Origin of the sequence: Bacteroides sp. LFL-34 (assembly GCF_027257075.1) — a bacterium.
GTDB lineage: Bacteria > Bacteroidota > Bacteroidia > Bacteroidales > Bacteroidaceae > Bacteroides > Bacteroides ovatus.
This window is the reverse complement of record NZ_JAPQKZ010000020.1, coordinates 57,672-112,451: the sequence shown is the minus strand read 5'-3', so window position 1 is coordinate 112,451 and position 54,780 is coordinate 57,672. Positions and strand designations below refer to the sequence as shown.

Sequence of the window (54,780 nt, the reverse complement as noted above, 5' to 3'; positions counted from 1 at the left end):
CACGTGTGCAATTCTTTAGATTGCTTGGTGTTGCGGTGGTTGTTTGAGTTGGTGCAAAAATAGTAAAATAGTTCATTTGGAACATTATCTAAAGATTTATTAACAGAGTATCATGCTTCTAACTTCTCTACTGTGTTTTTTTGCATTTTTGTTAGAATGTCCCTTTTTTACACCTATTATCAATCTAAGAAATCTTACTTTTGCCTGATAGTTAAGGCAAAATGGAGAAAATTCAAGTAATACAACCTACCAAATTGCTCGCTCCTTATATAAAGCAATATTGGTTTTTAAGGATAGATGATGTAAAGCAAGGCTTTCAGCGTTCTATCCCGGCGGGTTGTGTAGCACTTGTTTTTCATAAAGGAAATAAAATTATTTCTTCTTTTCATAAGGGAACGCAACCACAATCCTATATAAGCGGGCAAATCAGTACTTATTCAGACATAGAATTTTCTTTCTTGGATATGGTCATTATTTTATTCCAGCCTATCGGATGCAGGATGTTTTTTCCATATCCTATGGAAGAGTTTACTAATCAGAATATAGGTATTGATTTGTTAGATAACACCTGTTTAGTAGAATTGGAAGAGAAAATAAATGAAGCATCAGATAATTATCAAATAGTCAGATTGATAGAAGAATATTTATTAAATAGACTATGCGAAAATATATCATGCAACGCTAATAGGATGATGGCTACTATACACAATATCAATGAAGGTGAAGGAAATATATCCGTTTTATCTCAAACGGCTTGTTTAGGATATAAGCAATTCAAACGGATATTCGCTGAATATGTAGGACTAAATCCAAAAGATTTTATCCAAATCACACGATTTAGAAAGACATTCCATATTTTGCAATCAACTCCACAAATCAGTATAAGTAAAGTTGCCTATGATTGTGGATATTATGATAAATCACATTTAATAAAAGAGTTTAAAATGTTCACGGGTTATACCCCTACACAACTACTTGATATTTGTGATACTTATACCGAAAATCTATCGGTATTCAACTCTGTATTTATCAACGACAATAAAAAACTTAATAACATCGCTTTATGAAAATATTGATATACGGTGCTGGCGTAGTGGGTTGTACTTATGGCTGGCAATTATCCAAAGCAGGATGTGACGTTGCTGTATTGGTGCGTAAGGAGCAAAAAGAACTTGTACAAAAAGATGGTATTCGCATTATCTGTTCTGACTTTAGAGAGAAAGCAAGAAAAGATACAGATATAATCTTTAAGCCTACAGTAATAGACGAACTTTCGTCAAACAATGATTTTGAATACATTATTGTCTCCACCAATAAATTGCAATTATCAACTATATTGCCAAGTCTTTCAAAGTCAGCAGGAAAAGCAAATGTTGTATTTTTCCAAAATAACTGGGATGTTTTTACTGAAATAGATAAATATCTAAAACCTGAACAATACTTTTTTGCCTTTCCCTTTATGGTCGGGGGCGGAAAAGAAGATAAAAGCATACATTGTGCCATTTCAGGTCTAAAATATTCCAATACTCCGTTAGGTGAAAAAGACGGGCGGACAACTCCACGAGTAGAAAAACTTTCCATAATACTGGATAAAGCAAACTTAAAGCCTGTCATTTCTAATCAAATATTAGTATGGCTAATCACACATTATGCTGTCGCTGCCGGTCTTTCAGCGGGAATAATGAGTGCCGGAAGTGCCTCTAAATTTATAGAGAATACAGCTATTATCAAAACTACAATGAAAGCTATTCGGGAAGGCTTAGCTATTTGTGAAAGAATGGGCATCAATCCTAAAACAGAAAAAGCAAACAGATTATATCTTTTACCTCTATTTATCAGTGTGCCAATAGCTAAGAAAATTTATAGTAATGATGCTCTGCAACTTATGTTTGATGGACATATAAATCATTCTCCTGCTGAAATAAGGCAAATGATAGATGATATAATAGATAGTGGTGTAAAATATGCTGTTATAACTTCTAATCTGGCACAATTAAAAAGTTATATATCTTCTAACCAAACTAATAAAAGTAAGTGAATAAAGCTATCAATTCGATAGCCATTAAATATAAGTATATGAAAGATATATTACAAGAGAGATTTTTCCAATTATTATTGGAATGCTCGCAGCGTAAAGTTTCTGTAACAGAATTTACAGAAGCTATTGAGGAATTGGCTACACATTTAGCTGATTTCAGTTGCAACGAACAGGATTATAGCGTTTTACTTCGTTATTTCTCCTTTGGTTTGCATCGACTTAAATCGTATCGTGTGCGGTTTGAGCAAGAAAAAAATGCCCTACTTGCATTTAATTGATGAAGCAATAGGATTACTAAATAATGAAATGCGTATTATCAAACTGCGCATAAAATATCCGGAACAGTTCCAGCAACATGCAAATAAGCTCTTTATTTCCCCTCTCCATTTAGCTGACAAAACAAGCCTTATCAATATCATGGAAATAGTCAGCGGCTTATTCCTTTCAAAACGTGTAATATATCAGAATGGAAAACCTATTCACTTGACGGACTTAGGCAAAACCTTTGAATGGCTTTTCAATATCAAGTTAGGTGATTATCACCAAAAGTACATGGATGTCATCAAGCGAAAGCCAGCCAAACTAACGGAGTTTCTTAATGAACTGGCAAACCATATTCACAAAGAACACGAAAATAAAGGGTATAGATAATCAAGCATTTAGCATCAATTTATACGGGGTAGCGTATGCTACCCTGTAATTTGTTTGCTTCCCTTTGCCGAACTTTGCTTCATCAATCGATTGGTAATCATATAAGTATAACCTGAAAAATGAAGCAAATATGTATGTAGATAATTATGAGTTTAAAGACTGGATGCAAAAACTACTTGATAAACTGGAAGAAGTAGGAAAAGATGTAAAGAGCTTGCAGACCAATCCCGAAGTAATGCCGGGTGACAAGCTATTGGATAATCAGGATTTATGCCTATTGTTCAAAGTGAGTACCCGAACATTACAGCGATTGCGAAGCAAGAAACTACTGCCCTTTATGATGATTAGCGGAAAAGCCTATTATCGGGCTTCCGATGTGCGTGAGTTCATAAAGGAAAGGTTTGATGTTGGTACGCTCCGCAAGTTTGAAAAACAACACGGAACGAACAACTAAGAAAGAAACTATCCCGAAGTTGTACACGTGGCAACTCCGGGATTTTTCTTTTTTGGCAAGTTACTTCTATTCATCTGCCGATATTATTCCCTCTCTTTGGTAGGACTGTTCAAACCGCCTGCTTAACATTACTATCATTTCATTGGTCTTTATCAGTTCCAACGTGCATTGTTCCAGTTTATAAAGTAAAGCAAGTGCTTTCTTTTCTGAAAAATTGGAATGAAGTTCTTTCACTACCTGATTATAATTTTGTCCTATACTCCTGAATTGTGAGTAGAACTTTGTTAGCTGAATGTAATAATCAACCTTACTTTTATCCCTGACTATTACTTTAAACGACTTACCGAAAATACAATTCTTAATGAAATGCGCTTTAACCGTATAACCTGACCTGTCAAAGAATGACAGGAATTTGGCGTTTTCCACATCGTCCAAATTGAACGAATAACGATGTGTTCGTGGGTCAAGTTTCGGCTTGCGCCCACCTTTGTTAAATGACTTCTTTTTCTGTTCCATAATTATAATTTTTCACAAGGTTTACGACTTCGGAGTAAACCTAACCACCCGATAAGGTGGCAAGGTTTTGAGGTGCAAAAAACGAAGTGCGGACCTCAAAACACAACTTGCTGTTATCATGTGATAACAAAAATCTTCCCTACGGTCAGATTGCCAAAGCAAGCGGTTCGGCTTCTTCCTATGTCTGTTTATCGGTTACAAAATTACAGACAGCCTTTTATCCCTGAAATATAGCATATAACGCCAAATTGCGATACAAATGGACAAAGCAGCCCCATTTTGAAAAGCGTCTGTTTTTACCCTTTTCTTTGCTGAAAATTGATTGAATGAAAGCAATACGTAAGACTGCCAAACAATATTTAGAAATGACTTTAAATCGTATTTGAAAGCTATTTAAAGATAAAGCAATGCAGCTATAAAACTGGTTAACTTTCTTTCAATCAGTATCATAAATCAGTCAACCTATTTATAAACCATTAAAAATTAAAAGTATGAAAGAAGTAAAGCAATCATTCCAACAGGAAAAGGAAAACTACAAAGCAGTATTTTTCCAAAAACGGACAGTCTGCAATCGTCAAAGCGTGTACATAAGTGGAGAGATACAGAAACGTATCATGCAGATTGTAGGCGTGATTACAGGCAAACAGATAAGTATCGGCAATTTTATTGATAATGTACTGGAACAGCATCTAAATACGCACAATGATGTTCTTTCGGTTCTCTATCGGGAAGAAATGCAAAAAGGGATATTAAACCAGTCAAAAGAGAAAGACGTATGAATATCGTAACTATTGAGGAACAGACCTTTAAACAGGTGTGTGGGCGGTTCTCCGGCTTTGTCAGTCAGGTGGAACGGATTTGTAAAGAGAATACCCACCAGCCAGATAAATGGTTGTCAGGTCGTGAAGTGTGTGCCCTGCTCGGTATCAGCATCCGAAGTTTACAGAACTATCGGGATAGTGGCAAACTAGACTACTCTCAAATCGGTAATAAACTGTACTATAAATCTGCCGATATTGAAAGACTGATTGCAGAATGTACGGAAAACAAGAAAGCGAATTATAAATCAAACAATAAATAACTATTGCCCTATGGAAAAGAAAGAAGAAAATAATATGGGAGTAAACCAGTCATTCAAATTGTCTGCTATTGTCGGAATATGGGAAAGTTTAAATCTTCATCCTACGGTAATGATATACCAAAGCAAGAAAATACATTTCCTTTCGATGCTCCATGTATCAGATAACGGACAGGCAAAACCAGCCATTTACGAGATACAGAAAGAAGATAACCGTTACTTTGTCGTTGAAGCCTTTAAACGGCTTTATATAAGTTATGATGCGGTAAAAGATAGTATTTCCATATCCTATTATGGCGAGTATCTGCGTAACTGACAGGTGTATGTATGTCAATCATTCAAACTAATTATAAATCAATTGAACGGTATAACAATATGGAACTTATAAACGGCAATAGTGAGATAATTAAGGATTTCTTTCAGTCTATGGAAAGAATGTTAGACGGTATCAGCCGACTGGCAAAGGGAAATAAACCTACTTTAAACGGTGAACGGTTCTTAGGTAATAACGAAGTAGCCAAGTTATTAAATGTAAGCATCCGCACGTTACAAGACTGGCGGGATAATAGCATTATTCCTTATATTCAGATAAAAGGAAAAATCATCTATCGCCAAAGTGATATTGACAGGCTCTTGCAGTCCTCTTACAATGAGAAACGGCAGGAATAACCTGCCGTTAAAATTCAGAATTTCTTTCGATCTGTAATAACTCCCGTCGCTCCACAGCTAACAGCAATAGGTCTCCCTAATCTGATAGCATTCCTATTGATCATTTCTATTTTTTTGTCTCTCTTTTTTAAAACAGTTTTCGTTCCAATAACTTCCCCATTGTCGGTTAACAAATAATTAAATTTCCATTTTCCTTTATTTGATAAGACAAATTGTACTTTTGCAATATTTATGTGTTTACTCAAGTCTGTTATCTTTTTTCCCACTTTTGATAATTGGTGAGAACTTAGAGCATTTAGCACAAGATCTTTATCTCTGGTTCTAGCTATTAACTCAATATGAGGCGTGCCTGGATAATCAAATATAATATTAGCAGGTCTTGTTGAAGGAATACATCTAAATAAAAACTCTCTCAATGCACTATTTATCATATTCATAACACGTTTGCTTTCTTTGAGTGCATAATCAGCAGTACTATCAGCTAATTTTTCTCCTAATTTGCGAGCAACGGGTTTTAGGAAATGACATAATAAATATGATTGAGCCAACTGAAATACTATTTCAGGATCAGGCAAAAGAGCTTTTCTTACATGTTCTTCAAATCTTATATTTTCATTGTTTTCAATGCTATTAATACAATTATTATAATCATCTATGGATTTGAAATTATGTACATCGATTGAAATTGAAATTCCATCACAAGATTCTTTTTCAACTTCTACAAATTGAAAACTATCTAAAAATGATTCTTTTAATAAAGTTTTATCCCAATCAACTGGTTCTATATTCTCAAATTCGCAAAGATCCGCTTCAACCAAGTAATCATCCCCATCTTTTCTTAAAACAGCGTTCTCTAACCTACCTTTAGGTGGTAAGTCTCTTCTATGATCAGTCCCTAATCTAATTCTTTGCTGAGAATCATTTATTAGATGAACCATTTGCTCTAAAACTTCAATTGATATTTGATCACCATGATTATCAATATGATTTGTCGAAACTATTGCTCTATTTTTTCTAATATTATCCATTTTTGCCTTTTTATCTAATATGATACACAAAGATAGATAAATTTGATTTCTTGGATTATAAATTCATTTCTATATTGACCATATCACACACCCTGATTAACTTTTGAAAACACACTTTTTTCGAAACTGACTAAGAACATTAACTTTATTAGTGTAGTAGTCCGTCTGTTCAAGCCTTTGGAAGAAAATACAACCCGGAGCGCAGCGCAGGTGTGGAGATTTTCTTTCAAACCCGTAGGGCTTGGGCTTGAACGGACGGAATACGGAGCTTACCTTTGTTAATGTTTTATTCAGCTTTGGAAAATTACATTCTCACCCTTTTAGGAAATTTCTTTCTACATTCACCATATCACGCATAATGGAGCTATCCAAAACCTTTGCATAGTGCTGTGTCATTCTTATATTGGAATGTCCCAAAATCTTAGACACATTTTCCATTGACACATCATTAGCGAGAAAAACAACTGTAGCCGCAGTATGTCTTGCAACATGAGTAGTTAGGCGTTTGGTAATGCTGCACAAATCAGCGATTTCCTTTAGATAGGCATTCATGCGCTGATTACTAATTACAGGCAAAAGCACACCTTTCTTTATGCACTCTACATTATCTTCATATTTCCTTAATATCCTTTGAGGAATAGATAAAACAGGAATATTGCACATTTGATTAGTTTTCTGTCTTGCCTTGCGTATCCATAAAGCACCGTTATTGTCTTTTATCAAGTGCTCACGGCTTAACTGCTGCACATCGACAAAAGCAAGTGCGGTAAAACAGCAAAAGACAAAAATATCCCTTACCTGCTCTAAACGTTTGATAGTAAATTCTTTGTTCATCAAAACATCCAATTCTTCACGTGAAAGGAACTCTACATTAACTTCTTCCTGCTTGAAGTGGATGCCGTAAAACGGGTTTTTCTTTATCCAGTCGTTAGCCAAAGCAATACGAACAACTTTTTTCAAGTTCTTCAAATGTTTCAATGCAGAGTTGTTTTGGCAATGCTTCTCTGTTTTCAACCAAAAATCAAAATCACGAATAAATTGCCCATCCAGTTCTGCCAGCATTATATCATCACGGTGGTAGCAACTACGGATATATTCTTTCAAGCGGTTTATTGAAGTATCAAACTTGGTAACGGTGCTTTCCGTATATTCTTTGCCAATCAGGGCACGACATTTTTCGTTATGCTCTGCATACACTTCCAGCAAGGTGCGCTGTACCTTGTCCCGTCCGTAGAAACAATCCTTTATAATATCGGCTGTTATCGGTTTGTTGTCTATCTCCAATTCACGGTGTATCTGCAATACTTTGGCACGAACCGTATTGATATAGTGGTTCAGTTCGATGGCTACCCGGTCTTTTCCTTTGGAACATTCCTTTTTCTGATTCCATAAATCTACGGGAATGCTCCGTTTAATCATAACTTCGGCTACTCGCTTGTTTACGGTGATGCGCATACAAATAGGAGCTTCACCGTTTTTCAGAAGTTTCGCTTTCTTGATGATGAACAATACGCTTAGTGTGTTTCTTTTCACTGCTCCCATAATTCTTTGATTTTTAAGTGGTACAAAATTAGTTTGCTACACTCAAAAACCAGCTACGCAAAAAGCTGACAATCAAAGACAAAAGCGTCAATTCGTGGGAGCAAAAACAGCTTTCAAAAAGTCCCACGAATAAGCCACGTGAGAACTGCCTGAAACTGCTATTTTTTGCCGAAGTAGAGAAAAAGAAAAAGCTCTGAAATCCTTGAATTTCAGAGCTTTGCTTTAATTCGCTATTTGCTTTCGCGGTGCGTACGGCTCTAAGCCCAAGATATTCAAATATAATCAACTGTTATCACATTTTCATAAATAGCCGAATATTCAGGATTTTACGCTATTGATTGAGTACGACCGTACCCAAATAGTAAAGCCATTTTCGGGTACTTTTTCGGGTTTTCTATTTTTTACTATTGCTTCTTCTTTCTTCGGAAAAGGTGTCAAATTTAGACATATTTTCCTCTTTAACCGCATCCACTATTTTTATATACGGCTTCATTGCCTTGTAATCACTATGCCCTGTCCATTCCATAATAACGTTAGTAGGAATGCCCAGCCTTATAGCGTTGCAGATAAACGTCTTTCTTCCGCTATGCGTGGTAAGAAGTTCGCACTTCGGCAAAACATTTTCATAACGTTTGTTTCCCTTGAAAAACACTATTCTAACGGGTTCTTTTATTCCAGCTATTTCGGCGGCTTCTTTAAGGTATTCGTTCATTTTCGCATTACTGATAACCGGAAGAGCTAACCCTTTGGGGAAATGAATGTTTTTGTATTTGTCAAGTATTTGAAGTGCGTATTTGTTAAGCTCTATATGCAAACGGTCTTCGGTTTTCATAGTAACGATAGATATAAAAGGCTTGTTTGTCGTCCGTTTGACATCGCAGGGACGTAACCGAGCTACATCGGAATATCGCAACCCGGTAAAGCAGCAGAAGCAAAATACATCACGTACGCATGACAAAGAACTGCGGTTTTCCGGAAATTGATAGTTTAGAAAGTGTTGCAGTTCTTCCCATGAAAGGAAAATAACTTCTTTGCAGTCTATCCCCTTAAAACGCGGTTTATATTGTTCATGCAAAAGCCCATTATAGTAACCGTTGTTACAAGCCCAACGGAGAAACCAACGTACATAACTCATATACTTGCTTACGGTCGTATTCATTTGTCCCGCGTCTTGCAGGTATTTAACAAAGCCTTGTAGCTTTTCCTTTGTCAGTTGGTTAAGTATTTGCTGGGGCATATAAGCGTACAGATGTTTACGCAAACTGCTAAATTTCGTATAGGTAGCCGGAACCCAGTTATTAGCCGTACCAGCTTCTACTACAAATTTGTCGAAAACAGTAAAGAAGTCCGGCGTTACTTCCTTCTTCTTCCTTCCGGCGGCTTCATCGAAAGCCGCCTTAAACTCTTTCGCCGTTGGCGTTCTGCGGTTGTCGAGTTCAAACCGGGTTAAGACTTCTTCAACAATAGATGAAAGGTTTGTAAGAGCGCGATTTATTTCGCCTGCCGTTTGGTTGAAACTATTCTTTGCGCCGACTTTCACGCAGGCGTTATTATTATCCCACTTTTCCGCGTCTATTACATAGCCGGAACGTAAATCTACACGAATACCAGCAAAAGACACCCGTAAGCGTATAGGCACGTTTTCCGTAAGCCTATCCCCTTCCGTTCGCGGCGATAATTGGTACTTAATAGAAAACTTCATTATTCGATAAGCATTTTACCGCGCCCGGTTATAAGCCAGCGTGAGGAAATAGGATAATTAACGACCAGCGAATAAATCGCTTCTACTTCTATATTCTTGTAGCGTGATTGGTAGCCGGGCTTCGGAGAAACGCCATAAGTAAGCCGCATTTCCCTATAACGTGGCGCACTCAAATCGTAAAGCGTGCAAAACGCCTCCAACGCGCTAACCTTACCCAAACTAACAATCGCTTCAATAGCTTCAAAGAAACGACGGTTTATCCCATCGCTTATAGGCGAAGGTTTAGCTATTGTACGGGGCATAAATTCGCACGTTTAAGGTCAGACATCATTTTATTATATTCCCCTTCCGGTATTCGGGTACATTCATTCCCGGACAAATAGGCAGCTTCCAACGCGTCAAACACGACTGCTGGAATAAACGGGTACAAAGCCCGGTTACTATAAAACTTATCTACATTTACTTCTACCATATAGCTAATAGTTATTTTTGTTGATTTTTCAATTTAAGCGCGTTTCGTTCCAAAATGGTATAGTTGTAAGGCGAAAATAAAATAACGCGAAAATGGGCTTAAAATAGCCTTATTTTCGTATCACTTTAATACGGCGATTATGTGATATTATTATCATATAAGTACGTGCGTGTGATACTATGTTATGGAAGCCTTTTTAGAATTTCGGAACTTTACGACCAAATACTAAACGGCATTTGCACATCCAGCACGTTCCACCGTCTGGGCATTGGCTTTTTTGTTTAATTCCGTAAGGCTTTCTATTGTACGCTGCTGGCTTTCTATAATTGAAAGCAAACGCGCCTTTTCGCTATTGGCTTCTTCCAGCAACTTAGCCAACAGTTCGGAAGAAGGCAACCCGCCCGTATTTTGCCGTTGTTCGCCTTCCTTCTTTCCGTCAGACAACAACATTTCCCCCTGACCCAGCAAAAGCCAAAGCGGATTAAGTTCCGGGAAGTGTATGCTAATAGCTTGCATTTTATCCGGTTGAATAGACTTTTTTATAGACATAACATAAGAGGAAGACACGCCAATGCGCCTGCAAAATTCCCTTTCGCTAATATTCAGCGTATCTATAAATTGTTTAAGTCGCTCTTTTACACTTGTTTCCATAAACATAACTGTTTCTAAAAGTTAAAAATCGGCTTTCAGCTAAAAATATGAACACTTTTAGTTTGCATATTGTATGCTTTTACTATACATTTGCATTGTGTTAGTTGTTCGGTTGCAAAGGTAAGCAAAAAGCGAACACTTAGCAATGACAAAAACACGCTAATTTACAGAAATTTATAAAAGCTATATGATACATACAAGCAAATTCATTAACAAGAACTTCCGCATTAAAGTAAGCGGAATAGACAACGAAGGCAACCGCATTAACAAGCTGGTAGGCGTTAGCGGACTTCTGAAATTGATTGGCGAAACTTTAGCCGATAAGTTTGTAACACGTGCTTTAAAAGCAGGATTAGATAAAGTTAAGTGCTGCCTGCGTAGAGGGCTTCGCGTCACTTTCTATGTAAAATAACATAACATTCAGCTATATGGAGAAAGATTTTGAAAGCATTAGAAGCAAGGTTCAGAAACTACAAGCCCTTGCGGAACGCGGCGAGAAAGGCGAAGCCCTGAACGCAAAGCGTTTGTTAGACCAACTATTAGCTAAATACGGCGTTTCGTTGGAAGAAATAGTAGAAGCACAGGAAGAAAAACAGCAGTACACCTTCAACGTAAAGGAAAACGGGTACGGATTTACTTTGTTTACCCAGTGCTATTTCAACGTTACAAACGAAAAACGGATGAGCTACCGCCAGCGCAGAAGATACGTTACCGTTGAATTAACCAAAATGCAGTACGTAGAATTGCAGGCTTTGTACGATTGGCACTACAAACAGCTTACAAAGGACATGAAGCGGATGCAAAAGGAGTTTACGGAAGCGTACATACAAAAGCATAGGCTATTTGGCAAGCATAGTGACGACAACAACGAAGAAGAACGGGAATTAAGCCCGGAAGACATGCAAAGACTTTTGCGTATGCTTAACTACATGGATAGCATGGAAGATACCAGCTATTACAAGCAGATAGGTAACGCTTCTTCTTCCGATTAACGTATTACCTTAATACAAATCAGAGGAACTATATATAAGCCAGCGGAAAAGGAATCCCCTTTGTAAAGGCTATAAACCGATGACTGCGGAAACAGACCGCGCGCGGGACGCTACGGGCGTACGAAGGGCGAACCTTCCCCCGCGCACTATGAATTTTAAATTTTACAATTATGGTAGTAACAACAGAAAATAAGAAAAAAAGCAGGGGCTTCCTTAGCGGGTTGAACCAATTACGAGTAGGCGATTACAAAATAGCGGTAACGGAAATAAAAGCTGCTTTGGGCATAAATAACCGGAATAGCTTCTACGCATACCGGGACGGAAAGATAGAGCCTAAAGTAACGCAGGCTAAAGCCGTAGAAGGCGTATTCAACAAATACGGTATAACAGCCAATATTTGGGACGTATGAGGTTAAAGGTAGAACTAAGCAGACGGGAAACCGAGGTAGCGCACTTGCTGGCGTGGGGAGCTTCCAAGAAAGAAGTAGCGGACATGCTGTTTATTTCGACCCGCACAGTAGAGAACACAGCCCGGAACATCTACGCGAAAGTAGGCATACAGAAGGCTACAGAACTTTGCGTTTGGTGGTTCTGCACAAAACATAATGTTCCGGTAAGCCTTGACCCGTTGAAACGTACATTCGTAGCGGTAGCCCTTCTTCTAATTATACTCCCGAAGGAACTTACCGGAAACGGCGATTTTTTCAGAGTAGGAAGACGTGCGCAGATAACACGGATTGCCAAAACGACGGGAAGACGCAAAGGCGAAAACGATTATAACCCTTTTGAAGTTTGCAGTTATGACTAAGATTTTTAAAGCCCTCGGCATAGAATTTACGAAGCCGCTAAAGTGGTATAACTGGCTTACCCTTGCTTGGGTCGCTGTTTCCTTTGTCCTTCTAAGCATTGACACCGAAACCGCGCCTATATGGGCGGTATTCCTTGTAGTAGCGAATTTCGCCCTTTCGATAAAGGTAGCGGCAAAGACAGTGCCGGACATTAAAGACGACGAAAACAGTTAGACTATGGATGCTAAGAAAAGAATTATAGACCTTACGCTCGGCGAATTTCTGGACGCGATAGGCGAACGTATGGAAGTTTCAGCACAGAAACCGGAAAAGCCCAAATCGGCAAAGCGTTACGTGTACGGCTTGAAAGGGCTTGCAATGCTGTTGGGTTGTTCCAAGACAACCGCAGCGCGGTTGAAGGCTTCCGGACGGATTGATGAAGCGATAACGCAAGTAGGCGCGCTACTGATTATTGACGCTGATTTAGCGTTAAAGCTGGCAGCGGACAACAAAAAGAAATAACTTTTTAAAACACAGCTATATGATTAATAATATTTGGATTAACATTCCCGGCTTTTCTAAATACGAAATAAATAGGGAAAGCAGGCAGATACGAAGCTACTGCCGGGGAGTAGAACCGCGTATATTGAAACCATGCAATAATGCATTGATATTAAAGGCGGATAACGGGGAAAAATACACCGGAAGCCTTAAACGTTTCCTCTATTCGGCGGAAAAGAACATAGACCCGCGCGAGATTAGCCGAAAATACTGTATAGTTGAAACAGCCAGCGGGCAGATAGAACTAATAGACCGTAATACATTCCAAGAACGGATTAGGGAACGTTTGAGAAAGAAAAAAAGCGTTTCCAACATACAAGAAGAATATTTGAATGCCATCCAATTTTGCGCGATTGTGTTACAGGCATACCGAACGGGTGATTTTTCAATGGTAATAACCGAGATTGAAAGCCGTAAAGCAAAAGTTACGGAATACATCATCCGGCACAGAATAGCGGTACAGCCGGAACGCGTACGGGAAGTTTGGGAAGCCGTCTTAGACGTAGCCCTAAACTGCATCATAGAGAAGCGCACCTACATAGTAAACCTTACGGGCTACCTGAACAGCATAGCGCGCTCCTATGCAGCCCAAAAGAAGAAATTAGAGAAAATAACCGTAAGTCTTGACGCGGGATTTTATTCACTTCAAAAATATCAGTAATATGAGCAAAAAAGCAATCATCAAACGTTTAAGCCTTGCTAATTTCAAAGGCTTGCGTAACGTCGTTATAGACTTTAACGACACAGTTACAACCATCAGCGGACGGAACGGTACGGGAAAAACTACCATTATGGACGCTTTTACATGGCTTCTTTGGGGCAAAGACAGCGAAGGGAATGTAGATAGCAAATTCGGAATTAAGACCAACGACGCGGAAGGCAATTTTATTCCCGACCTTGAACACGAAGTAGCCGGAACGTTAGAAATAATAGATACCGAAACGGGAAGCGTTGAAACCGTAGAACTTCGCCGCGTATTGGTTGAAGAATGGAAAACAGAGAAGGGAAAGACGGAAAGGAAGTTAAAGGGACACCATACCGACTACTTCTATAACGGAGTCCCATTAAAAACAAAAAGCGAATACGACGAACGTATAAACGCGATTATACCCGAAGCCGTTTTCAAGATGATTACCAACCCCTACTATTTTCTTTCCCTTCATTGGACGGCACAACGTGAAATGCTTTTGCAGATTGCCGGGGGAGTAAGCTACGAAGACATAGCAAAGGGCAATACAGCCTTTGCCACTTTGATAGAACAGCTTAGCGGGAAAACCGTAGAAGACTATAAACGCGAGATTTCAGCGCAAAAGGAGAAGATAACGAAGGAACTGGAAAAGATACCTACACGTATTGACGAAATAACGCGCGCTACCCCGCTGACACCGGATTATGCCGCCCTTAATACCGAGAAGGAACAGCTTACAAAAGAATTGAACGACATAGACGAAGCCGCCGCATCAGCAGCGGAAGCCAACCGTATCGCCTATGAAGCTGCCGCTAAGGTACAAACCGCCATAAATGACAAACGTAGCAGCCAGCACGCTTTAGTATTTAATGCAAAGGAAACGGCAAGGAACGAAGCGTTCAAAAAGAACGAAACCTACAATAATGCCAACCGCAAGTTACAGCAGGTTATAAACGACGAACGCAGCGAAGCCAGCCGTTACCGTAGCGAATACGACCGTTTGACGAACGAGAAGAAACGGACGCAAAGCACGATAGAAGGCTACAAGCAAATGCAGAACGAACTACGCAAAAGATGGTACAAAGTAAACGCCGAAGAATTTACCGCTACGGAAAGCCTTGTTTGCCCGTTGTTCAAGCACGCTTGTGCCGACCCGGTAGCATTAGCAAAATATAATACCGACCGGGAAGCCGCTCGCGAAAAATTCTATGCAGACCGGGAAGAACGCCTTAACAAGATTAATACGGACGGTCAGCGATTAAACGAAATGATAACATCGCAGGAAGAAGAAGCCAACCGGATAGACAAAGCGTTAGCTGAATTGGAAGCCAGCCACACTACCGCCGTAACAAAGGCGAAAGAAGACCGCGAAGCGTTGCAAAAGGTTTTGAATGATAATCCACGCGTAAATACCGAACCGGATATTAACGGAGAAGACCTCCCGGAATGGGTTGCACTTGAAAAAGAAATAAAGGAACTTTCCGAACAGCTTCCAGCCTTCAACGCAGAAGACGCGGCAAGCAGAACAGAGATACGCCAACGGAAAGCCAACCTTACCGCCCGGCTTGATGAAGTAAAGCGTAAGCTAAACCTTCGCACCATTATAGAAGCCAACGAAAAGCGCATAGCCGAACTAAACGGGGAAGCCGCAAAATTGGCGCAGGAACGCGCCGAAATACAAGGATGCGAAATAGTAATAGCCGATTTGATAAAAGCCCGTATGACGGAAGTGGAACGCCGCGTAAACGGATTGTTTAGCCGGGTTCAGTTCAAGATGTACAAAACGCTCGTAAACGGCGAAAAAGAACCGGATTGCATTTGCCTTATTGACGGGGTAAAATACGCGGATAAGAACCAAGCCGGGAAAGTTAATGCCGGGCTTGACATAATAAACACCCTTTGCACATTCCACAACGTTAGCGCGCCTATTTTCGTGGATAACGCAGAAAGTATTAACGAGTTTATCCCGGTTGTTAGCCAGCTTATAAAGTTGGTAGTAACTACCGAAGACTTCAAAGTAGAATAACAGAACATTATTAACCATTTTAATAAACAAATTTATGGATACATCAAAGAAAATCACGTCCTACGAAGACGCTTGTAAAGTTTTGAACATTCAACCGATTAACGAAGAAGTGTTTAACGCTTTCCCGAAGGAAGACCAAAGAAGTATGTTAGCCTACCACAAGCTGACTGTAATAACCCGCGCGCTTAATAACGGCTGGAAACCGAATTGGGACGACCAAAACGAATGGAAGTATTACCCGCTATTCCGCTATGTAAATGCCGGGCTTTCGTGCGCGAGTACGCATTACGCGGCTACGAATGCGAGTGCGTATATCGGCTCTCGGCTTTGCTTTCCCACGTCCGCGCTCGCGAAATACGCAGCCGAACACTTTGCGGACTTGTACCGTGACTATTATTGCTTTGCTTCGGAAAACGGAGAAACGCAACAAGCGGAAAGCAGCCAAGAAGAACCCCAAAGCGACTTTTTGAAGACCACCACAGAAGTAATGCAAAAGCATTTAGTACCATTCTGTAACGGAAGCAGTTCACGCGGTCTTATCGTAGTAGGTTGCGACACTGATACGAAGGATAAAAATGGCGAAGGAAGTACCGGAGTAATGGTAGGTTTTTGCGGAAATTATGGAGCCATAATAAAGGGATTGAAAGAACTTCTTACCGGAAAGCAGTCCGCGCCGATAGTAGAACGAGCAACCCGCGAAATAGCTTTTGAAAAGATGATTAAAGGTGGCGGAATAGACGACTTTTTAAAGGACATAATGAACAATAATTAACTAACGATAGTATGAATACCAACACTTTACCCGCTACCGTATTGGCAGCAAAAGAAAAGTTTGAATTAGCATGCAAAGACGCTTCGGCTTTGCAGATAGTAAGCAACTTCGGTGCGGCATTTACAGCCGTAAACGTAATAGCACTTCTTCGCGAAGCCATGACCGATGAAGTAATGGATAAGGTTTTCATGCCTTTGATGAACACGAAAATAGGATTTCTTACAGACCGAAACGGGCGTGCAAGAAGCGGCGGGCGCGCCCCGCTTCCTCTTTACACCCGTGACATAGTGCGCGATTGCATCATAGACGCGGTTACTATCGGCTTGCTTCCGACCGGAAACCAGTTCAATATAATAGCCGAAAGGATGTACCCCACTAAGGAAGGTTATACTTCGCTTCTTCGCAAGCTGGGCGTAAAATACTTCATTGATACCTCATACGACAAGGGGCAAACGCAGAACTTTGCCGAAATACCCTGCAAAATAAACTATGAGTATAACGGGGAGAAAAACGGCTTTAGCATTATTGCAACCGTAAAGAAGGATGATTACAGCAGCCACGACCAACTGCGCGGAAAAGCCGAAAGAAAGGCTAAGAAAGCCCTATACGAGTACATTACGGGGTGCGACTTCGGCGATGCAGACGAACAAAGCAGCGTACCGATAGTGGATGCGGTAGCCGAAGAAATAAAGGAAGAAGCGAATGCCGCGCCTACTATTGGGGTTATCGATGGGCAACCCATACAAGCCCAGCAGGGACAAACGGGCGGACAAACGGCGCAAAGCGAGCCAGCCAACCCGCCGCAAGCACGGGAAGGTCGCGGAAGTAATAACGCTAAACCATTGTTCTAAATATGGAATTAACCGTGCTTGGTTCGGGTTCAGAGGGTAACGCCTACGTTTTGCAAAATGCGGGCGAAGCCCTTCTGCTTGAAGCTGGAATACCATTCAAAAAGGTATTAGCAGCATTGGGCAACAACGTAAAGAAAGTAGTAGGCTGCCTCATTACTCACGAACACGGCGACCATGCCGGGCGTATTAATGAGGTTTTAAACTACGTTGTTCCGGTTTACGCTTCCAAAGGCACGATAGAAACCGCTAAGGTTAATTCTTGCTGGCGACCTACCCCCATAAGGATGGAAAACGGAAGTTACCAGCATTTACGGCTGGGCGGTTTTACTATCATTCCCTTTCCCACGAAGCATGACAGCCGCGAACCGTTGGGCTTCTACGTCTGGCATGAAGAAACGGGCGGCGTATTGTTTGCTACCGATACTTTCTATTTGCCTTGCACATTTGCCGGGTTGAACAACATATTAATTGAATGCAACTACGACCCGGATATATTGGAACGCAATGTAACAGAAGGTTATATACCGGAAGTATTGAAAGAACGAGTACGGAGAAGCCATTTAAGCTACTATACTTGTTTGGACGCGTTGAAGGCTAACGACCTAACACGGGTTAATAACATAGTATTGATACATATAAGCGAAGGGAACGGCGACGCGGTAGCCTTCCGGGACGGAATAGCAAAAGCCACCGGAAAAACGGTACACGTTGCAAAACCCGGATTACGGATTAGTTTCAACAAAACACCTTTTTAATTGCAAGCACTATGATTAAAGGGTTTTCAGAAGAAACGCAACCGCTGACAGAATACGAAAGGAAAGTAATCCTTCCGATTATTCTTGAAGGCTTGAAAACCAAGATAGGCAAAGCCAACGCGGTAACGAATAAGTATATTATTTCCCGGTTACGTGACGGCTACAAGATAGACGCGGCACGACTAAGGAAGATAATAAACCACATTCGTACAAATGACCTTCTACCGGGACTTATAGCGACTTCCGAAGGCTATTTCTTGGCTACGACCGAAAGCGAACTTTTGGAGTACGAAGAAAGCCTAAAAGGACGTGAGGAAGCTATAAAAGCGGTACGGTTGAGCATAGCAAGACAAAGGCGCATCCTTTATGAAGATGCGCACAAGCCCAAGCAGGGAACATTATTTTAACATTTATTTTTAACGACATGAAAAAGATTTGTTTATACAGAAAAGAAAACGAAAACGATAGTTTGCGTTTGCAAGGTAGATATGACGGTATAGAAGAAGCGCAGGACGCTGTAAAGGAACTTACCGAAAGCGAAGGAAACGGTACTATTTTCGATTACTTCTACAAGGAAGAAGATTACGAGGAAATAACCGACCGGGTAAAGACCTACGAGGACGCATGTAAAGTATTGGGAGTAGAGCCGATAAACGAACAAAACGCGAAGGCGCAAGGGTTCAGACCGGACGAAATAGCACGCCGCAAATTGGAAACTATTGCCGCAGCACTTAACGAAGGCTGGAAACCGGATTGGAACAATACCGACCAATACAAATACTACCCTTACTTCTATATACAAGAAAACGCGAAAGGCAAAGGTTCTGCCGGGCTTTCGTGCGCGTCTACGTCTAACGCGGCTACGTATACGTCTGCGGATCTCGGCTCTCGGCTTTGCTTTTACGCTTCACGTTTGGCACGGTACGCGGGCAACCAATTTACAGACTTATACGAACAAATTTTAATTGAGAAGCTATGACAAAGCAGGAATTAGTGAACTCGGTAGCGGAACAGACCGGATTAAACGGCTACCAAGTAAAGGAAGTATTAGAACGTACATTTGATGTTATTCGGGACGAAGTGACGGGCGGCGATGCGGTAACTATTCGCGGCTTCGGTACTTTTCAAACGAAGCAACGCAAGGCGAAACCAGCCCGGAACATAAATACGGGCGAAACCATATTAGTTCCAGCCCGCAAGGTTGTTGTTTTCAAACCGTCAAAGGACTTTAACGCGGATAAGCTATGAAGCAGAACGAAAAAATACAGACCCGGAAAGACGAAGTACGCTTCAAAACTTCGGACATACGCCGGATAATAGGGAAATACTTGGCAGCAAACGTTTTGCGTACATGGAACGAGGATTTTGTGGACGACGAAACGGGCGAAGTTGTAACCATTGAACGCAACGAAATTTTGTTTGAGCGCGGGAAGTATATAGATAACGATTTGGCGACCGAAATAAATTTCTACTTGCAAAGCAATGACGTAAAGGAAGTAGAAGTAAGTAACCAGCGAAGGCTCGCTTACGAAAACAAGCGAACCAGTCTTTACCCGTTCAAGATTTTCGCTACCATTGGCGGCAAGCGGCATAACTTTATATTGCAGGCGCAAAACATAGTCAAAGCCTATGAGGTTGCGACCGACTATATAGAGCTGAATTTTACCCAACCGTTCGACATCGTTGGCATAAAGTTGATGGATAGGGTTATAATCCTTAACGACCGACTGCGGAAGCACGTGGAAGCGCAGGAAGGAGCAAACGAGGAAGGCGAAGAAAGCAACGACGGGGAAGAACAGCGCAATGACACGAAGTATTATAAGGTTGAAGCCGACGTAGCAATACAATCGGAAGACGAAGAAGAACCGAATAAGCAGAACTACGATTTTGTTGTAAAGACGCGCGACGTAGATACGGCTAAGGTAGTCATTACCGCATGGATAAACAGCAGGATAAAAGAACGCATAGAGAAAGAAAACGACGAATGCAAAGTAGTGGATATTTCCATACTTGCGGCTTCGCCTTTCGCTTGCAATGCGATTGTAGAAAAAGCCTTCTGTTTGGCATATAAAGACCAAGAAGAAAGTTATTAACTAACCGGGGCGCGCCTTCGGGCGTGTCCCCTTAAATATATCTATCATGGGCGATAAAAATTCATTCGTATTATATATGGATTTGCTTTCAGTGCTTGATGAACTCGATGATGAAGAAACGGCTATGTTGTTCCGCGCGATTAGAGCCTACAACCAATTAGAAAGCGAAAACGAGGCTATACGGACGAAGGCGGTGGAAGATTTGGAAGCAATGACGGCAAACAAAACCGTTAGGATAGCATTTGCACCCATCCGAAAACGTCTTGAAGCTGATAACAAGCGTTACGCGGAAACAGTGCAGTTGAATAAAGCTAACGGCAAATTAGGGGGTGCACCTAAAGGTAATCAGAACGCACGAAAGAAGAAAAAGAATACGGAAACCGAGGAAACAAGCCAAAACAACCCAAACAACCGGGCGGTTGATTTTTCAACCGAAACAACCGAAGGGTTGAAAAAACAAGCGAAAACAACCGAAAACAACATTGATATGATATGTAATGATATTGATATGATTAATAAATATCCTTCTCCTGCTCTTCTTGATGGTGTGCGCGAGAGAGAAAGCACAAACGGCAAGGAAACCGAAAACCGTAAGTTCCTAACCGAATTTTTCAGCGAAAACAAAAGGGCGCAGATAGAAACCATTTGCATGCAACTTTATGTCACTCCCGAACGATTGCGCAAGGAAGCCGAAGAAGTTATAGATGAATGGGAACTAACCGGAGATACCCACATAAATTATACCGAATGGGCGCGGCATTTGATTAATCATCTAAGAATTAAAATAAGGAAAGACAATGGGAACAACAGAGAACAAAAAGCAGGAGCAACCGATACAACGAATAGATATAGCGGCATTTGCGAACCTACTACGCAAAAGAAGCCCCGCCGTAGCACGCTTTAGGATTGACCGTTATACGCAGGACGTACCCGCCATGCTACGCGAATGTTACCGTTTCCAAGTTGAAAACCGGGGTTATACCTACCAAGAAGACGAAGCGACAAGGCAACACCTTACAATGGCGGCGCGTTGGCTTGTTGGCGAAAGCATGAAACCGGGGTTATTCATGTACGGAACACCCGGATGCGGAAAGACAACATTAGCGCGTGCAATTTCCCAGCTAATAAACACGATTTACCACAGCGATATATCGTTTGAGCGTAAAGGTGTTTCCTTTATTCCAGCTTCCGCACTTACAGAAGCAGCAAAAGGCGAAAAGCAGGAACTTTTAGCGGATTTGAAGAATACCGAGCTTCTTTGCATTGATGACGTAGGGACAGAACCAGCAAGCCTAAAGGTTTGGGGAAACGAGGTTAGCCCGTTGGTAGATTTGCTATACCATCGTTACGACCGCCAGCTATTTACGATTATAACCTCAAACTTGGAAGGCGACGAAGATATAGCCAAGCGTTACGGGGTTCGCGTAGCCGACCGATTTATAGAGATGTTCGACCTTATAGGCTTCGATAATTCAAGTTACCGACCAAGACTAACAAGGCTAACATCGCGATAGGCGTACAAATGAACCACGATTTTCAACTATCGTATTTCAGACAGTAAGATGTAAGGGAAACAATATAATAACGCCTTAACGGGCAAAAAAACATAGAAGACATGAAGAAGCACAAAGTTTATATTTCGGGACAGATAACCGGACTTCCGGTAGCTGAATACGTGGAAAGGTTCAGCAAGGCGGAAGCGGAACTTATGGCAAAGGGTTACGAGGTTGTAAACCCATTGCGGTACGAATTAAAGCCGGGTTCGCGCTGGCACGAACAAATGAAGGTGGATATTCGCCTTTTGCTTGATTGCGACGCGATTTATATGCTTTCTAATTGGGAACGCAGCACGGGCGCAGGGCTGGAACTGTACATAGCCGAAGGTTTGGGACTGATTATAAACTATGAGAAACCACCCAAACACCGGGATATAAAGACGGCTATACTTACAGCTATGGGGGTTAGCTTCGCTTCCATTTCAGAAGACAGCCGTAACCGCTGGCACGTTTACGCCCGGATGATTTACGCGCATCATTGCAAAAAACGCGGCGAGAATACCCAACGTATAGCGGAAGAAACCTTACACGACCAAAGTACGATATGTTATTACCTTCGGCGGTACGATAGCGAATACAAGTATAACAAAGAGTTTCGCGCAGCAGCCGAAAAGGTTGCTACCCTATTGAGTAAAAAGTTAAGTGTTCCAAAAGACGTATTAAAATAAGACGGTTTTTCGCTATGAGATTTGCACTAAGAAATAAAAGCAAGCTAATAAAGGCTTTCGGGGAAGACTACTATAAGCTATTGATGAGTAGCTTAACAGCCTTCGCTAAAAGCAACCGGGAAATAGCCGCCTATACCGTTGAAGGGTACACTTACGAATTTATAAACATTCCCAACGTTCAACCGAACGCAGATAGTAATTTTCAATTTGCGATAGTAGGAAAGATGTACGACGTGATACACGTAGCCTATTATAGCGCAATAGGATAAGAAAGACGGCATGGAGCAACTGACATTTGATTTTATTGAGGAAATAGTACCTATACCGGATTGTAGCTTTTTGATGGACGTAACCGGGTTAAGAACCCCTACCGAGGTTGCAAACGAAATGGTAAGGGAAGCACAAGTTTGGCAAGAAAATAATCCGGGAAAAGACGTGATGGACGTTATAACCCCGGAATGGCAAGAATATATTAACCATAAAATTAAACATTTATGTTAGCAGTAACAGTAATAGGAAACATCGGCAACGATGCAGAAATTAAAGAGTTCAACGGGCAAAAGTTTATTGCTTTCAACGTTGCGAGTACAGAACGCTATAAAGACGGACAGGGCAACCAGCACAGCCGGACAACGTGGGTTAGCTGCCTAAAGCCCGGCGAAAGTTCCGTAGTAAGTTATTTGAAGAAGGGAACGCAGGTATATGTACGCGGTAGCCTTTCCGTTAAAACATTCAATTCCGGGAACGGAGTACAAGCGGGGGTTAATTGCCTTGTGCGTGAACTTCAACTATTAGGCAGTAAGCAGGAAACACAAAACGAGCAGCAACAGCCAGCTACTACCAGCACGCCGCCAACCTATACCCCGGCGGGAAGTGCGTCGCCGTTTCCACCAGAAAACGAAAAAGATGATCTTCCTTTTTAAAAATATTCAGCTAACAGAAAAATGAATAGAAAAGAAGAAATAAAAAGATTGCCTTTTGTCGTTTCAGCCTATAAGCAAATTTACCGTTCTGAAAGTTGTTGCGGGATTTGTAATTTGCCTTGGTCGGTTTGCAGTCATGAACATATAGACATTACCGATAAATACGGGGTGTTCTACGTTTGCCCATATTGTTGGGAAAACAACGATTTACAGACTATTTTAAAAGCGACGACACAAGGTTATTTAAGTCAGTTCCATTCATGCTCTACAGATGAAGATAAGGCGCATTTTCTTGAAGAACATAAGCTGGTTGATATATTGATGAAAACAGAACAGAAATATATATCAACCCATTCTGAAAAACAAGAAAAATAAAGAACTATACAAACTTTAAAAGTAGTAAGACAATGAAACCAAAAAAATTTCAAGAAGCAAACGTAGTTTACGGCGAGGGACAACCCGAATACAAGCCATTGCCAGCACATAAAACGAAAGAAGGGCAGGCTATTTTCTGTTTTGAATTAGACGAAGCGGAACGAAAAAAAATAGCCAAAACGGGCGAATTATGGGTAAGCCTTCTAACCTTCAACCAACCGCTGCAACCCATTTTTATAACTATAAACAAGTCGGATTTATTCATACAGCCCGACGCAACCCAACAGACCGATAATGAAAGCAGTAGTATTATTAAGTAAGAAGTTCTTCCCGGCACATTTCCGGGCAGGCGAAGCAACCGATTTTAAGGCGAAGGTTCTTAACGGTCAAAAGCGGCACACATGCCGATGCAATTATGAGTATTGGAAGAAAAAAATAACCGCCTTGCAGGAAAAAAGCGGTACGTTATGCCTACGACAATGGGCAGACAAACCGTATAGAAGCCCGCAGGAAAGTATTTTAGAAGTTCCGGCTAACATGTGCATAGTTCAGCCTTTGATATTACGAAGGAACGGTTTAAACTTTACCGCAGAAGTTGAAGGACACCCGGTTAAGTTGGAAGATTTGGCGCGTAACGACGGGCTGACACCTTCGGAATTTGCAGCATGGTTTATCCCGGTATTCGATAAGGCGCAGGAAAACGCGCTAACCTTTGCTATTATTCAATTTACAACGTTCAGATATTAGCTTATGGCACAAGAAAAAGGTATCGGCGAAAGTTGGGAGGAAATTGTAAAAGCATACGCAAAGGCAGAACGGGAATTAGGCATAAAAGTGTATTGTGTACTTTGTATTTGCAAGAAGGTAAACGGCAAAAAAGTTGTATTACACCGTTACGACCTACCCCGCGAAATCTTACAGCGGCGACGGTGGGTTATAAATTGGCGCATGGCTAAATTAACGTGTACAGACCCGCGAGCACATATATATGAGACATTGTCTTTTTATGATAAAACAAGCGGAGAAACATACGGCTTTAATTCCGATTTATCAAGACTAACCGCATTGAAGGGGCGAATAACCTTACAAGAAAATAGGATAAAAGACTACATCGAAGCAAACAAAGGTAATTTGTTCTTTGACGAAACCAACGACCCGCAGTTAGTTAAAGTTCGGAGAAAGCTGGAGCGTGCGAGAAAGAACGTAGCCGATGCAGAAGCGAGATTAAGAACAAAGGTGGAACAAAAAATAGCAGGGAAATGAAAGTAAACGGTAACGGTTTGGTAGAGATATACGGCGAAAAGACCAAAGAACGCGGCTTTTTCTGCATGAAGTTGTTAGCCTTCCTAAACACAGAAGCAGAACCGGGAACGGAAGCCTATGCGGAACTTTGGGAGCAACGATTTGACGAAGCCAAGTTAGGGGCTTGCGCCTATCGGAACAAATGCCCGATTTACGCAAGAACCGCGAAGAAGGGAATACAACAAAATTTATTTGCACAGTTATGACCCCAAAGGAGTTTTACGACAAAGTTGTAGAGATGCGGAAGGCACAAAAAGAATACTTCCGTTTCCGCGCACCTTCCGCGCTAAGCAAATCGAAGCAATTAGAAGCCGAAATAGACACGGAAATAAAGCGGGTAGAACAACTTCTAAGCGAGAAGGAAAAAGCCCGGCAAACTTCGCTTTTCGGGGCTTTTGACGAAGATTTATTAAACCGTAGTAGTAACGATTAAAGGCTATTCGATGAAAAGTTACCAATTTGAGGAAATAACATTCTGGCTTTCGCTTATTGCGTGCTTGTTGGCTCACGAAGCAAAAATAGATTGGCTTACAAGAATACTTATAGTAGTCAGCATAGCAAATTTTGCCAGCGCAATAGTGACGGCTTGGATTGATGTAAAACGTAAAAATAAAAATTAGCATTATGGTTAATGTAGAGATTGACGCGCGTATATTGGAAGATAAGAAGTTCAATACGCAGGTAGAAAACATTATAACAGAAACAAGAGAAGCCCGCAGAAATGTACAGATAGGCGGGGCACAGTTAAAATCTTCCCCGGTTATTCGGTTGATGGACGAAGGCAACCTTTCGCTTTCCTTCATCCTTTCGGAGTTCCCGAAGATAGCCAACAAGGAAAGCCAACTATCACGCGGGCAACGCGATGTAGTGGCGAACATTGTTTTTGAAGCCGCCCGACGGGTTGTTTTCCTTAACCAGCAGGAACGCGCCCGAAAAGCAGCGGAAAAGGCTAACGAAAAAGCGGCGGGAAATGACATTTGAGGAAATGAAGGCGATAGCCAATAAGACTACTACCCGGAAAAAGTCCAGGCATATAGAAAGCCAAATACAACAAAGTTGCGTTAAGTGGTTCCGTTTGCAGTTCCCGGAAATTGGATTACTACTTTTTGCAGTACCCAACGGCGGAGCGCGGAACAAACGGGAAGCCGGGATATTGAAGGGCGAAGGTGTTACAGCCGGGGTAGCCGACATGATACTGTTAAAACCTTCGGGCGGCTTTGCTTCCCTTTGTATTGAGTTCAAGACCGAAGAAAAGGGCAGTACACAGCGCGAAACACAAAAGCAATGGCAGAAGGCAGCGGAAGCCGCCGGAAACAAGTATGTTATTTGCCGTTCTTTCGATGATTTCAGAAAAGAAGTAATAAGTTACTTATTCCCGAAAAAGTAGGGAGCGTGAAGTTTTGGCGAAGTATTTTAGGGTTTAGCGTATCACTTTAATACGCTAAACCTTTTATTTTTGCAGCAAAACCAAAACGAGGGCAATAACGGGGATTGTTCGCCGGGTCGCGTTACCGCCGTTGTTGGTTTGTTTATTCAGGCTTTACAAAAGCATCATATAGCTGATAGCAACGGCTAAGAGCCGAAGCGGGGCGCGGCGTAAAAGACCACGCCCTTTTTTATTAAAAACGATTTAATATGGCAAAGATTAAAAAGACAAAAATAGAAGACCTTATACCGGACGACTTGAATTTCAACAAGGGTACGCAGTTCGGGCAAAGCATGATAGAAAAAAGCCTGCGCACATTCGGCGCGGGGCGTTCAATCCTGCTCGACAAAAACAACAAGATTATAGCCGGAAACAAGACTACCGAAGGCTTTGCAAGTGCAGGCATGGAAGATGTTATTATAGTCGAAACAACCGGAAACGAACTTGTAGCCGTAAAGCGCAACGATATAGACTTAGATACAAAGGAAGGGCGCGAACTTGCGTTAGCAGACAACGCGACAGCCGCCGCTAATCTTGATTGGGACGAAGAAGCCATAGCTAAGGCAAAAGAAGAGTTCGGTATAGATAACGAAGCATGGGGCGTTCCGGTAGATTTTGGGGAAGACAGCGAAGGGGATGAAAATCCGGAAAAACAACTTAAACGCCTTAAAGACGACTTTATTTTGCCGCCGTTTTCTGTATTGAATACCCGTACCGCCGAATGGCAGGAACGCCGCCGGGCATGGCTGGAAATAGGCATAAAAAGCGACGAAGGTAGAAGCGAAGATTTGACTTTTGCAAAGACAGCGCAACCGCCAATATTTTACGATACCAAGAACGCATTACGCGAAACTTTAGGCAGAGAACCACAGACGGAAGAAGTGATAGCGGAAATGGAGCGTTTAGGGCTTAAAACAATGACTACTACAAGCATATTCGACCCGGTATTAACCGAACTTTCTTACCGTTGGTTCAACATTGAAGGCGGACGGATATTAGACCCGTTCGCAGGCGGAAGCGTTCGCGGCATAGTAGCGGCAAAGTTGAACATGCCTTACGTCGGCAATGATTTGAGCGAAGCCCAAATTAGAGCCAACAGAACAAACGCGGAAGAAGTATTAGGTGTAAGTTGCCCATTCTTTCCCCAATGGACGGTAGGCGATAGTTCCCAGCTTGAAGACGTTCTTAGCACGAACGGGATAAGTGGAGATTTCGATATGATTTTTTCCTGCCCGCCCTACGCGGATTTGGAAGTATATAGCAATGACCCGCGCGATATTTCAAACATGGACTATGCGCAATTCATTGAAGCGTACAAACGTATTATAAAGCAATCCTGCACCCGGTTAAAAAATAACCGTTTCGCGGTTTTTGTCGTTGGGGATATACGGGATAAGAAGGGCATTTACAGAAACTTTGTAAGCCACACAATAGAAGCATTTACGGGGTGCGGTCTTCATTATTACAATTCCCTTATCCTTGTAAACCAAATAACCAGCCTTGCAATAAGAGTACGGCGGCAGTTCAACGGTACGCGCAAGGTAGGAAAGGTTCATCAAAACGTGCTGGTTTTCTGTAAAGGCAGCGTAGAGGAAACGATAGATAGTTTTGAAGAGTTGCAGGTTAAAAAGGCGTTGGAGATATTCAACAAGAGCCGGGAAAACAGTAACCTGCACGATGATGTATTAGTATTCTACAAAGGCGACCCGAAGAACATTAAAGAAGATTTCGGGGAACTTCATATAAGCGACGAATTACCACAATAATAACGTAAGTCATGAACTCTAAGGAAGGTAACAATAATACGGCAAAGAAAGGCAGAAAGACCAAATACACGCCCAAAATAGTAGAGCGTATTTGTGAGCTTGTAGCAAAGGACACTTACAGCGTCCCGGAACTTTGCCGCGCCGTTGGCATTGACGAAGCGACCTTCTACCGTTGGAAGAATGATAAAAGCGAGTTTTGCGAAGCATTAGAAAAGGCAGAAGATAAACGTTTAGCCTTCTTTGCCACAGAAGCAAAACGAAGCCTTTTAAAAAAGATACAAGGCTATACGGTGCAGGAAAAGCATATAGTAACCGTAGGAAGCGGCAAGTTTGATGTAAACGGGAAGGAAATACCGCGTATAAAGGAGCAAAAGACAGTAGATAAGCATTTCCAGCCGGACACAGCGGCAATAATATTCACGCTTACCAACGCAGAACCGGAACGCTGGCGCAACCGACAAAACGCGGAAGTTACCGGGAAGGATGGAAAAGACCTTATACCACCCGCCCGTACATTGACGAAGGAAGAAGCTAAGGAACTATTTAAAAAGCTGGATAGTGAGTGCTAAAACGATAAGGGATATAGACGTAATACGTACCTTTGTTTTGCAGGGTACGTTAAACTTTACGCGATACTTCTTCAAGATAAGGCAGAAGCGCAAGTTTGTTGTAGGCAAACACCATAGGGAAATAGCTGCTGCGCTTGACAAAGTGCTTTGCGGGGAAATTACGCGCCTTATCATAAACATTGCACCACGATACGGAAAGACAGAATTAGCGGTTAAGAACTTTATAGCGGAAGGACTGGCTATCAATCCGAAGGCTAAGTTTATTCATCTTTCCTATTCCGACGACTTAGCCCGCGACAACTCGCGCGGCGTGCAGGATATTATAAACGAACCGGAATACAGACGCATTTTCCCGGCTACTATACCGACTTCAACCAATACAAAGAAGTGGTACACGACCGAAGGCGGCGGCTTGTATGCCGTTTCTTCCGCCGGGCAGGTTACGGGCTTCGGCGCGGGTTTGGTTGATGAAGAAGAAAACGACGAATTGGCAAAGGAAGTAGAAGAACTCGACGGACTGAACGCTGACGGCTTCGGCGGTGCAATTATAATAGACGACCCAATAAAGCCGGACGACGCACGTAGCGCACAAGTTCGCGATAAAGTAAACAACAAGTTTGAAACAACCATACGAAACCGCGTAAACAGCCGCAAGACCCCGATAATAATTATCATGCAACGGTTGGACGAAGACGACCTTTGCGGCTACCTGCAACGCCTTGAACCGGGCGAATGGACGGTATTAAGCCTTCCGGTCATAGAAACAGGCGAAGATGGGGAAGAACACGCGCTATGGGAGTTTAAGCACACGCTACAAGAATTATATAACCTTCGCGAGAAAAACGTTTATGTCTTTGATACGCAGTACATGCAGAACCCGACACCATTAACCGGGCTTATGTACGAACGCGAATTTAAGACATACGAAGTACAACCCGTTACCCGGAAGCGCAAAATTAAAGCCTACATAGATACGGCAGATACGGGCGCGGACTTCCTTTGCTGTATTATCTATCTTGAAACGGAAATAGGAAACTTCATCATTGACGTGTACTATACGCAGGCGGCAATGGAAACAACCGAACCTGAAACCGCGCGCAGGCTTACCAAGTACAAGGTAGAGGAAGCCATAATAGAAAGCAACAACGGCGGACGCGGCTTCTCCCGGAACGTTGAAGCGCAATGCCGCATATTAGGCAACCGGGAAACTTCCTTTACGTGGTTCCACCAATCAGAAAACAAGGAAGTGCGCATATTCAACCACTCGGCGGAAGTGCAGAACCTTACTTACTTCCCGAAAGGTTGGGAACATATTTTCCCGCAGTTCTATAAAGCGATAGCCCAATACAAGAAGACCGGAAAGAACGCACACGACGACGCGCCGGACGCATTGACGGGAACGATAGAGAAACGTGGAAGCCAACCCCAAAAACTTAATAGAATATTTCGATAACTTAAATATTTACAGCTATGACAATAGAAGAACTATTACAAAGCGAAGACATTAGCAAAGTCGTTAGTGAATTGAGAAACGGACGTTTGAGTGTAGAGCCTAACACAAAGGAACACGTCGCGCAGTACGACCCGAAGCTGCACGATATAAATGACACGCAAAAGCGACCGGACAAACTTGTAGTAATTGATAAGGACAGCGACGAATACGGCGAAGTCAAAAACGTGAACCCGAACGTAGAACAGACCACGGAACAAGGGTTTAGAATAGAACCCGTAGCGCGTATAGCATTGGCTATTCAAAAGTTGATAGTAAAACGCGCCGTAGCTTTCACGTTCGGAAACCCGGTTACTTATGGAAGTAACCCGGAAGGGGAAGACGAAAAAGCTCTTTTGAAAGCTATAAACCGAGCCTTCCACGACGTTAAGGAAAAGACACTTAACAGACGGATAGCGCGAAGCCTTTACAGCATGACAGAAGTAGCCGAACTTTGGTATCCGGTAGAAGTGCCTGAACACGAAACCTACGGCTTCAAAACTACGAAAAAATTTAAGGTAGCTATATTCAGCCCGATGTTTGGCGATAGGCTTTACCCCTACTTTGACGACACGCGCGATATGGTTGCGTTTAGTCGCCAATTTACGCGCAAAGACCGGGATATGATTACACGTACCTACTTTGAAACCTATACGAAAGACAAACACTATTTATGGTGTTGCGACGGTTTGGACGGGGAAGTAGCGGGTAAAAATTGGACTCTGGTAGAAGGCTTCCCGAAAGAATTAACAATAGGAAAGATACCCGTTATTTATGCCTGCCAGCCACAAGTAGAATGGGAAGACGTTCAAAGCCTTATAGACCGATTGGAAAAGCTGCTTTCCAACTTCGCCGACACGAACGACTACCACGCCAGCCCTAAGATTTTCGTACAAGGAAAGGTTATAGGATTTGCCCGGAAAGGGGAAGCCGGGGCTATCATTGAAGGGGAAAACGGGGCTACCGCGCAATATTTGGCATGGCAAAACGCACCCGAAAGTGTTAAGCTGGAAATAGAAACACTCCTGCGCATGATTTACACCATTACGCAAACGCCCGACATTTCGTTTGATACCGTCAAAGGAATAGGCGCAATTTCCGGCGTAGCCTTACAGCTTCTTTTCATGGACGCACATTTGAAGGTGCAGGATAAAAGCGAAATATTTTCAGACTATTTGCAACGAAGGGTAAACGTACTAAAAGCCTTCTTCAAACAAGCGCATTTGGAATGGTCTAAGGCTTGTGACAATTTAATAATAGAACCCGAAATAGTACCTTACATTATCGAAGACGAACTTAGTAAGATAAACATTCTTACATCAGCAAACGGAAACAAGCAGATTGCAAGCCGACGCGCCACTATTCAGCGTTTGGGATGGGCGGATAACGTGGACGAAGAAGAAAAGGCTATAATTAACGAAGAAGACCGGGAAAATAGCTATTATCAGAACGAACCGACTATTTAGCTTTAAGAACGTATTAAAATAATACGTCTTCTTTGGTTTCTGCGCGTTTCTACCCTTCGGACATATAAACTAACGCCAAAGGAAAGAAACGCGCTTAAACGCGATTTTTCAAGAAAATAACTATGGCAAAAGAAAACCAACTTATAATACAGCTTCGCGGATTTGACGCGAAACACTACACAAGAACCGAACGCTACGCAAAGCAAGTAGCCAAGTTATACCAAACGGCGGCGGATGAATTTGCCAGCCTTGCTGGAAAGATTAACCTTCCGGCTGGCGGAACGTTTAACTTCGACGACTTCCCAAAAGCCAAAAAGCAGGCGCGCGGCATTGTTACCCGGCTTGCCGGAAAGATTGAAGCCGTAGTTACTTCCGGGCAACGTTCCGAATGGCTGGCAGCATGTCAGAAGAACGACGCTTTTTTAGCTTCCATCCTTCGGACTTCCAAACTGACCAAAGAGGAAGCAGAACGTTACCAAGCGCGCAACCTTGAAGCCCTTAGCGCATTTCAGAAACGTAAGGAAAACGGTTTGAACCTTAGCCAAAGGGTTTGGAAGTATGCCGAAGAATTAAAAGACGCTATGGAATTGGGCATAGACGTAGGATTAGGGGAAGGAAAAAGCGCACAGCAATTAAGCCGTGATTTACGACAATACTTGAATGAACCCGACCGACTTTATAGGCGAGTACGCGATAAAGGTGGCAACCTGCGACTAAGTAAGGCGGCAAAGATGTACCACCCCGGACAAGGTATTTACCGTTCTTCAGCAAAGAACGCCCAGCGATTGACACGCACCGAAATAAACATGGCGTACCGGGAAAGCGAATACTTACGATGGCAACAGCTTGATTTTATTGTGGGTATTCGTGTAATGCTTAGCAATAACCACACTATAAAGAACTCCAAAGGCGAACCCGTTCCGTTCGTGGATATTTGCGACACGTTGGCAGGGGATTACCCGAAAACATTCAAATTCGTAGGGTGGCATCCACAATGCCGCTGTTTCGCCGTTCCCATCATGGCGGATTACGACGAATACAACAAGAACCGGGCTAATAGGCTAAAAGCGATTGTTAAGGGCGCACAGTATAAAAGCCTTCCTTCACGACGGACAGTTAAGGACGTACCTAAAGCCTTTCGGGATTACATCAGCAACATTGAAGAACGCGCGAAGGGCTGGAAGTCCATGCCTTACTATATTCGCGATAATTTCAACGGCGGAAAGATTAGCGGCGGGTTAAAGACTGGAATAGCAAGTAAGGTAATGAATACCGTAGAACCATGTACGGAGTTTGACAGCGATATAGCTTATTACAAGCGCTGGGCGTATTCCTTCGGTTTGGATGTTTCAGCTTTAGACACTTTACGCAATTCCGGTAACAGAACCGCACTGACCGGGGAAATAGACAAAGTAGATAACGTACTACTTCAACGAAAACGGGAATGGCTTAGGGCGATAAGCGACTTACGGGACTTCATAGAAAAAGACATGAAAGGCTTTGCCGACTTGCAAAAGGAGTACACAAGTATTATGAACGCCAACGAAATACATACTTCAAACTATTACGGCGATTGCATCCCAAAGCTACAACAGGCATTATCCAAAGCTAAGACAGATTTACAGAAGGCTAAAGCGGAAGTAGCCAAAGGCGGAGATAACCCGCATCCGGCATTAAGAACCGCCTACACTTCGGATGTACAAGTAGATGAAACCTTTGCAAAAATAAACAAGGAACTTACCGAAAAATGGTTTGAGAACGGAGATTTAAAACTAACTCCAACGAGAAGAACGGGGGTAAACGGTTTTACGTACATGGACGGGCGTTTATCATTAACGCCGGATAGATTAGCCGGGGTAAAATCTGCATTAGCTAAGATAGCTACAAGACATTCGGCAGACATAACAAAAGGAGAAGCAGACGCTATGGCTACATTTTGGCATGAGATTACACATAATAGGAACAAACCGGGAAATATGTACCTTACCGATACGCAACGGCGTTATATGGAATTGGCAAACGAATTTGTATCACGTAAGACCCTACCGGAGTTTTACAAGAAATTAGGATGTCCCAAAACACCTTATCCCGAATTTATTACCAACCGTAATTCTACCGGATATAATACAATGGTTAATAATTACGATTGGGTTATAAGTAACTTCGGGCTTGACGCTAATAAAGTATTAGCTACGGTAAAAAGGAATCTATATAACGAAGTTTATTCCGACCAATTAACCGGATTGAAACAAGGTTTGTTAGATGGTGGGTTAAAACGTTTAGACGGTAAGAAGATTAGCAAATCAGACTTAAACAACATCTTAAAAAGCTGTTGCTGCGGACGGGCAACGCTTGAAAATTGGCTAAAGCAAAACGGATATATGAACTAAGGGGCTTATTACCCCTTAGTCTATAATATAGCCTTTCTTCATAGCCTTACCGTTTTCTTCATCCCGTTCTCTTTCCAATTCGGCAGCAAAAGAAGAAGCCGCCACTTCTAATTGCTTATCGCCAATTTTATAAGCAAGGTATTCAATATCACGCGCTTTATTTATTGGATGACATGTTTTTTTATAATATTCCACGCGATTACTATCTTTAATACTTATCCCGGTTATTTCTTCAATAATAGCCGGATAGTTGGAAAAATCAAATACGGTTTTGGTTTTTAGTTCTTTTGTTTTCATAACAACGTGTTTTAATTCAGTTCTTCGGATGGTTGGGGCGTTCCGGGAACAGACGGATAAAAGGAAGAAACTAATTCATCAAGTTTGCCTATTTCCTTAAACAGTTTACGGGTATAGTACCAGCGAGTAAGAAAGCAAGCCTTATTAACTTTATCTGTCAGTTTTTCTATATAAGCCAATTGAATGGAAACTACTTGCTTTTGCATACTATCGGCAGCTATGCTACATGCTTCCCCAAATTCGGAAGCGGCTTTAGCCATATCATTAAAAGCATTAACACAACCGTTAGCAAATTCTTCTACGTTCATATTTTAATTAATACCTTTTAAAAGAGTTATAAAATAGTTCTACAAATTGTTCCGGCGTATTGATTTCGCGTTTTTGAAACCTTACCGCCTTAATATACTCCGGCTTCGACAAAGAGGTACTAACGCCGGGGGCTTCTTCTTTCCATTCCATACCTACCCTAAAGCCGTAACCGTCAAAAATACCAAATACCCGATAAAACTTACCGCCTTCCAGCCATTCCAAAGAGAAAGCCCCGTTTTGCGGGTTCATAGAAATACTGTTAAGCGGTTGCTTCTTAATTACACGCAGAAAATCGCCTTTAAATACCTGCCAGCGACAACGGTTGTACGCTTCATCAAGACGAAGCCCGCCCCATTCGATATTTACGTGCCCGGCTTCCGCATCTGCATTATTTATCCAATTATCGGCTACCAAACGTTCAGACCAGCCGTTAGCGTTTAAATATTGCTTCTTTTCAGCGTTGGAAATTGTAGTAGATGCTATTATATGCTTCATCCTTGACTATACTTAGTTTCAACTTCAACATAGGAAATCCGTGTATCGACAATTTCGCCCGTTTCAGATACATACGGTTGTACCTCTACGCAGCCTTTGAAGATTACGGACGTACAAAACTTAACGGCAAATTCTTTCAGTTGCGCCGTTATAGCAAGTTCTAAATTAGCCTTAGCACTAAAGAAGGCTTCTTCCGGTGTGATTTGTTTTTCTTCCATACAAACAACTATTTATCAGACACAAAAGTAAACCTTAGTTTTGATATATCCAAAATTGCGCACTAAAGGCGGAGACGCAAAAAAGGGGCAATAGCAGCCATACAATAGCAGACGTTACCGTCCCCAATGGTACAATCATAACCAAACGTTACCAAGCATTACCAACCGGAAAAAGCAATAGCGAAAAATGCTCAAAACGTATTACTTTAATTCGTCTTCCTTCTTTCCCGACAACCTACTATCTTCATCAAGCCAACGCGTCCGGCGTTCAAGCCCGGAAACTTTCAACCGTTGTATAGCAGTATTAACATAGATACGGGTTAGTTCTTCGGCTTTTTCTTTCCTTTTAGCTCTGTTCCGCCTTGCGCTTGCTATACGAGCCACAAGAACAATAAAAAGAGCCAGTACAAAGCACGCAAGCGCAATAAAGCCCAAAATAGTTTCTACTTCCATTATTCCACGTCTATTACTTCTACAATACTTTCGACTTCAACCCATTTGTTATGGTCTTTACTTGAAAGGTCAAACGATACACTTAACGTACATTGCCCGGATTTCTTAGGAGAATATGCGATAGTAAAAGGCTGGGTGGTAGAAATGCCGATTACTTCATTTCCAACGTTGGGTGTGTTTAAGTAGTAGGTAACTTTTTCAACAGAACCGTTTATAATTTTCATTAATTCAGTGTCAGACAAACAGAACGGCGCAAAATTCACAGAATACGTACGCCCAACATAAACGCTATTCAGTTGTTCAATACTCCCAACTTCACTAAAAAAGGCAGAAGCCCGGACGGTTGTAGAAAGGTAGTTTGGTTCTTCTTCGGGTTCATTACTTGAGGTTGAGCAACCGGAAAGTAACAAACCCGGAAGGAGCAGGAAGGAAAGTAATAACTTCTTCATTTTATTTGCTAACTTTGCACCCACCGCCCGAAGCAGATGTTACACTTTACTACATAAAGAAAGCGCGGACTATATAGGTTTACATATTTGAGGCATCGCCAAACGCCCAACGAAAATAAACCGTATAGCCGCGCTTAGCCGATATATCAAGCATGGATATACGACACCAGCGCGTTAAAAGGCTCTTTTCGTTATTTGTTAATTTGGCGATTTTCAAATATAAAGACCTAACGCTTTCCATTCATTACCGGATTTCTCCCCGATAACAAGCGCAAAGGTATCAAATAATTAGCACAGTGCAAACAAAAACATACAATTAGCCAAAACAACCGAAAACAACCGGGCGGTTGATTTTTCAACCGAAACAACCGAAGGGTTGAAAAAACAAGCGAAAACAACCGAAAACAACATTGATATGATATGTAATGATATGATTTAATAATTATCTTTCTCTTCTTCTTGATGGCGTGCGCGCGAGAGAAAACGCAAAGGGGAAATGAAGCGATTTAAGGCACGTCTGTATGACCGGACAATTAAATACACACAAAAGCAAACAAAATTCAATAGCGGGCAAATGAACGGGCAATGTGGCGGTTTTATACGCCTGTTGCTCACCGCCTATTCTTTTTCAGAATTGGAAGTTTCGGTGAAGTGTTTGCTTCCTATTTCTTAATCCGTATTACCTTAATACGTTACCTTTGCTTCGGTTTAACAAAATAGTTTATGAACGAATTACAAGAACAAATCTTAGCACTACTTGTGGCAAAGTTCCAAGGCGTGCGCAAAGACGGGTTACAGCATTTGGCAGCCGCTATCGGCTTACAAGTCGCTACCATAGAAGAAGCTAACGGAGTTGTAGATAAACTTACCGCCGACAAAGTTAGCCAGTACGTAACAGATTGGCGTAAGGTTGCAGACGCGGAAATAAGCAAGGCAAACCAAACCTACGAAAACAGCCTTAAAGAAAAGTATGATTTCGTGGAGAAGGGAAAGCCGACCCCGCCGCCGACACCACCAACACCACCTGCACCGGGCGGAGCGATAACGCTCGACGCGATAAGCAAACTTATTGACGAAAAACTTTCGGGCGTGCAAAGCAGCATTACCGAGATTAACGCTAATAAGGCGGCAACTTCGCGACGTGAACTATTTGTAGCGGAATTGGATAACGCGAAGATTGAGGGGAAGACCCGCGAAGTGATGTTAAAGAACTTCGACCGGGCTAACACCTTTGCGAGCGACGAAGATTTCAACAGCTACCTAACCGAAGCGAAAGGCGACATCGCAGCCTTAGCGCAAGAACGCGCAGACGCAGGACTGCAAGGACACGATAAGCCGATTTTTGGAGCCGTGAACAAAGAAGGCGTAAGCAGTGGCGTAGCAGACTACATCAAAGCGCAGACCGAGAGTAAGACAGCCTTAACGGGCAAAGAAGTTTAACCGTAAATTCATTCTTTACAATGGGATTGAAGATAGACAGAAAGCAGGACAAACGTGTAGTACACGCTTGTACGCACATGCTGGCGGACATTCCTAACGGCGTTACCGTTTGCTCTTCCGAATTGGTTGCGGGCGGTATCTTGCAGGAAGGGACGGTATTAGGCGGCAAAGACGATGCCGGGCTTTACCACGTAGTAAAGACCGCAAGGCTTACCGAAGCCGCTACCGCCACTACAAAAGCCTACAAGGTGGCGAAAGGACATCATTTCAAAGTAGGCGATTTTATCATGTTGAAAGTAGGCGCAAAGGCTTACAAGATTACATCTATCAACACGTCAGAAACGCTTTACGACACCATCAACGTAGGCACTACTTTAGGAGAAACCGCCCCAGCAGGCGCAGCCCTTGTACTTGCCGCCGCTGAAAGTGCGGACGCTACAAGCGCATTCAAGTACGTGCCTAAAGCCATGACGGGCGACAGCTACGACGTGGAAGCCCTTAACAACCACTTTGTAACAGCGGTTACTATCGGGCAGTTCAAAGAGAGTGTTATCCCGGCAGTAAGCGACGACATTAAAGCCGCTTTACCCGGTATCAGTTTAATTTAATTGGGCTCTAAGTTATGATTAAGACTTTAATGCGCGGTCTTGTAGAGAAAGACATGCAAGCCGTGATTAATACTTACGATTTGAAGCCCTACTACTATCCTACGCTTTTCCCGTTGAAGGAAACCTATACCTTGACATGGAAGGCTTTGGAAGCGCAGGTAGGGCTTAAAATAGCCGCCGACTTGGTGGCACGTGGGGCGACCATTGACAAAAAGACCCGCGATGCGATTGCACGTTTACAAGGGGACATCCCGAAGATTGCCGTAAAGCGCACCAAGAACGAAGACGAACTTACGGACTACGAAGTAATGTTAGCCATGACTTCGCAGAACCCCGACCTTCGCGCGTTGGTTGAAGCATGGGCAGAAGACACTAATTTCTGCTGGACGGCGGTAGCCGCCCGTTTGGAATGGATGGCTTTGCAGGAAATCTCTTTAGGTAAGATTACGCTTACCAACGAAAACAACGGTTCAGTAATCAGCGAATACGATGTAGATTACCAAATCCCAGCCGAAAGAAAGTTAGGCTTCCAAACCGGCTCGGCTTCTTGGGCTACTTCCGCTTCCGCGAAACCTATCTCTAAGGATTTCAAGAACGTTGTAAAGGCAGCGAAGAAAGAGGGCGTATCTTTGAAATTCGCGTTTATGTCCCTTGACACGTTCGCGACTTTCGCGGGAACCGCAGAAGTACAGAAAATCTGCGCTTCCTTCGCCGTGAACGCCTTGAACCTCCAGCAAACACCAAGCCTTGAACAAGTAAACAGCGCAATGAAAACGCTTCCCTACTTGAAGGGTTTGCAGCTTGTTGTGATTGACCAAGATATTACCGTAGAACTTCCCAACGGTGACAGATACACCGGAAACCCGTTTACCGAGAACGTGGTACTGTTCACGGAAAGCAAAGTATTGGGACAAACCTACTGGAAGAAGCCCGCAGACATGAACGTAAAAGGTTCAGTAGCGATTAAGGCTTTGAACGGTCACACCCTTATAAAGAAGTTCGCTAACGAAGAACCTTTGGAAGAGGTTACTATGGGTATCGCAAACGCTTTCCCGGCGTGGCTTTCTTCTTCCCGTTCTTGGTTGATGGCTACCGACAGCAACACATGGAATCACTAACCGATACCGGAAAGGCTTAGCGGTCTTTCCGGTTAATAACTTAGCTTATGACGTACAAAGAATGGTTTACCCGGACTACGGCGCGTTTCGACATTGAAAGCGCGGACGTGGAGCTAATTTTAGCCAACCAGCAGAATACAATCCACGACCCGGAAGAAGCGGTAGATGTAGTAACCGCCAAACGTGCACTTTGCGCCGAATTTGGGACTATCATACCACTTGCCAATGTCGGCGAAGGGGGGTATTCCGTAAGTTGGAACTGGGAAGCTATAAAGTTTTGGTATAACCAGACTTGCGGCGAATTGGGCATAACCCCAGTTACTACGCCAAAGGTCAGAAACAGAAGTAACAGATGGTAACGGACGTAGCAAGCAGACAATACCCGCATTACCTATACAAGCGTACAAGCAACGGCGAAGCCGTGCAGGACGCTAACGGTAGTTGGAAGGCTTTCGACGCGGAATGGACGCTACACAGCATTTGCCGCGAGGAAACCAACGGGAAGGGTACGCAGATACAAGCCGCGAACGGGAAGTTTGTTACGTTCGCTTCGCTAATACAGATACCTAAAGGCGTGCAACGCATACCCGAAGGCATGGAAATAGCGGTAGCGGATGAGCCGTTAGAGCCTTCACGGTTGCTTAACCAAGAAACAATGGAAGAAGCTAAGATTTCGGGAATAATTAGGATTTCCGGCGTTTGCTTGAAATTCGACAAAGGGCGTTTGCATTGCAGGTTATGGGTTTAGAAGCGAAATTCACGGGAGATATAGACGGCATGTTTAAAGCCTTCCTTCTTGAAGTGGAAAGGCAGATAATAGAAAGCCTTTGCCGTATAGGGGAAGAAGCCGTAAGCATGGCGAAGACCATACCCCCGGAACGCGGTTTTACAGACCGTACCGGAAATTTACGGTCTTCGATTGGCTACGTAGTCTTCAAAGACGGCAAGCCCGTTAATATCGCCTTTGAAGCGGTAAAGGGCGGTCACGTCGGAGTACACGAAGGACAACGTTTAGCCCAGCAGATCGGCGAAAACTATACCGACGGTTATACGCTGGTTGTAGTAGCCGGAATGAACTACGCCGTTCACGTAGAAAGCAAGGGGCGCGATGTTCTTACTTCCGCCGAGAAACAAGCCGAAAAAGCCATAGCTAAGGAACTTGCAGATTTAGTTACCAACATTAAAGACGCGTTCAAATGAAATATTGCAGCAGTATAGATACAGACGACATTCTTTTTAAGATTGTTTCGGAAGCGGTCACTTCCGGCAAAGTTGTTATAAACGGCGGCGTTTTCACACAAGGCGAAAGACCGGACGACAGCGAAGCCGAGGACATCGTGATAAATACCATTACGGTAACGCACGACAAACCGCAAACGGGCACTTCCAACGTGAATATTTACGCGAAGGATTTGAAGCTGCGGATTAAGGGCAAAGAGCAGCGCAAAGCCGACCGGGAACGCCTGCGAACCATAGGCAACGCGCTTGTAGCTTATTTGGACGCGCAGAACATTGCAGACCTCGAATATTGGATAGAGAGCGACATCGTAATAAAAGAGCTTGAAGTAAACCAGCATTACCGGAACATTAGAATAAGTTGGAATATTCATTAAATTTTTATCAGTATGGCAACATTAGTAACATTGGGTCTTTCCAAGATTTTAGGTAAGGTGGGAGAACCTACGGCTTTAAACTTTACCGAAATTGGCTATACGGCATTCGGACTTACATACGAAGATACCTGCAAGATGTCACAGGAAGACCCGGAAGTAACCGAGTTCTACGCAGAGGAAGAAGACGACCCGGTAGAAACCGTAGAGAAGCAAGGTAAAATAACCTTTACCTTCTCAATCATGAACCCCGACCTCCCCGTACTAAAACGGCTTTTCGGGGGCGAAATAGCTTCCGACATTTGGAGTTATCCCGATGCAGTAAATACCGTAGAGGAATCTATTATCATCCTTCCGAAGAAAGGTTTGAAGTTCCAAGTTCCACGCATGAAACTTGTAGCCAAAATTAATGGCGAGTTCAGTAAAAAGGGCTTGCTTCTTATCGAGGTTACGGGAACTGTGATGAAACCCACAACTTCGGGATTGAAGAAAATGGCGGTAGGCAAAGTTTCAGCTTCTACGGCTTCCGTTTCTTCTTAATACCGGATTGATAACATCATTTTCATTAACCGGAAGCCCCGTTTACTTTGTTTTCGGGGCTTCTTTTATATTCAGACAATGGATTACAACGATAAGTTAGAAGCCTTAGAACGCGAACAAAGCGAATTAAGGCAGATGATAGGCGAAGGTATAACGTTTGACGTTGAAGTAACCTATACCCGCCGGAAGCCCGGCTTATTGGGCTTCTTCCGTAAACGCGAAAAGATTACCGAAAAGAAAGTATTCCGGGTTCAAGAGCCTACGCTGGCAACGCTTGACCGACTTAGCGCGCTTTGGCTACAAATGTCGATAGACGAAACCAAATTGAGCGACGAAGACTATTTCAAGACCGCAAAGAAAATGGCAGCGCAGGAAGCCCGGAAACTTGCGCAGGTAGTAGCGGTTGCAGTATTGGGCGAAGACTATTACGACGTAACGGACAAAGGTGGCTATTTGGTACGCAAGCCCAATGAAACCCGCTTAGCCCGGCTTACTTCCCTTTTCCTTCATACCGTAACGCCTTCCCAACTTCTTACGCTCGCGATATTGATTACCAACGTAAGCAATTTAGGGGATTTTATAAACTCTATAAGATTGATGAGCGCAACGCGCACAAGCGACCCGACACAACTTATAGAGCAACCGGGTTAAAAAGCCCACACGGTCGCCGGGGGTCGGTTTGCGCGCACTTCGGCTGGACGTTGGATTACCTTCTACACGGGATTTCGTGGGGAACGGTTCAGAGAATGATAGTAGATGCACCGGGAGCAGAGGAAGAAGACACGAAACCGGGAACGACGGAAGTAGTGCTTACCGAAGAAAACGCGGGCGAAGTATTGGACTTAATAAATAAACTTAACCGATAATGAACATACAAGGTGGCGGTTTGTCCTTTGAGATTTCGGGAAGCAACGATAAGTTGTTATCGGTACTTAACGAAAGCAAGAAGGCGATACAGAATTTTAGCACGGCGGCAGTTTCCGGCGGAAAGGGCATAGATAGAGCCTTTGAGAACGCAGCCGCCGCTATTGAAAAAGGCTTTGCAGACATTGACCGGATTGTAGATACGAACAAGGCTTCATTAGCCAAGTTGCAGGAAGAATACAAACGACTAAGTTCGGAAGCTGCAAAGGCTTTCAGCGAAGCGCGAGATGCGGACTACCGACGTTACATAGAAGCCGCAAAAAACATACAATCGGAAATAACTCTGCGCGAAAAACTGATTAACGAAGCGCAGGCTTCCGCCGACCAGCTTCTACAAGAAGAAAAGGCTTTAAAGAAGCAGAAGGAAACAGCCGAGAAAAACGTGAGCACGCAGATTTCATTAAGAACCCAGCTACGCAACGTTCGCGAAGAACTTGCGCTTTTGGAAGCCAACGGACAGCGCGGAACGGAAGCCTTCAAGAAGTTGCAGCAGGAAGCCGGACGGCTTACCGACGCGATAGGCGACGCTACGACGCAGGCACGTATATTCTCCCATGACAACCGGGGATTGCAGGGTATGATTTCCGGGCTTAGCGGTGTGGTAGGCGCGTTCAGTGCGGCACAAGGCGCGGTAGCGTTGTTTGCCGGGGAAAACGAAGACTTACAGAAAGTAATGCTAAAGGTTCAAAGCCTTATGAGTATTACGATAGGTTTGCAACAAGTGGCGAACACCATAAACAAGGATAGTGCCTTTATGCTTACGACCGTAGCGAAAGCGAAAGAACTGTTAGCGGCGGCAACCAACAAATTAACCATAGCTTTAGGCGGTTCAACCATTGCGGCAAAGGCGTTGATGGCTACACTTACTTTGGGGCTTTCCGTCGCTATTACCGTGATTATAGCGGCACTTTCTAAACTTCAAAGCAAGCAGGCGGAAGCCAAGAAAGCACAAGAAGAATTTAACAAGAAGGTATCAGAAGCAGCCGGGAAACCCGTAGCAGCTTACCGTGCATTGCAAACGGAATGGATTAGCCTTAGCGGTTCACTGAAAGAACGCGAAAAATGGGTGCAGGACAACGCCGACAATTTCAAAGAATTAGGCTTTTCAGTCCGTGACGCGAAGGAAGCCGAAGAACTGTTAGTTAGTAATAGTTCCAAATTTGTAGAAGCGATGATGTTGCGGGCTAAAGCCGCCGCTACAAGCGAACTTGCGATAGAAAAGTACAAGGCAGTAATAGAAGCGCAAAACAAGCTGGACGCAACCCCAAAAGCATACGTTTCCAAAAAAGGTACATATACGGACGGGTATGGAGTAAAACGGAAAGGTACGGTATTGGAAAAAAGCGATACATGGAAAGAAGCCGAAGAAGCCTTAACGAAAGCCGAAGCCGAGTATAACAAACTTATCAACCTGCAAGTAAGTTTTACCCAGCAGGAGAAGCAGATATTAGCGCAGATAGGCAACCAAGCCGGGAAAATTATAGCCGGAAGCGTGGAAGCCGCCGAAAAGGAGTTGGCACGGTTGCAGGAACTATACAAGAAGGCAGGTTCAGACAAAGAACGCGCCAGCTTGAAAAAACAGATAGAAGCGCAACAGAAGGAAGTAAACCGGATAAGCCTTTCTTCCGGTAGCAAGAAAGAAAAAGACCCGTATTTGGAAATGCTGACGAAGCGAAAAGAAAAGTACGCGGATTATTTGAAATGGGTAACAAGCAAGGATGAAACATTGAGAATGGCGGCAAATACCGAGTTTGCCACACTGTTGAAAGAAGGTACAAGCTACCTCGATTATCTGGAAAATAAACGTGCGGACATTCAAGCGAAAGCAACCAAAACAACAACCGACCTAAAGAACCTTAGCACGCTTAACAATGAGATAGCCAAGACCACGAAGGAAACGGTTATTTCGGACTTTGACAAAAAGCTGCAAGAAGAATTAGCGGCGTGCCAAACAATAGGCGCACGTTTAGACCTGCTGGAGCAACGAAGGAAGGAACTTAGCGGCGATAATTCCGACGTGGATAACGCCAAGAAGGATATTATAGACGACGCCAAGAAAGACACTTTACAGCAAGCTAAGGAAGAAACAAAACAGTTACTAAGAGAGTACGCCGGGTATTTGTCCGATAAGCTGGATTTTGAAGAAAGCTATGCATGGAAGAAACAAGCGATTACAGATAAGTTAGCCAAAGCCACCACCAGCAAGGACAAACAAGTAGCCGAAGCTGCTTTAGCTGCATTGGAAAAGAAACGGGCGGAATACTCAAAGCTGACCGGAAATGAGCAATACGACCAACTTTTACAACAATACAAAACGTACCAGCAGCAACAAACCGAGATAATGAAGACGTACGCGGCGCAACGTGTTGAAGCCGAAAAGCAGGGAAATATAGCGATGATAGCGCAAATAAACGCGAAAGAGCAAGCAGAGTTAAGCAAACTTGCAGCTTCCCGCCTTATGGCTTCCGAAAGCTGGAACCAGCTTTTCAGCGACCTAAGCACGCTTACGACTAACACGATAAACAAGCTGATTACCGACATAAACAGCAAGAAGGTATCGCTTTCCGCACAGTTCAACCCGGCAGATCTGAAAGCCATTAACGACCAGTTGGAGAAGGCGAAGGACGAACTACACGAGCGTAACCCCTTCCTCGCCTTGAAGGACAGCTTAGCGGAACTGCGCGCCGCCATGAAAGCCGACAAACTATTAGAAAGCGACGACCCGTTTGTTAAGAGTTTGGAAGAAAGAAAAAAGCAGTACCAAGCCTATACGGACACCATAAATAGCGGTGACGAAATATTAGCTGGCGCGGCAAAAGAAGCGTTCGCGGAACTTCTTAGCGAAGGTTCTTCCTATGTTGATTACCTACGCCGGAAGATAGCCGAACTCAACAAACAGAAAGCCACAATAAAGCTGACCGTAGAAGGCGAAGAACAGTTAGCCGTACTTAACGCCGCATTGTCAAAAGAAGAAGGCACGACGAAAAGCGTTTCAGCGGCTTTTAAAGAATCCTTTAAAAGCATAGGAAGCAGCATAGACCTTGTTTCCGGGGCATTTGACAGCGTTGTAAGCGGAATAAAGAAAATGGGCGTTTCAATGGACGAAGAAACGGACGCTATTTTAGGTGACATAGGCGGAATGCTTGAAGGCGCGGGACAGTTCGCCGCAGGTTACGCAAGCATGAACCCGGTACAAATGGTGTCCGGTGCGGTAGGCTTCCTTTCTTCCGCCTTCGACCTGTTCAACACCCGCGACCGGAAAGCCGAGAAGTCCATAAAGAAACACCAAGAAGCCGTAACAAAGTTAGGCTATGCCTATAACGCATTGGAACACGCCGTAGATAGTGCTTTGGGCGAAACCGTTTATCAGAACCAAAATGCCATGATACAGAATCTGCGTGCCCAGCAGAACGAGATACAAGGCATGATAAACGATGAAATCAGCAAGAAGAAAACCGATTGGGGCAGAGTGGACGAATTTAGGGAACAATACGCCGAAGCCGGAAGGCAGATAGAAGACCTCATAAAAGAGATTACCGAAAGCATTACGCAAACTTCGGCTACGGAATTGGCGGACGAATTGGCTAATGCACTGGTAGAAGCCTTTGAAGGTGGGGAAAACGCGGCTAAGGCATTCGGGGAAGTAGCAAACGACGTGATAAAAAACGCCGTCGTAAACGCCCTAAAATTGCAGTTCTTGGAACAGCCCTTACAGAAGGCTATAAAGCAGCTTCAAAAGGATATGGGGTTTGATGAAGAAGGGAACGGCTCTTTTAACGGATTGACGGAAACGGAGCAGGCGCGTTTCAAACAAGCCATACAAGCAGCCGGGGCGAACTTTGCCGCCGCTATGGATATGTACAAAGACCTATTTGAACAGTTGGACGAAGACGACCCCAGTACGTTAAGCGGCGCGATAAAAGGCGCAAGCCAAGAAAGTATAGACCTTTTGGCAGGACAAACAAACGCGGTACGAGTAAACCAAGTAACATCGCTCCAACTTTTACGGCAGCAGCTTACACACCTTGCGAACATGGACACCACGTTAGGCGTGATAAGCGGGCGGCTGCTTACCATAATAAACAAGATTACCAATACCCCTACGGATGATTTACGTTCGCAGGGCATAACAGATTAACGACGGAATATGAGTTTTGAAGAATTGAAAAGGGCTTTAGCCGCCGAAGCGCAGGCTAAGGGCATTTGCTCGGAATGGTACAGCTTCATTCTTCGGGCGACATCAAAAGAAAGGCTTCTTACACTTTTTGTGAAAGGGCTTGATTTCGTTTTTGACCACGATTTTCCCAGTGCGGAACTGCGTGCGGAGTTCAAAGGCTTGCATGAACATTACGGCGTGTTCATTGACGAACCTTTCAGCGTTACAGAAATGCGCCGTATCGTAGCTTTCGGAACATCGGAAGGCAAAGCCCGCTTTTCGGGGTTCTGCGCGGCGCAGGTATGGGCGCGAGATGGTACTAAGTTGGTTGTAGAGGTTGAAGATAACGCCTTTGTCTGCATTGACATAACCGACCGGGCAAAGGTGGAGATAACAGCAAGCGGGGCGGCAAAGGTTACTGTCTTCCAACACGGCGGGGAGTGCATTAACCGGGCTTCCGGCAACGCGAATATAAAAGTAATTGATAAACGTTAGCAGCTATGGCATTAGAACAGAATTTAATTTTAGACTTACCTTTCGACGAAGCGAACGGTTCTACCGTTGCATACGACTTTGCACAGAACCGCCACGACGCGACCGTAGTAGATTGCAGTTTTGTAGCAGGCAAGCAGGGAAACTGCATAAATTTTGACGGCGAAGGATATGCAGACGTAAACTATAACGTTGTGCCCCTATCCGGCAGTTTTACCATATTGGCATGGGTAAAAGCCAATAAATACCCGGACGGCTACACGGGCAAAAGAATAGGATTGTTCTGTAACACCGACCAAGTGGATGGCTACCGCACCTTTTGGATAGACGTAGAACCGGATAGCTGGGGCTTCTTCGCTATAAAGAAGTCCGGCAACCGAGTTTTGGTATATTTAGACACACAGTTAATAGAAACGATCGTATTGCCTTCCACGCTTACCGGGATAGCGTTAATACAAGACATTTACGGTATTGGTTACGGTTACGCCGATTTAGACAGCGTGAAAGTGTACAACGTCGTATTAAGCGACGCGGAAATAGGCGAAGAACTTAACTCCGTTGCGCAGCTTGAATATTATTTGGACGGTAAAAACTTCCGCGATTTTGGAATACGCGTAGAAAGTTCTACGGGCGTTCTTGACCTTCCCAAACTGAAAACCCCGGCTTCCGTTGATTGGGCGGACTATCACGGGAAAGTTATAGACCTTAGCGAAAAGCGATACCAAGAACGCGAAATAACGCTTAATTGTTGGCTAAAGGCTTCCGGTAAGATGGATTTCGTTGAACGGGTTAATACCTTGTACGACCGTTTCCGGCAGGACGGCACGCAGCGGCTTATGATTTCCATACACCCAACTAAACCGCTTGTTTACGAGGTTTATTGCGAAGACGGGGTAGCCCCCTCCAAACGTTGGCACGATGATAAAATGATAGGTACTTTCTCCCTGAAGCTGAAAGAACCAGACCCGGTTAAGCGCGTCGTAAGACACCAGCGGTTAAACAGCGGTTCGGCTAAGGTAAGCGTGGCGTTCAAATCCGATAAAATGATTAATATTTATTGGGGTGACGGTACGGTAGATACCGACGTTTACGGGGATTGTACCGGAAAGAACGCCATTAGCCACACCTACACGGATAACGGAATTTATTACATAATTGTAGCCGGGGTAATTGAAGACATAACGGACTTTGAAACTAACGGTATTGTAGTATGGAACAGATTATAATAAACCATGCCGACGGAAGCAAAACACCGTTATTCAGCAGGAAGAATATAAGCGCAATAAGCAAGGCGACACAAAAAATCGCCTTGCTTTCCGAGGACGTGGTAAGTATTACCATAACCACCGCTACGCCTTTGGATTTGATGATAGGCGATACCACGCTGATATACGGCAAGAAGTACAAACTTAACCAGCTTCCGCAAATAACCAAGAACGGCGAAAGGAACTATACCTACGAACTGACCTTAGAAGGGGCGCAATATGACCTTATAGATGTTCAGTACCATTTGCCCGAAGATTGCTACGGCGATACGTTCTACTCGGATTTGGGCGGGCATTTGGACGTATTGATGTGGAACATAAGCCGCGTATATCCGGGGCTTTGGAAGCTGGGGAACTATCCCAAAGATACGGAGTACACAAACTTTACAGCCACCGAAAAGAATTGTTTGGCGGCATTGCAGGAACACTGTACCAACTACGGCGTAGAATTTGAGATAACCAGCGACGGGAAGACCAACACGCTCAACATAAAAGCCAAAGCGGGAATAACGCATACTTTCACGTTGAAGTACGGGCGCGGGCGTGGTCTGTACCAGCTTAGCCGTACCAACGTGAACAATGCCGGGATAACAAACCGCCTTTTCATTTACGGCGGAACGGAGAATTTAGGCAAGAACTACGGGCATACAAAGCTATGCCTTCCCGGAACTACTCGCCTTACTTCCTATTTGGAAGATGCGGAATCAATAGCCGCCTACGGGATAAAGGAAAACGAGAAGAACTATACCAACATCAAACCGGGACGTATAGGCACGGTTACGGCATTGGGTACGGATAAGATTACCTTCATAGACAATACGATGTTTGACCTTAACGCGAAAGAAGCGGACGGGAAAACGACAAAATATTTGATAGAAGGAACAAACGCGAAGATTAAGTTTGAAAGCGGGCAACTTGCAGGCTACGAGTTTGACCTGCACAGCTACGAGCATGGAACGCATAAGTTTGTAATAAACAAGTTCCAAGACGAAAACGGTACGGTATTCCCTTCCGAAACTTCCGGCGCGTTTCAGATAAGCGTAGGCGACAAATACAGCATTTTAGATATTCAGTTACCGCAGGAATACATAACGGAAGCCGAAAAGGATTTGAAGGAAGCCGGGACAAAGGATTTTGAAACCATGACACAGCCGCAAGTAAGTTACAAACTTGCACTAACCGAAGGCTTCTTTATTTCGCTTTGGGGTAAAGAAGTGGAAACCGAAATACTGCACGTAGGCGATTTCATACCGATTGAGGACGAACAGATAGGCGTAAATAAGGCGGTAAGGATTACTCGCATAGAGCGCGATCTGCTAAAACGGCATAGCTACGACATAACGTTAAGTGACACCGTAACGAAAAGCACTACCGTACGCGTTCTAAACGAAATAGAGGACTTGAACGAAGTTATTACCATAAACAAGCTGGCAGACCCCGCAAGGGCGCGCCGCCGTTGGCTGGCTACGCAGGAACTTCTAAACATGGTATTCGACCCCGAAGGCGACTATTACAGCGAGAAGATAAAGCCGCTTTCCATTGAAACGCAGATGTTAAGCGTTGGGGCTAAAAGCACACAGTTCACACTGCAAAACATTACGTTCCAGCCGAACTATGGCGGCAACCCTAATAGCCTTTACGTTTCTTCCGGTACATTGGTTCATTACGCGATAGAACCGGACGCATTGAAGTTGTGGGGGCTTTCTTCGGCAACATTTACTAACCTAACATCCGCTACGGCGTATTACATCTACGCAAAATGTCCTAAAAACGGGGATAGTGGAACTATTATACTATCCGCTACGGCTAAGACGGTAGAAGCGGAAGCGGGCTATTACAATTTCCTTGTAGGGGTTCTTAATTCGGTTGTTACAGATACGAACGGGAAGAACCCCGGTAGGCTTGTTTCATTGACTTACGGGAGCAGTACCATAAACGGGCGTTTCATCCGTACCGGAAGGATAGAGAGCAGCGGTGGCGGTAAATGCTACTTCGACCTCGACAACGACGAAATAGGCGGAGTTATTCACTTTGTAAGCAGCGACGGAACGACAAAGAACGTTTCAGACCTCGACCAGATAGCGAACGAAACAAAGAACTACATAAATAATACCCTGCCTGGTATTCTGAACGAAATACAAGCGCAATTAGACGGGCAAATAGAGCAGTTCTTTGAAACATACGACCCGACGCTGACAAACGCGCCCGCGAAGGATTGGAACACAACCGCGCTGAAAGATGAACATTTAGGCGACCTTTTCTATAACACTTCAACGGGTAAAGTTTTCCGTTTCGTAAAAAACGGTTCTACTTACAGTTGGCAGGAACTACAAGACAGCGAAGTAGCGCAAGCGTTGGCACTTGCTAACGACGCGTTAAAACTTGCCGGGACAAAACGGCGTATTTTCGTGGCACAACCTACAACGCCTTACGACGTGGGCGATTTATGGGTACAAGGCAGTACGGGCGACATCATGCGATGCAAGACCGCCCGCACTTCCGGTTCTTATAATTCCGTAGATTGGGTAAAGGCTTCCAAATATACGGACGACACCGGGCTAACCAACTTTATAAACAACAACTTCACGCCAACCGTAAACGACCTTACAACACAGATAGACGGCAAAATAGAAAGCTGGTTCCAATCTTCCGACCCGGCGGCTAATTGGACGACTACGGCACTAAAGAAGGCGCACGTAGGCGATATGTGGTACAGTTCATCAACAAAGTTGTTGAAACGCTATACCGTTTCCGGTTCTACATATTCATGGACTACGATAGAAGACCAAAAGGCGATAGACGCATACACGGCAGCAAGCAAGGCACAGGACACAGCGGACGGGAAAAGGCAGGTATTTGTAACCCAGCCAAAACCACCGTATGACATAGGCGACCTTTGGCTGACGGGTGGAAAAACAGACGGAATACTAAAACGTTGCATAACTAAACGTACTTCCGGTTCTTACGTCGCTAACGATTGGGTGGAAGCCGTTTATTACGATAACACCCAAACCACGATAGACGGTGGCATAGTAACAGCCGGAACGGTTCAGCTTGCAGGTAGCGACGCGAGTATAAAAGCAGGAATAACAGGGGAAGGCACAGCCGACACAAGCGTAAGGTTTTGGGCTGGAGCAAGCAAGGGAAACCGGGCTACCGCACCTTTCCGCGTACTGCAAGACGGTAGCTTTGTAGCTACGAAAGGAACTATAACGGGAACAATCAACGCAAACGCCGGAAGTATTGGCGGCTTTGCGATAGCAAGCGGACGAATAGGTGTAGCGGCTTCATCCGGCGACACAAGCGGAAGCGGTTTAGCATTGCTTAGCAGTTTTATAAAGTTCTCGGACTCTTACCGCTGGGCTTCCATTGGAACGAACGTATTACCAGCTTCTACCGGGTTGGTCGGCGTTGGACGTTTTACCAACAAGACACCAAACAGCTATGGAACTAACTACGGGCTACTTATTGAAGCGTCCGGCGCGCTGGTTAATTTGGGTATAGTGAGCAAAGGCGCGATAGTTTGCGACAGCTACGTAGCGGATTACGGTATATCAAAACTTTTGCCTTCCGTAAATACCTGCCTTACACCGGGCGACGCTACCAAGCCTACGCTATTCAAGTTAATGCCGCGCTTCATTTACAGTAATAGCGGCATAGGGCTACCTCGCCGCGACTCCATTTGTACGGTGTTAGGCATTAGTAATTATACAGCCTTTGCCGTAAGGATTACTATTATTTGTGATAGAACGAGCACGCAGACCGGGTATGTTTGCGGGCGTAATACATTCGTAAAGAACAGTTCCGGCGGCAACGCTATGGATAGCAACTACTACCCGTACCGTATGAACAACAACGCAGGAAACGAAACCGGAAAGTGGAACATGGCGGCGGGCGACATACGCGAGTTTCTTTTAGTTTGGGACGGAAGCAGCGGATATTACGCCTATTTATTGAACATAAGAGAATAAGCCATGCATCACGGCGCAAGGCATTAAATAGAAGTGTTGTAACGCCGAATTTCACGGCTTCGGCTAAACAAACACTTCACGAGTATTTCACGACGTATTAAACTAATACGATAAGAAAGTATTTTTGTAACGACTTAAAATTAAGTGTATGGAAAATAGAAACGGCGATTTAGTGAGCGCGCAAATTTCGGTAGCCGGGAACGTGGATTTTTCCGGTGGCAACTTCCGAATGGACACGCCTTTTTGCTTAAAAAACGATGGCGAAGCGGCGATAGTATTGGAAGTAAACCTTTGGGGAATGCCCGAAGGCGAATTTATAAGCACGCGCTTTGAAACGGGATGGAACCCCGAAATTATCAGAGAGATAAAAGAAACGAGTTCAGCAACCGCCCTGATTTGGGGCTATTAAAAATTATAACTATGGGTTTAATTATTGCAGCGGGCAACACAAAGCCCGCGTTTCCTTATGATTACTATTACGGCGTAAAGATTAATATAAACGTGGCAGATACCGCGTTAGAACGCGTAGGAAGATCGGAACTACATGTTTCGCTCCCGGTTCAATCCCTTATGCGCCGTTGTTTGCTTAACGATGCCGGGCAGGTTGTTACCTACCTTCATCAAACCGACAGTACGAAGACGGACACCGGGGCAGCGGCAGACCTTACCGGAGCTTCCGGCATGGTAATGGTAGAAATACCGAAGCACTACCGTAAGTTTGAATTTGACGGTACTACGTTTACCTGCCTTATATCACAATACCAACTACCGGGCTTTATCGAAGTGCCGAAGATGTACCGGAGCGCATACGAAGCCACGATAGACAGAACTTTATCAGCTACGCCCAAACTTGCCAGTGTGGTAAATACTACGGCTGCTTTCCGGGGCGGAAACAATAATACGGCATGGGACGGAACTTATAGAACCCTCTTAGGTCGTCCAGCTACACAAACGAGCCTTACCAACTTCCGAAAATACGCACGTAACAGAGGTGCAGCCGGATTGAACAGCGCAGGATGGAACTGCGATTTATACGCGGCACAAAACGCGACCTATTGGCTTTACGTGATTGAATACGCTAACCTTAACTGCCAGCTTGATTTTAACGCGCAACCTACGAGCGAAGGGTACAAGCAAGGCGGGTTAGGCGCAGGCGTTACGACGCTTAACAGTACAAAGTGGAACACCTTCAACAGCTACTATCCGTTTGTGCCATGCGGTACTACCAATTCATTGGGTAACGCTTCGGGTGTGGTAGAATACACCATGCCGGACGAATACGACACGGGCGTAGTTACCAAAGTAAAAGTACCTTCATACCGAGGAATAGAAAACCCGTTCGGGCATGTTTGGAGTTGGACGGACGGATGCAAATGCGCCATTGAATCAGACGCGGACGGCGGCATCAGTTCTTTCTATACTTGCGATAACCCGGCGAACTACCAAGATACAAACTATGACAATTACGTAAAACGTGGCGAACTTCCACGCAAGGAAGGTTATGTTAAGCGCATGATGATAGGCGAATACGGGGAAAATATGCCTACGGAAGTGGGCGCAGGTTCTACTACCTACTTTGCCGACTACTTCTATACCAACATACCAGCCAGTGGCGTAGCGCAAAGGGGTGTCTTGTTCGGCGGTAATGCGTATAACGGCGCGAATGCCGGGCTTTCGTGCGCGTATTCGTATAACACGGCTACGAATACGAATGCGTTTATCGGCTCTCGGCTTTGCTTTATCCCCGCCGCGTAATACGTTACGAAACGAAATGTTTAATAATTAAAAATACAAGAAAATGACTTCAAACAATAATAGCACAGATGACGGTAGCCTTTCGTTCTTGAACATCCAGCCGGACGAAGCGAACAAACATTTCAACTGCCCGGAAACCACCCAGCAGAAACTAATCAATTTGCAGTTTTGGTTAATTGATTTTATCGAAGACGTGAAAACGAAATTCGGTGCGAACCGTTTCCTCGTGAAAATAAAGTTCAAGAAGGACGACCCCGAAAGCGAAGCAAAGAAGTTCTTCACAAATTCCAGCGAAATAAAATACATTTTGCAGGAAATAAAGAAGCGTAACGCCTTCCCGCGAAAGGTAACTATGCGGGCTTCGGGAACGCGCTATTATTTTGAGTAGGAAGATTTTCACGGTTGTTTGCCCTTCGGGTGTCT

73 protein-coding genes are annotated in these 54,780 nt (G+C 43.7%); 60 read left to right on the top strand and 13 right to left on the bottom strand.

Annotation, left to right across the window (positions count from 1 at the left end; genetic code table 11):
• Window positions 1-221: 221 nt before the first annotated feature.
• The 5 genes from N5O98_RS13765 (at window position 222) to N5O98_RS13745 (ending at window position 3,143) form a co-directional block, all read left to right on the top strand.
• Entirely contained in the window at window positions 222-1,067 is an 846-nt protein-coding gene (locus N5O98_RS13765) for a helix-turn-helix domain-containing protein (RefSeq protein ID WP_005831436.1), read from the top strand.
• Window positions 1,064-2,038: a ketopantoate reductase family protein gene (locus N5O98_RS13760; RefSeq protein ID WP_117720664.1), complete on the top strand. Its 975-nt coding sequence runs from the start codon at window positions 1,064-1,066 to the stop codon at window positions 2,036-2,038. The genes N5O98_RS13765 and N5O98_RS13760 overlap by 4 nt, the downstream gene beginning before the upstream one ends.
• Window positions 2,039-2,076: 38 nt before the next feature.
• A complete protein-coding gene (locus N5O98_RS13755) occupies window positions 2,077-2,316 on the top strand; it encodes a hypothetical protein (RefSeq protein ID WP_044154245.1) in 240 nt (79 codons plus the stop codon).
• Window positions 2,270-2,689: an RteC domain-containing protein gene (locus tag N5O98_RS13750; RefSeq protein WP_165859442.1), complete on the top strand. Its 420-nt coding sequence runs from the start codon at window positions 2,270-2,272 to the stop codon at window positions 2,687-2,689. The genes N5O98_RS13755 and N5O98_RS13750 overlap by 47 nt, the downstream gene beginning before the upstream one ends.
• Before the next feature lie 130 nt (window positions 2,690-2,819).
• The gene (locus N5O98_RS13745) at window positions 2,820-3,143 is read left to right on the top strand and encodes a helix-turn-helix domain-containing protein (RefSeq protein WP_117720054.1); all 324 of its coding nucleotides are present in this window, start codon (window positions 2,820-2,822) and stop codon (window positions 3,141-3,143) included.
• 66 nt (window positions 3,144-3,209) lie between these two features.
• On the opposite strand, the gene mobA is transcribed toward N5O98_RS13745, so the two are convergent.
• Window positions 3,210-3,659 (bottom strand): conjugal transfer protein MobA, encoded by a 450-nt coding sequence (mobA, locus tag N5O98_RS13740; protein ID WP_117720055.1) that lies wholly within the window; start codon window positions 3,657-3,659, stop codon window positions 3,210-3,212.
• A gap of 491 nt (window positions 3,660-4,150) precedes the next feature.
• Here mobA and N5O98_RS13735 point away from each other — a divergent pair, with 491 nt between their 5' ends.
• From N5O98_RS13735 to N5O98_RS13720, 4 genes are read left to right on the top strand one after another with little or no spacing between them, the layout of a single operon-like run.
• Entirely contained in the window at window positions 4,151-4,438 is a 288-nt protein-coding gene (locus N5O98_RS13735) for a DUF3408 domain-containing protein (RefSeq protein ID WP_117720057.1), read from the top strand.
• The gene (locus N5O98_RS13730) at window positions 4,435-4,740 is read left to right on the top strand and encodes a helix-turn-helix domain-containing protein (RefSeq protein ID WP_117720058.1); all 306 of its coding nucleotides are present in this window, start codon (window positions 4,435-4,437) and stop codon (window positions 4,738-4,740) included. The genes N5O98_RS13735 and N5O98_RS13730 overlap by 4 nt, the downstream gene beginning before the upstream one ends.
• Before the next feature lie 10 nt (window positions 4,741-4,750).
• Window positions 4,751-5,053, top strand: a complete 303-nt coding sequence (locus N5O98_RS13725) for a DUF3876 domain-containing protein (RefSeq protein WP_165859441.1) — start codon at window positions 4,751-4,753, stop codon at window positions 5,051-5,053.
• 59 nt (window positions 5,054-5,112) lie between these two features.
• Complete coding sequence (locus N5O98_RS13720) at window positions 5,113-5,406, top strand: helix-turn-helix domain-containing protein (RefSeq protein WP_011202714.1); 294 nt, start codon at window positions 5,113-5,115, stop codon at window positions 5,404-5,406.
• A gap of 14 nt (window positions 5,407-5,420) precedes the next feature.
• Here N5O98_RS13720 and N5O98_RS13715 read toward each other — a convergent pair whose 3' ends face one another.
• The 6 genes from N5O98_RS13715 to N5O98_RS13690 form a co-directional block, all read right to left on the bottom strand.
• Window positions 5,421-6,434 carry a hypothetical protein gene (locus tag N5O98_RS13715; protein ID WP_117720059.1) on the bottom strand — a complete coding sequence of 338 codons (1,014 nt, stop codon included), beginning with the start codon at window positions 6,432-6,434 and terminating at the stop codon, window positions 5,421-5,423.
• 312 nt (window positions 6,435-6,746) lie between these two features.
• On the bottom strand, window positions 6,747-7,976 hold the full coding sequence (locus tag N5O98_RS13710; protein WP_117720060.1) for a site-specific integrase: 1,230 nt from the start codon (window positions 7,974-7,976) through the stop codon (window positions 6,747-6,749).
• Between the two features lie 394 nt (window positions 7,977-8,370).
• Window positions 8,371-9,678 carry a site-specific integrase gene (locus N5O98_RS13705; protein WP_051926278.1) on the bottom strand — a complete coding sequence of 436 codons (1,308 nt, stop codon included), beginning with the start codon at window positions 9,676-9,678 and terminating at the stop codon, window positions 8,371-8,373.
• Window positions 9,678-9,980, bottom strand: coding sequence for a hypothetical protein (locus N5O98_RS13700; protein ID WP_038610106.1), 303 nt, complete (start codon window positions 9,978-9,980; stop codon window positions 9,678-9,680). The genes N5O98_RS13705 and N5O98_RS13700 overlap by 1 nt, the downstream gene beginning before the upstream one ends.
• Window positions 9,965-10,150, bottom strand: coding sequence for a hypothetical protein (locus N5O98_RS13695; protein ID WP_038610109.1), 186 nt, complete (start codon window positions 10,148-10,150; stop codon window positions 9,965-9,967). The genes N5O98_RS13700 and N5O98_RS13695 overlap by 16 nt, the downstream gene beginning before the upstream one ends.
• A 225-nt stretch (window positions 10,151-10,375) precedes the next feature.
• The gene (locus N5O98_RS13690; protein ID WP_195207763.1) at window positions 10,376-10,801 is read right to left on the bottom strand and encodes an XRE family transcriptional regulator; all 426 of its coding nucleotides are present in this window, start codon (window positions 10,799-10,801) and stop codon (window positions 10,376-10,378) included.
• Between the two features lie 187 nt (window positions 10,802-10,988).
• Between N5O98_RS13690 and N5O98_RS13685 the strand changes: the two genes are divergently transcribed.
• The 34 genes from N5O98_RS13685 (at window position 10,989) to N5O98_RS13520 (ending at window position 34,257) form a co-directional block, all read left to right on the top strand.
• The gene (locus tag N5O98_RS13685) at window positions 10,989-11,213 is read left to right on the top strand and encodes a hypothetical protein (RefSeq protein ID WP_038610112.1); all 225 of its coding nucleotides are present in this window, start codon (window positions 10,989-10,991) and stop codon (window positions 11,211-11,213) included.
• Between the two features lie 16 nt (window positions 11,214-11,229).
• Window positions 11,230-11,793 (top strand): DUF2786 domain-containing protein, encoded by a 564-nt coding sequence (locus tag N5O98_RS13680; RefSeq protein ID WP_038610115.1) that lies wholly within the window; start codon window positions 11,230-11,232, stop codon window positions 11,791-11,793.
• A 170-nt stretch (window positions 11,794-11,963) separates the two neighbouring features.
• Window positions 11,964-12,203, top strand: coding sequence for a hypothetical protein (locus N5O98_RS13675; protein ID WP_051926279.1), 240 nt, complete (start codon window positions 11,964-11,966; stop codon window positions 12,201-12,203).
• On the top strand, window positions 12,200-12,601 hold the full coding sequence (locus N5O98_RS13670; protein ID WP_051926280.1) for a helix-turn-helix domain-containing protein: 402 nt from the start codon (window positions 12,200-12,202) through the stop codon (window positions 12,599-12,601). Before N5O98_RS13675 ends, N5O98_RS13670 begins: the two co-directional genes overlap by 4 nt.
• Window positions 12,602-12,818: 217 nt before the next feature.
• Complete coding sequence (locus tag N5O98_RS13665) at window positions 12,819-13,103, top strand: DUF3853 family protein (protein WP_038610122.1); 285 nt, start codon at window positions 12,819-12,821, stop codon at window positions 13,101-13,103.
• A 19-nt stretch (window positions 13,104-13,122) separates the two neighbouring features.
• Window positions 13,123-13,803 carry a hypothetical protein gene (locus tag N5O98_RS13660; RefSeq protein ID WP_269495764.1) on the top strand — a complete coding sequence of 227 codons (681 nt, stop codon included), beginning with the start codon at window positions 13,123-13,125 and terminating at the stop codon, window positions 13,801-13,803.
• Window position 13,804: 1 nt separating this feature from the next.
• On the top strand, window positions 13,805-15,856 hold the full coding sequence (locus N5O98_RS13655; RefSeq protein WP_269495761.1) for an AAA family ATPase: 2,052 nt from the start codon (window positions 13,805-13,807) through the stop codon (window positions 15,854-15,856).
• Window positions 15,857-15,890: 34 nt separating this feature from the next.
• Window positions 15,891-16,628, top strand: a complete 738-nt coding sequence (locus N5O98_RS13650; RefSeq protein WP_269495758.1) for a hypothetical protein — start codon at window positions 15,891-15,893, stop codon at window positions 16,626-16,628.
• Window positions 16,629-16,639: 11 nt separating this feature from the next.
• On the top strand, window positions 16,640-17,479 hold the full coding sequence (locus N5O98_RS13645; protein WP_240056312.1) for a hypothetical protein: 840 nt from the start codon (window positions 16,640-16,642) through the stop codon (window positions 17,477-17,479).
• A 2-nt stretch (window positions 17,480-17,481) separates the two neighbouring features.
• The gene (locus N5O98_RS13640) at window positions 17,482-18,234 is read left to right on the top strand and encodes an MBL fold metallo-hydrolase (protein ID WP_038610131.1); all 753 of its coding nucleotides are present in this window, start codon (window positions 17,482-17,484) and stop codon (window positions 18,232-18,234) included.
• Window positions 18,235-18,245: 11 nt separating this feature from the next.
• A complete protein-coding gene (locus tag N5O98_RS13635) occupies window positions 18,246-18,641 on the top strand; it encodes a hypothetical protein (RefSeq protein WP_038610134.1) in 396 nt (131 codons plus the stop codon).
• 17 nt (window positions 18,642-18,658) lie between these two features.
• Entirely contained in the window at window positions 18,659-19,213 is a 555-nt protein-coding gene (locus N5O98_RS13630) for a hypothetical protein (protein WP_269495755.1), read from the top strand.
• Window positions 19,210-19,482: an HU family DNA-binding protein gene (locus tag N5O98_RS13625; protein ID WP_038610137.1), complete on the top strand. Its 273-nt coding sequence runs from the start codon at window positions 19,210-19,212 to the stop codon at window positions 19,480-19,482. The genes N5O98_RS13630 and N5O98_RS13625 overlap by 4 nt, the downstream gene beginning before the upstream one ends.
• Window positions 19,479-20,327: a hypothetical protein gene (locus tag N5O98_RS13620; protein ID WP_269495752.1), complete on the top strand. Its 849-nt coding sequence runs from the start codon at window positions 19,479-19,481 to the stop codon at window positions 20,325-20,327. The genes N5O98_RS13625 and N5O98_RS13620 overlap by 4 nt, the downstream gene beginning before the upstream one ends.
• Before the next feature lie 46 nt (window positions 20,328-20,373).
• Window positions 20,374-21,231 carry a DUF6291 domain-containing protein gene (locus N5O98_RS13615; protein WP_269495749.1) on the top strand — a complete coding sequence of 286 codons (858 nt, stop codon included), beginning with the start codon at window positions 20,374-20,376 and terminating at the stop codon, window positions 21,229-21,231.
• On the top strand, window positions 21,125-21,841 hold the full coding sequence (locus tag N5O98_RS13610) for an AAA family ATPase (RefSeq protein ID WP_303442233.1): 717 nt from the start codon (window positions 21,125-21,127) through the stop codon (window positions 21,839-21,841). The genes N5O98_RS13615 and N5O98_RS13610 overlap by 107 nt, the downstream gene beginning before the upstream one ends.
• A gap of 101 nt (window positions 21,842-21,942) precedes the next feature.
• A complete protein-coding gene (locus tag N5O98_RS13605) occupies window positions 21,943-22,551 on the top strand; it encodes a DUF4406 domain-containing protein (RefSeq protein ID WP_038610146.1) in 609 nt (202 codons plus the stop codon).
• Between the two features lie 14 nt (window positions 22,552-22,565).
• On the top strand, window positions 22,566-22,820 hold the full coding sequence (locus N5O98_RS13600; protein WP_038610150.1) for a hypothetical protein: 255 nt from the start codon (window positions 22,566-22,568) through the stop codon (window positions 22,818-22,820).
• Window positions 22,821-22,830: 10 nt separating this feature from the next.
• Complete coding sequence (locus N5O98_RS13595) at window positions 22,831-23,052, top strand: hypothetical protein (RefSeq protein WP_038610152.1); 222 nt, start codon at window positions 22,831-22,833, stop codon at window positions 23,050-23,052.
• Window positions 23,046-23,474 carry a single-stranded DNA-binding protein gene (locus tag N5O98_RS13590; RefSeq protein WP_051926284.1) on the top strand — a complete coding sequence of 143 codons (429 nt, stop codon included), beginning with the start codon at window positions 23,046-23,048 and terminating at the stop codon, window positions 23,472-23,474. Before N5O98_RS13595 ends, N5O98_RS13590 begins: the two co-directional genes overlap by 7 nt.
• Window positions 23,475-23,495: 21 nt before the next feature.
• Complete coding sequence (locus tag N5O98_RS13585; RefSeq protein WP_038610155.1) at window positions 23,496-23,849, top strand: hypothetical protein; 354 nt, start codon at window positions 23,496-23,498, stop codon at window positions 23,847-23,849.
• A gap of 32 nt (window positions 23,850-23,881) precedes the next feature.
• The gene (locus N5O98_RS13580) at window positions 23,882-24,169 is read left to right on the top strand and encodes a hypothetical protein (RefSeq protein WP_051926285.1); all 288 of its coding nucleotides are present in this window, start codon (window positions 23,882-23,884) and stop codon (window positions 24,167-24,169) included.
• Window positions 24,144-24,596: a hypothetical protein gene (locus N5O98_RS13575; RefSeq protein WP_051926286.1), complete on the top strand. Its 453-nt coding sequence runs from the start codon at window positions 24,144-24,146 to the stop codon at window positions 24,594-24,596. Before N5O98_RS13580 ends, N5O98_RS13575 begins: the two co-directional genes overlap by 26 nt.
• Window positions 24,597-24,599: 3 nt before the next feature.
• Window positions 24,600-25,112 (top strand): hypothetical protein, encoded by a 513-nt coding sequence (locus tag N5O98_RS13570; RefSeq protein ID WP_151853633.1) that lies wholly within the window; start codon window positions 24,600-24,602, stop codon window positions 25,110-25,112.
• Window positions 25,109-25,357, top strand: a complete 249-nt coding sequence (locus tag N5O98_RS13565; protein WP_038610161.1) for a hypothetical protein — start codon at window positions 25,109-25,111, stop codon at window positions 25,355-25,357. Before N5O98_RS13570 ends, N5O98_RS13565 begins: the two co-directional genes overlap by 4 nt.
• Window positions 25,354-25,584 (top strand): hypothetical protein, encoded by a 231-nt coding sequence (locus N5O98_RS13560; RefSeq protein ID WP_038610164.1) that lies wholly within the window; start codon window positions 25,354-25,356, stop codon window positions 25,582-25,584. The genes N5O98_RS13565 and N5O98_RS13560 overlap by 4 nt, the downstream gene beginning before the upstream one ends.
• A 10-nt stretch (window positions 25,585-25,594) precedes the next feature.
• Entirely contained in the window at window positions 25,595-25,771 is a 177-nt protein-coding gene (locus tag N5O98_RS13555; protein ID WP_192915966.1) for a hypothetical protein, read from the top strand.
• Between the two features lie 4 nt (window positions 25,772-25,775).
• Complete coding sequence (locus N5O98_RS13550; RefSeq protein ID WP_038610167.1) at window positions 25,776-26,132, top strand: hypothetical protein; 357 nt, start codon at window positions 25,776-25,778, stop codon at window positions 26,130-26,132.
• Window positions 26,122-26,538 carry a VRR-NUC domain-containing protein gene (locus N5O98_RS13545; RefSeq protein WP_172504125.1) on the top strand — a complete coding sequence of 139 codons (417 nt, stop codon included), beginning with the start codon at window positions 26,122-26,124 and terminating at the stop codon, window positions 26,536-26,538. Before N5O98_RS13550 ends, N5O98_RS13545 begins: the two co-directional genes overlap by 11 nt.
• A gap of 248 nt (window positions 26,539-26,786) precedes the next feature.
• Window positions 26,787-28,343 (top strand): SAM-dependent methyltransferase, encoded by a 1,557-nt coding sequence (locus tag N5O98_RS13540; RefSeq protein ID WP_038610170.1) that lies wholly within the window; start codon window positions 26,787-26,789, stop codon window positions 28,341-28,343.
• A gap of 11 nt (window positions 28,344-28,354) precedes the next feature.
• On the top strand, window positions 28,355-28,912 hold the full coding sequence (locus N5O98_RS13535; protein WP_051926287.1) for a phBC6A51 family helix-turn-helix protein: 558 nt from the start codon (window positions 28,355-28,357) through the stop codon (window positions 28,910-28,912).
• Window positions 28,902-30,365, top strand: coding sequence for a phage terminase large subunit (gene terL / locus N5O98_RS13530; protein WP_269495746.1), 1,464 nt, complete (start codon window positions 28,902-28,904; stop codon window positions 30,363-30,365). The genes N5O98_RS13535 and terL overlap by 11 nt, the downstream gene beginning before the upstream one ends.
• Window positions 30,366-30,382: 17 nt before the next feature.
• Window positions 30,383-31,867: a phage portal protein gene (locus tag N5O98_RS13525; RefSeq protein WP_038610174.1), complete on the top strand. Its 1,485-nt coding sequence runs from the start codon at window positions 30,383-30,385 to the stop codon at window positions 31,865-31,867.
• Window positions 31,868-31,989: 122 nt separating this feature from the next.
• Window positions 31,990-34,257, top strand: a complete 2,268-nt coding sequence (locus N5O98_RS13520; protein ID WP_051926288.1) for a hypothetical protein — start codon at window positions 31,990-31,992, stop codon at window positions 34,255-34,257.
• Between the two features lie 15 nt (window positions 34,258-34,272).
• Here N5O98_RS13520 and N5O98_RS13515 read toward each other — a convergent pair whose 3' ends face one another.
• The 6 genes from N5O98_RS13515 to N5O98_RS13490 all read right to left on the bottom strand — a co-directional run bounded on the left by N5O98_RS13515 (window position 34,273) and on the right by N5O98_RS13490 (window position 36,478).
• Complete coding sequence (locus tag N5O98_RS13515) at window positions 34,273-34,554, bottom strand: hypothetical protein (RefSeq protein WP_038610177.1); 282 nt, start codon at window positions 34,552-34,554, stop codon at window positions 34,273-34,275.
• Window positions 34,555-34,565: 11 nt separating this feature from the next.
• Window positions 34,566-34,862: a hypothetical protein gene (locus N5O98_RS13510; RefSeq protein WP_038610182.1), complete on the bottom strand. Its 297-nt coding sequence runs from the start codon at window positions 34,860-34,862 to the stop codon at window positions 34,566-34,568.
• Window positions 34,863-34,869: 7 nt separating this feature from the next.
• Entirely contained in the window at window positions 34,870-35,358 is a 489-nt protein-coding gene (locus tag N5O98_RS13505) for a hypothetical protein (RefSeq protein WP_269495743.1), read from the bottom strand.
• A complete protein-coding gene (locus N5O98_RS13500) occupies window positions 35,355-35,576 on the bottom strand; it encodes a hypothetical protein (RefSeq protein ID WP_269495741.1) in 222 nt (73 codons plus the stop codon). Before N5O98_RS13500 ends, N5O98_RS13505 begins: the two co-directional genes overlap by 4 nt.
• Window positions 35,577-35,777: 201 nt before the next feature.
• On the bottom strand, window positions 35,778-36,029 hold the full coding sequence (locus tag N5O98_RS13495; protein ID WP_038610191.1) for a hypothetical protein: 252 nt from the start codon (window positions 36,027-36,029) through the stop codon (window positions 35,778-35,780).
• On the bottom strand, window positions 36,029-36,478 hold the full coding sequence (locus N5O98_RS13490; RefSeq protein WP_038610195.1) for a hypothetical protein: 450 nt from the start codon (window positions 36,476-36,478) through the stop codon (window positions 36,029-36,031). Before N5O98_RS13490 ends, N5O98_RS13495 begins: the two co-directional genes overlap by 1 nt.
• A 496-nt stretch (window positions 36,479-36,974) precedes the next feature.
• Here N5O98_RS13490 and N5O98_RS13485 point away from each other — a divergent pair, with 496 nt between their 5' ends.
• The 17 genes from N5O98_RS13485 to N5O98_RS13405 all read left to right on the top strand — a co-directional run bounded on the left by N5O98_RS13485 (window position 36,975) and on the right by N5O98_RS13405 (window position 54,745).
• Window positions 36,975-37,151 carry a hypothetical protein gene (locus N5O98_RS13485; RefSeq protein ID WP_269495738.1) on the top strand — a complete coding sequence of 59 codons (177 nt, stop codon included), beginning with the start codon at window positions 36,975-36,977 and terminating at the stop codon, window positions 37,149-37,151.
• A 50-nt stretch (window positions 37,152-37,201) separates the two neighbouring features.
• The gene (locus N5O98_RS13480; RefSeq protein WP_038610198.1) at window positions 37,202-37,918 is read left to right on the top strand and encodes a hypothetical protein; all 717 of its coding nucleotides are present in this window, start codon (window positions 37,202-37,204) and stop codon (window positions 37,916-37,918) included.
• 20 nt (window positions 37,919-37,938) lie between these two features.
• A complete protein-coding gene (locus N5O98_RS13475; protein ID WP_269495735.1) occupies window positions 37,939-38,526 on the top strand; it encodes a hypothetical protein in 588 nt (195 codons plus the stop codon).
• A 14-nt stretch (window positions 38,527-38,540) separates the two neighbouring features.
• On the top strand, window positions 38,541-39,644 hold the full coding sequence (locus N5O98_RS13470) for a major capsid protein (protein WP_269495732.1): 1,104 nt from the start codon (window positions 38,541-38,543) through the stop codon (window positions 39,642-39,644).
• A 47-nt stretch (window positions 39,645-39,691) separates the two neighbouring features.
• The gene (locus N5O98_RS13465) at window positions 39,692-40,003 is read left to right on the top strand and encodes a DUF6706 family protein (RefSeq protein WP_038610207.1); all 312 of its coding nucleotides are present in this window, start codon (window positions 39,692-39,694) and stop codon (window positions 40,001-40,003) included.
• Window positions 39,997-40,392, top strand: a complete 396-nt coding sequence (locus N5O98_RS13460) for a hypothetical protein (protein ID WP_038610212.1) — start codon at window positions 39,997-39,999, stop codon at window positions 40,390-40,392. Before N5O98_RS13465 ends, N5O98_RS13460 begins: the two co-directional genes overlap by 7 nt.
• A complete protein-coding gene (locus tag N5O98_RS13455; RefSeq protein ID WP_051147019.1) occupies window positions 40,383-40,844 on the top strand; it encodes a hypothetical protein in 462 nt (153 codons plus the stop codon). Before N5O98_RS13460 ends, N5O98_RS13455 begins: the two co-directional genes overlap by 10 nt.
• Entirely contained in the window at window positions 40,841-41,257 is a 417-nt protein-coding gene (locus tag N5O98_RS13450; RefSeq protein ID WP_038610216.1) for a hypothetical protein, read from the top strand. Before N5O98_RS13455 ends, N5O98_RS13450 begins: the two co-directional genes overlap by 4 nt.
• A 12-nt stretch (window positions 41,258-41,269) precedes the next feature.
• On the top strand, window positions 41,270-41,794 hold the full coding sequence (locus N5O98_RS13445; protein ID WP_269495729.1) for a hypothetical protein: 525 nt from the start codon (window positions 41,270-41,272) through the stop codon (window positions 41,792-41,794).
• Between the two features lie 78 nt (window positions 41,795-41,872).
• Window positions 41,873-42,445 (top strand): hypothetical protein, encoded by a 573-nt coding sequence (locus N5O98_RS13440; protein ID WP_038610222.1) that lies wholly within the window; start codon window positions 41,873-41,875, stop codon window positions 42,443-42,445.
• A gap of 214 nt (window positions 42,446-42,659) precedes the next feature.
• On the top strand, window positions 42,660-46,856 hold the full coding sequence (locus N5O98_RS13435) for a hypothetical protein (RefSeq protein WP_038610225.1): 4,197 nt from the start codon (window positions 42,660-42,662) through the stop codon (window positions 46,854-46,856).
• Between the two features lie 24 nt (window positions 46,857-46,880).
• Window positions 46,881-47,369, top strand: coding sequence for a hypothetical protein (locus tag N5O98_RS13430; RefSeq protein ID WP_151853644.1), 489 nt, complete (start codon window positions 46,881-46,883; stop codon window positions 47,367-47,369).
• 5 nt (window positions 47,370-47,374) lie between these two features.
• The gene (locus tag N5O98_RS13425) at window positions 47,375-48,592 is read left to right on the top strand and encodes a phage tail domain-containing protein (protein WP_038610229.1); all 1,218 of its coding nucleotides are present in this window, start codon (window positions 47,375-47,377) and stop codon (window positions 48,590-48,592) included.
• Window positions 48,577-52,602: a hypothetical protein gene (locus N5O98_RS13420; RefSeq protein ID WP_051926289.1), complete on the top strand. Its 4,026-nt coding sequence runs from the start codon at window positions 48,577-48,579 to the stop codon at window positions 52,600-52,602. Before N5O98_RS13425 ends, N5O98_RS13420 begins: the two co-directional genes overlap by 16 nt.
• A gap of 148 nt (window positions 52,603-52,750) precedes the next feature.
• Window positions 52,751-53,011 carry a hypothetical protein gene (locus tag N5O98_RS13415; protein ID WP_038610232.1) on the top strand — a complete coding sequence of 87 codons (261 nt, stop codon included), beginning with the start codon at window positions 52,751-52,753 and terminating at the stop codon, window positions 53,009-53,011.
• Window positions 53,012-53,022: 11 nt separating this feature from the next.
• Complete coding sequence (locus N5O98_RS13410; protein WP_269495727.1) at window positions 53,023-54,357, top strand: hypothetical protein; 1,335 nt, start codon at window positions 53,023-53,025, stop codon at window positions 54,355-54,357.
• Between the two features lie 43 nt (window positions 54,358-54,400).
• Entirely contained in the window at window positions 54,401-54,745 is a 345-nt protein-coding gene (locus N5O98_RS13405) for a hypothetical protein (RefSeq protein WP_016274329.1), read from the top strand.
• The last annotated feature ends 35 nt before the right edge of the window (window positions 54,746-54,780 follow it).

Coding starts and splice junctions, on each gene's coding strand:
- N5O98_RS13670 (WP_051926280.1), top strand. CDS start 12,200: ATGAGGTTAAAGGTAGAACTAAGCAGACGGGAAACCGAGGTAGCGCAC.
- N5O98_RS13460 (WP_038610212.1), top strand. CDS start 39,997: ATGGTAACGGACGTAGCAAGCAGACAATACCCGCATTACCTATACAAG.
- N5O98_RS13510 (WP_038610182.1), bottom strand. CDS start 34,862: ATGAACGTAGAAGAATTTGCTAACGGTTGTGTTAATGCTTTTAATGAT.
- N5O98_RS13485 (WP_269495738.1), top strand. CDS start 36,975: ATGAAGCGATTTAAGGCACGTCTGTATGACCGGACAATTAAATACACA.
- N5O98_RS13610 (WP_303442233.1), top strand. CDS start 21,125: ATGGGAACAACAGAGAACAAAAAGCAGGAGCAACCGATACAACGAATA.
- N5O98_RS13480 (WP_038610198.1), top strand. CDS start 37,202: ATGAACGAATTACAAGAACAAATCTTAGCACTACTTGTGGCAAAGTTC.
- N5O98_RS13640 (WP_038610131.1), top strand. CDS start 17,482: ATGGAATTAACCGTGCTTGGTTCGGGTTCAGAGGGTAACGCCTACGTT.
- N5O98_RS13450 (WP_038610216.1), top strand. CDS start 40,841: ATGAAATATTGCAGCAGTATAGATACAGACGACATTCTTTTTAAGATT.
- N5O98_RS13725 (WP_165859441.1), top strand. CDS start 4,751: ATGGAAAAGAAAGAAGAAAATAATATGGGAGTAAACCAGTCATTCAAA.
- N5O98_RS13580 (WP_051926285.1), top strand. CDS start 23,882: ATGAAACCAAAAAAATTTCAAGAAGCAAACGTAGTTTACGGCGAGGGA.
- N5O98_RS13700 (WP_038610106.1), bottom strand. CDS start 9,980: ATGCCCCGTACAATAGCTAAACCTTCGCCTATAAGCGATGGGATAAAC.
- N5O98_RS13620 (WP_269495752.1), top strand. CDS start 19,479: ATGAAGCAGAACGAAAAAATACAGACCCGGAAAGACGAAGTACGCTTC.
- N5O98_RS13425 (WP_038610229.1), top strand. CDS start 47,375: ATGGCATTAGAACAGAATTTAATTTTAGACTTACCTTTCGACGAAGCG.
- N5O98_RS13745 (WP_117720054.1), top strand. CDS start 2,820: ATGTATGTAGATAATTATGAGTTTAAAGACTGGATGCAAAAACTACTT.
- N5O98_RS13520 (WP_051926288.1), top strand. CDS start 31,990: ATGGCAAAAGAAAACCAACTTATAATACAGCTTCGCGGATTTGACGCG.
- N5O98_RS13470 (WP_269495732.1), top strand. CDS start 38,541: ATGATTAAGACTTTAATGCGCGGTCTTGTAGAGAAAGACATGCAAGCC.
- N5O98_RS13535 (WP_051926287.1), top strand. CDS start 28,355: ATGAACTCTAAGGAAGGTAACAATAATACGGCAAAGAAAGGCAGAAAG.
- N5O98_RS13665 (WP_038610122.1), top strand. CDS start 12,819: ATGGATGCTAAGAAAAGAATTATAGACCTTACGCTCGGCGAATTTCTG.
- N5O98_RS13575 (WP_051926286.1), top strand. CDS start 24,144: ATGAAAGCAGTAGTATTATTAAGTAAGAAGTTCTTCCCGGCACATTTC.
- N5O98_RS13465 (WP_038610207.1), top strand. CDS start 39,692: ATGACGTACAAAGAATGGTTTACCCGGACTACGGCGCGTTTCGACATT.
- N5O98_RS13420 (WP_051926289.1), top strand. CDS start 48,577: ATGGAACAGATTATAATAAACCATGCCGACGGAAGCAAAACACCGTTA.
- N5O98_RS13515 (WP_038610177.1), bottom strand. CDS start 34,554: ATGAAAACAAAAGAACTAAAAACCAAAACCGTATTTGATTTTTCCAAC.
- mobA (WP_117720055.1), bottom strand. CDS start 3,659: ATGGAACAGAAAAAGAAGTCATTTAACAAAGGTGGGCGCAAGCCGAAA.
- N5O98_RS13675 (WP_051926279.1), top strand. CDS start 11,964: ATGGTAGTAACAACAGAAAATAAGAAAAAAAGCAGGGGCTTCCTTAGC.
- N5O98_RS13490 (WP_038610195.1), bottom strand. CDS start 36,478: ATGAAGAAGTTATTACTTTCCTTCCTGCTCCTTCCGGGTTTGTTACTT.
- N5O98_RS13645 (WP_240056312.1), top strand. CDS start 16,640: ATGAATACCAACACTTTACCCGCTACCGTATTGGCAGCAAAAGAAAAG.
- N5O98_RS13565 (WP_038610161.1), top strand. CDS start 25,109: ATGAAAGTAAACGGTAACGGTTTGGTAGAGATATACGGCGAAAAGACC.
- N5O98_RS13685 (WP_038610112.1), top strand. CDS start 10,989: ATGATACATACAAGCAAATTCATTAACAAGAACTTCCGCATTAAAGTA.
- N5O98_RS13635 (WP_038610134.1), top strand. CDS start 18,246: ATGATTAAAGGGTTTTCAGAAGAAACGCAACCGCTGACAGAATACGAA.
- N5O98_RS13690 (WP_195207763.1), bottom strand. CDS start 10,801: ATGGAAACAAGTGTAAAAGAGCGACTTAAACAATTTATAGATACGCTG.
- N5O98_RS13715 (WP_117720059.1), bottom strand. CDS start 6,434: ATGGATAATATTAGAAAAAATAGAGCAATAGTTTCGACAAATCATATT.
- N5O98_RS13435 (WP_038610225.1), top strand. CDS start 42,660: ATGAACATACAAGGTGGCGGTTTGTCCTTTGAGATTTCGGGAAGCAAC.
- N5O98_RS13475 (WP_269495735.1), top strand. CDS start 37,939: ATGGGATTGAAGATAGACAGAAAGCAGGACAAACGTGTAGTACACGCT.
- N5O98_RS13760 (WP_117720664.1), top strand. CDS start 1,064: ATGAAAATATTGATATACGGTGCTGGCGTAGTGGGTTGTACTTATGGC.
- N5O98_RS13415 (WP_038610232.1), top strand. CDS start 52,751: ATGGAAAATAGAAACGGCGATTTAGTGAGCGCGCAAATTTCGGTAGCC.
- N5O98_RS13660 (WP_269495764.1), top strand. CDS start 13,123: ATGATTAATAATATTTGGATTAACATTCCCGGCTTTTCTAAATACGAA.
- N5O98_RS13625 (WP_038610137.1), top strand. CDS start 19,210: ATGACAAAGCAGGAATTAGTGAACTCGGTAGCGGAACAGACCGGATTA.
- N5O98_RS13560 (WP_038610164.1), top strand. CDS start 25,354: ATGACCCCAAAGGAGTTTTACGACAAAGTTGTAGAGATGCGGAAGGCA.
- N5O98_RS13600 (WP_038610150.1), top strand. CDS start 22,566: ATGAGATTTGCACTAAGAAATAAAAGCAAGCTAATAAAGGCTTTCGGG.
- N5O98_RS13525 (WP_038610174.1), top strand. CDS start 30,383: ATGACAATAGAAGAACTATTACAAAGCGAAGACATTAGCAAAGTCGTT.
- N5O98_RS13650 (WP_269495758.1), top strand. CDS start 15,891: ATGGATACATCAAAGAAAATCACGTCCTACGAAGACGCTTGTAAAGTT.
- N5O98_RS13755 (WP_044154245.1), top strand. CDS start 2,077: ATGAAAGATATATTACAAGAGAGATTTTTCCAATTATTATTGGAATGC.
- N5O98_RS13495 (WP_038610191.1), bottom strand. CDS start 36,029: ATGGAAGTAGAAACTATTTTGGGCTTTATTGCGCTTGCGTGCTTTGTA.
- N5O98_RS13410 (WP_269495727.1), top strand. CDS start 53,023: ATGGGTTTAATTATTGCAGCGGGCAACACAAAGCCCGCGTTTCCTTAT.
- N5O98_RS13500 (WP_269495741.1), bottom strand. CDS start 35,576: ATGGAAGAAAAACAAATCACACCGGAAGAAGCCTTCTTTAGTGCTAAG.
- N5O98_RS13405 (WP_016274329.1), top strand. CDS start 54,401: ATGACTTCAAACAATAATAGCACAGATGACGGTAGCCTTTCGTTCTTG.
- N5O98_RS13550 (WP_038610167.1), top strand. CDS start 25,776: ATGGTTAATGTAGAGATTGACGCGCGTATATTGGAAGATAAGAAGTTC.
- N5O98_RS13605 (WP_038610146.1), top strand. CDS start 21,943: ATGAAGAAGCACAAAGTTTATATTTCGGGACAGATAACCGGACTTCCG.
- N5O98_RS13730 (WP_117720058.1), top strand. CDS start 4,435: ATGAATATCGTAACTATTGAGGAACAGACCTTTAAACAGGTGTGTGGG.
- N5O98_RS13505 (WP_269495743.1), bottom strand. CDS start 35,358: ATGAAGCATATAATAGCATCTACTACAATTTCCAACGCTGAAAAGAAG.
- N5O98_RS13555 (WP_192915966.1), top strand. CDS start 25,595: ATGAAAAGTTACCAATTTGAGGAAATAACATTCTGGCTTTCGCTTATT.
- N5O98_RS13710 (WP_117720060.1), bottom strand. CDS start 7,976: ATGGGAGCAGTGAAAAGAAACACACTAAGCGTATTGTTCATCATCAAG.
- N5O98_RS13655 (WP_269495761.1), top strand. CDS start 13,805: ATGAGCAAAAAAGCAATCATCAAACGTTTAAGCCTTGCTAATTTCAAA.
- N5O98_RS13445 (WP_269495729.1), top strand. CDS start 41,270: ATGGCAACATTAGTAACATTGGGTCTTTCCAAGATTTTAGGTAAGGTG.
- N5O98_RS13440 (WP_038610222.1), top strand. CDS start 41,873: ATGGATTACAACGATAAGTTAGAAGCCTTAGAACGCGAACAAAGCGAA.
- N5O98_RS13615 (WP_269495749.1), top strand. CDS start 20,374: ATGGGCGATAAAAATTCATTCGTATTATATATGGATTTGCTTTCAGTG.
- N5O98_RS13630 (WP_269495755.1), top strand. CDS start 18,659: ATGAAAAAGATTTGTTTATACAGAAAAGAAAACGAAAACGATAGTTTG.
- N5O98_RS13705 (WP_051926278.1), bottom strand. CDS start 9,678: ATGAAGTTTTCTATTAAGTACCAATTATCGCCGCGAACGGAAGGGGAT.
- N5O98_RS13720 (WP_011202714.1), top strand. CDS start 5,113: ATGGAACTTATAAACGGCAATAGTGAGATAATTAAGGATTTCTTTCAG.
- N5O98_RS13540 (WP_038610170.1), top strand. CDS start 26,787: ATGGCAAAGATTAAAAAGACAAAAATAGAAGACCTTATACCGGACGAC.
- N5O98_RS13695 (WP_038610109.1), bottom strand. CDS start 10,150: ATGGTAGAAGTAAATGTAGATAAGTTTTATAGTAACCGGGCTTTGTAC.
- N5O98_RS13680 (WP_038610115.1), top strand. CDS start 11,230: ATGGAGAAAGATTTTGAAAGCATTAGAAGCAAGGTTCAGAAACTACAA.
- N5O98_RS13585 (WP_038610155.1), top strand. CDS start 23,496: ATGAATAGAAAAGAAGAAATAAAAAGATTGCCTTTTGTCGTTTCAGCC.
- N5O98_RS13590 (WP_051926284.1), top strand. CDS start 23,046: ATGTTAGCAGTAACAGTAATAGGAAACATCGGCAACGATGCAGAAATT.
- N5O98_RS13455 (WP_051147019.1), top strand. CDS start 40,383: ATGGGTTTAGAAGCGAAATTCACGGGAGATATAGACGGCATGTTTAAA.
- N5O98_RS13765 (WP_005831436.1), top strand. CDS start 222: ATGGAGAAAATTCAAGTAATACAACCTACCAAATTGCTCGCTCCTTAT.
- N5O98_RS13545 (WP_172504125.1), top strand. CDS start 26,122: ATGACATTTGAGGAAATGAAGGCGATAGCCAATAAGACTACTACCCGG.
- N5O98_RS13595 (WP_038610152.1), top strand. CDS start 22,831: ATGGAGCAACTGACATTTGATTTTATTGAGGAAATAGTACCTATACCG.
- N5O98_RS13735 (WP_117720057.1), top strand. CDS start 4,151: ATGAAAGAAGTAAAGCAATCATTCCAACAGGAAAAGGAAAACTACAAA.
- N5O98_RS13570 (WP_151853633.1), top strand. CDS start 24,600: ATGGCACAAGAAAAAGGTATCGGCGAAAGTTGGGAGGAAATTGTAAAA.